This is a genomic window from Pseudomonas orientalis, assembly GCF_001439815.1.
GTDB classification, from domain to species: Bacteria; Pseudomonadota; Gammaproteobacteria; order Pseudomonadales; family Pseudomonadaceae; genus Aquipseudomonas; species Aquipseudomonas orientalis.
The window spans coordinates 57,451-109,940 of sequence record NZ_JYLM01000014.1 but is presented as its reverse complement, the minus strand read 5'-3'; the positions used below and the strand labels follow the sequence as shown (position 1 = coordinate 109,940).

Annotated in this window: 49 protein-coding genes and 2 pseudogenes (1 of these 51 running past the window's edge); 26 read left to right on the top strand and 25 right to left on the bottom strand. The window is 61.9% G+C overall.

All coding sequences use genetic code 11. The features are described from left to right. The 3 genes from TU82_RS29035 to TU82_RS25675 all read left to right on the top strand — a co-directional run. A partial coding sequence (locus TU82_RS29035) for a hypothetical protein (protein WP_211269738.1) occupies positions 1-232 on the top strand: 232 nt, incomplete at its 5' end. 163 nt (positions 233-395) lie between these two features. After that, positions 396-1,283: a threonine/homoserine exporter RhtA gene (gene rhtA / locus TU82_RS25680; protein WP_057726024.1), complete on the top strand. Its 888-nt coding sequence runs from the start codon at positions 396-398 to the stop codon at positions 1,281-1,283. A gap of 168 nt (positions 1,284-1,451) precedes the next feature. After that, entirely contained in the window at positions 1,452-1,733 is a 282-nt protein-coding gene (locus tag TU82_RS25675) for a hypothetical protein (protein ID WP_057726023.1), read from the top strand. Positions 1,734-1,850: 117 nt separating this feature from the next. Here TU82_RS25675 and TU82_RS25670 read toward each other — a convergent pair whose 3' ends face one another. The 3 genes from TU82_RS25670 to TU82_RS25660 form a co-directional block, all read right to left on the bottom strand. Continuing rightward, a complete protein-coding gene (locus TU82_RS25670) occupies positions 1,851-3,659 on the bottom strand; it encodes an aminopeptidase P family protein (RefSeq protein ID WP_057726022.1) in 1,809 nt (602 codons plus the stop codon). 49 nt (positions 3,660-3,708) lie between these two features. After that, positions 3,709-4,869, bottom strand: coding sequence for a cysteine desulfurase family protein (locus TU82_RS25665; protein WP_057726021.1), 1,161 nt, complete (start codon positions 4,867-4,869; stop codon positions 3,709-3,711). A gap of 232 nt (positions 4,870-5,101) precedes the next feature. Further along, positions 5,102-5,371, bottom strand: coding sequence for a hypothetical protein (locus tag TU82_RS25660; RefSeq protein ID WP_057726020.1), 270 nt, complete (start codon positions 5,369-5,371; stop codon positions 5,102-5,104). 254 nt (positions 5,372-5,625) lie between these two features. Between TU82_RS25660 and TU82_RS25655 the strand changes: the two genes are divergently transcribed. Continuing rightward, positions 5,626-6,729: a sigma-54 interaction domain-containing protein gene (locus TU82_RS25655; RefSeq protein WP_057726019.1), complete on the top strand. Its 1,104-nt coding sequence runs from the start codon at positions 5,626-5,628 to the stop codon at positions 6,727-6,729. Here TU82_RS25655 and TU82_RS28805 read toward each other — a convergent pair. Then, a pseudogene (locus tag TU82_RS28805) lies at positions 6,718-6,999 on the bottom strand (antibiotic biosynthesis monooxygenase); the annotation flags it as partial. The gene TU82_RS25655 and the pseudogene TU82_RS28805 overlap by 12 nt on opposite strands. 3 nt (positions 7,000-7,002) lie before the next feature. On the opposite strand from TU82_RS28805, the pseudogene TU82_RS28800 reads away from it, so the two are divergent. Next, positions 7,003-7,203: pseudogene (locus TU82_RS28800) on the top strand (MerR family DNA-binding protein); the annotation flags it as partial. A 1-nt stretch (position 7,204) separates the two neighbouring features. Here the strand turns inward: TU82_RS28800 and TU82_RS25645 are convergent. Genes TU82_RS25645 through TU82_RS25630 form a run of 4 tightly spaced genes read right to left on the bottom strand, consistent with a single transcriptional unit; the run spans position 7,205 to position 11,731 of the window. Continuing rightward, positions 7,205-8,452, bottom strand: coding sequence for an MFS transporter (locus TU82_RS25645; protein WP_057726017.1), 1,248 nt, complete (start codon positions 8,450-8,452; stop codon positions 7,205-7,207). Next, complete coding sequence (locus TU82_RS25640) at positions 8,449-9,174, bottom strand: 2OG-Fe dioxygenase family protein (RefSeq protein WP_057726016.1); 726 nt, start codon at positions 9,172-9,174, stop codon at positions 8,449-8,451. Before TU82_RS25640 ends, TU82_RS25645 begins: the two co-directional genes overlap by 4 nt. Position 9,175: 1 nt before the next feature. Next, on the bottom strand, positions 9,176-10,546 hold the full coding sequence (locus TU82_RS25635) for an ATP-grasp domain-containing protein (protein WP_057726015.1): 1,371 nt from the start codon (positions 10,544-10,546) through the stop codon (positions 9,176-9,178). 30 nt (positions 10,547-10,576) lie between these two features. After that, complete coding sequence (locus TU82_RS25630; protein WP_057726014.1) at positions 10,577-11,731, bottom strand: KamA family radical SAM protein; 1,155 nt, start codon at positions 11,729-11,731, stop codon at positions 10,577-10,579. A 622-nt stretch (positions 11,732-12,353) separates the two neighbouring features. Between TU82_RS25630 and TU82_RS25625 the strand changes: the two genes are divergently transcribed. The 8 genes from TU82_RS25625 to TU82_RS25590 are packed head-to-tail and all read left to right on the top strand — an operon-like array spanning position 12,354 to position 18,513. Further along, on the top strand, positions 12,354-13,553 hold the full coding sequence (locus TU82_RS25625) for a PepSY-associated TM helix domain-containing protein (RefSeq protein WP_057726013.1): 1,200 nt from the start codon (positions 12,354-12,356) through the stop codon (positions 13,551-13,553). Beyond that, positions 13,553-14,089 (top strand): hypothetical protein, encoded by a 537-nt coding sequence (locus tag TU82_RS25620; RefSeq protein WP_057726012.1) that lies wholly within the window; start codon positions 13,553-13,555, stop codon positions 14,087-14,089. The genes TU82_RS25625 and TU82_RS25620 overlap by 1 nt, the downstream gene beginning before the upstream one ends. Continuing rightward, entirely contained in the window at positions 14,086-14,415 is a 330-nt protein-coding gene (locus TU82_RS25615) for a hypothetical protein (RefSeq protein ID WP_057726011.1), read from the top strand. Before TU82_RS25620 ends, TU82_RS25615 begins: the two co-directional genes overlap by 4 nt. Continuing rightward, positions 14,412-14,972: a DUF6162 family protein gene (locus TU82_RS25610; protein WP_057726010.1), complete on the top strand. Its 561-nt coding sequence runs from the start codon at positions 14,412-14,414 to the stop codon at positions 14,970-14,972. The genes TU82_RS25615 and TU82_RS25610 overlap by 4 nt, the downstream gene beginning before the upstream one ends. 19 nt (positions 14,973-14,991) lie before the next feature. Further along, on the top strand, positions 14,992-15,912 hold the full coding sequence (locus TU82_RS25605) for a metal ABC transporter substrate-binding protein (RefSeq protein ID WP_057726009.1): 921 nt from the start codon (positions 14,992-14,994) through the stop codon (positions 15,910-15,912). Continuing rightward, on the top strand, positions 15,909-16,655 hold the full coding sequence (locus TU82_RS25600) for a metal ABC transporter ATP-binding protein (RefSeq protein ID WP_057726008.1): 747 nt from the start codon (positions 15,909-15,911) through the stop codon (positions 16,653-16,655). Before TU82_RS25605 ends, TU82_RS25600 begins: the two co-directional genes overlap by 4 nt. Continuing rightward, positions 16,652-17,551 carry a metal ABC transporter permease gene (locus TU82_RS25595; RefSeq protein WP_057726007.1) on the top strand — a complete coding sequence of 300 codons (900 nt, stop codon included), beginning with the start codon at positions 16,652-16,654 and terminating at the stop codon, positions 17,549-17,551. Before TU82_RS25600 ends, TU82_RS25595 begins: the two co-directional genes overlap by 4 nt. Then, positions 17,551-18,513, top strand: coding sequence for a metal ABC transporter solute-binding protein, Zn/Mn family (locus TU82_RS25590; protein WP_057726006.1), 963 nt, complete (start codon positions 17,551-17,553; stop codon positions 18,511-18,513). The genes TU82_RS25595 and TU82_RS25590 overlap by 1 nt, the downstream gene beginning before the upstream one ends. On the opposite strand, the gene TU82_RS25585 is transcribed toward TU82_RS25590, so the two are convergent. Further along, on the bottom strand, positions 18,494-19,219 hold the full coding sequence (locus TU82_RS25585) for a UTRA domain-containing protein (protein ID WP_057726005.1): 726 nt from the start codon (positions 19,217-19,219) through the stop codon (positions 18,494-18,496). The two genes, TU82_RS25590 and TU82_RS25585, sit on opposite strands and share 20 nt — an antisense overlap. Positions 19,220-19,569: 350 nt before the next feature. On the opposite strand from TU82_RS25585, the gene TU82_RS25580 reads away from it, so the two are divergent. The 8 genes from TU82_RS25580 (at position 19,570) to TU82_RS25545 (ending at position 29,303) form a co-directional block, all read left to right on the top strand. Next, positions 19,570-20,646: an ABC transporter substrate-binding protein gene (locus TU82_RS25580; RefSeq protein ID WP_057726004.1), complete on the top strand. Its 1,077-nt coding sequence runs from the start codon at positions 19,570-19,572 to the stop codon at positions 20,644-20,646. 188 nt (positions 20,647-20,834) lie between these two features. Next, positions 20,835-21,641: an alkaline phosphatase family protein gene (locus TU82_RS25575; protein WP_057726003.1), complete on the top strand. Its 807-nt coding sequence runs from the start codon at positions 20,835-20,837 to the stop codon at positions 21,639-21,641. Continuing rightward, positions 21,638-22,483 carry an ABC transporter permease gene (locus TU82_RS25570; protein ID WP_057726002.1) on the top strand — a complete coding sequence of 282 codons (846 nt, stop codon included), beginning with the start codon at positions 21,638-21,640 and terminating at the stop codon, positions 22,481-22,483. Before TU82_RS25575 ends, TU82_RS25570 begins: the two co-directional genes overlap by 4 nt. Beyond that, on the top strand, positions 22,470-23,270 hold the full coding sequence (locus TU82_RS25565; RefSeq protein WP_057726001.1) for an ABC transporter permease: 801 nt from the start codon (positions 22,470-22,472) through the stop codon (positions 23,268-23,270). The genes TU82_RS25570 and TU82_RS25565 overlap by 14 nt, the downstream gene beginning before the upstream one ends. Continuing rightward, positions 23,267-24,256, top strand: coding sequence for an ABC transporter ATP-binding protein (locus TU82_RS25560; RefSeq protein WP_057726000.1), 990 nt, complete (start codon positions 23,267-23,269; stop codon positions 24,254-24,256). The genes TU82_RS25565 and TU82_RS25560 overlap by 4 nt, the downstream gene beginning before the upstream one ends. Positions 24,257-24,285: 29 nt before the next feature. Beyond that, entirely contained in the window at positions 24,286-24,939 is a 654-nt protein-coding gene (locus TU82_RS25555; RefSeq protein ID WP_057725999.1) for an HAD family hydrolase, read from the top strand. A gap of 400 nt (positions 24,940-25,339) precedes the next feature. Beyond that, positions 25,340-27,421, top strand: a complete 2,082-nt coding sequence (locus tag TU82_RS25550) for a carboxy terminal-processing peptidase (RefSeq protein ID WP_173667491.1) — start codon at positions 25,340-25,342, stop codon at positions 27,419-27,421. A 118-nt stretch (positions 27,422-27,539) separates the two neighbouring features. Beyond that, entirely contained in the window at positions 27,540-29,303 is a 1,764-nt protein-coding gene (locus TU82_RS25545) for a bifunctional diguanylate cyclase/phosphodiesterase (protein ID WP_057725997.1), read from the top strand. On the opposite strand, the gene TU82_RS25540 is transcribed toward TU82_RS25545, so the two are convergent. The 4 genes from TU82_RS25540 to bamJ form a co-directional block, all read right to left on the bottom strand. Further along, positions 29,300-29,671 carry a hypothetical protein gene (locus tag TU82_RS25540; RefSeq protein ID WP_057725996.1) on the bottom strand — a complete coding sequence of 124 codons (372 nt, stop codon included), beginning with the start codon at positions 29,669-29,671 and terminating at the stop codon, positions 29,300-29,302. The two genes, TU82_RS25545 and TU82_RS25540, sit on opposite strands and share 4 nt — an antisense overlap. Then, positions 29,668-30,006, bottom strand: a complete 339-nt coding sequence (locus TU82_RS25535; RefSeq protein ID WP_057725995.1) for a helix-turn-helix domain-containing protein — start codon at positions 30,004-30,006, stop codon at positions 29,668-29,670. Before TU82_RS25535 ends, TU82_RS25540 begins: the two co-directional genes overlap by 4 nt. A gap of 107 nt (positions 30,007-30,113) precedes the next feature. Next, on the bottom strand, positions 30,114-30,569 hold the full coding sequence (locus TU82_RS25530) for a YkvA family protein (RefSeq protein ID WP_057725994.1): 456 nt from the start codon (positions 30,567-30,569) through the stop codon (positions 30,114-30,116). Between the two features lie 794 nt (positions 30,570-31,363). Further along, complete coding sequence (gene bamJ, locus TU82_RS25525; protein WP_057725993.1) at positions 31,364-32,104, bottom strand: BamJ family beta-barrel-assembly machinery protein; 741 nt, start codon at positions 32,102-32,104, stop codon at positions 31,364-31,366. 246 nt (positions 32,105-32,350) lie between these two features. On the opposite strand from bamJ, the gene TU82_RS25520 reads away from it, so the two are divergent. Both TU82_RS25520 and TU82_RS25515 read left to right on the top strand, forming a co-directional pair. Next, positions 32,351-34,159 carry a di-heme-cytochrome C peroxidase gene (locus tag TU82_RS25520; protein WP_057725992.1) on the top strand — a complete coding sequence of 603 codons (1,809 nt, stop codon included), beginning with the start codon at positions 32,351-32,353 and terminating at the stop codon, positions 34,157-34,159. Then, positions 34,156-35,322, top strand: coding sequence for a catalase family protein (locus TU82_RS25515; protein WP_057725991.1), 1,167 nt, complete (start codon positions 34,156-34,158; stop codon positions 35,320-35,322). Before TU82_RS25520 ends, TU82_RS25515 begins: the two co-directional genes overlap by 4 nt. Positions 35,323-35,324: 2 nt before the next feature. Here TU82_RS25515 and TU82_RS25510 read toward each other — a convergent pair whose 3' ends face one another. The 3 genes from TU82_RS25510 to gabT are packed head-to-tail and all read right to left on the bottom strand — an operon-like array spanning position 35,325 to position 37,843. After that, positions 35,325-35,813, bottom strand: a complete 489-nt coding sequence (locus tag TU82_RS25510; protein WP_010449292.1) for an Lrp/AsnC family transcriptional regulator — start codon at positions 35,811-35,813, stop codon at positions 35,325-35,327. A gap of 44 nt (positions 35,814-35,857) precedes the next feature. Beyond that, on the bottom strand, positions 35,858-36,502 hold the full coding sequence (locus TU82_RS25505; protein WP_057725990.1) for an HAD family hydrolase: 645 nt from the start codon (positions 36,500-36,502) through the stop codon (positions 35,858-35,860). 48 nt (positions 36,503-36,550) lie between these two features. Next, on the bottom strand, positions 36,551-37,843 hold the full coding sequence (gene gabT / locus TU82_RS25500; protein ID WP_057725989.1) for a 4-aminobutyrate--2-oxoglutarate transaminase: 1,293 nt from the start codon (positions 37,841-37,843) through the stop codon (positions 36,551-36,553). A gap of 194 nt (positions 37,844-38,037) precedes the next feature. Here gabT and TU82_RS25495 point away from each other — a divergent pair, with 194 nt between their 5' ends. Further along, the gene (locus TU82_RS25495; protein ID WP_057725988.1) at positions 38,038-38,964 is read left to right on the top strand and encodes a 2-hydroxyacid dehydrogenase; all 927 of its coding nucleotides are present in this window, start codon (positions 38,038-38,040) and stop codon (positions 38,962-38,964) included. A gap of 138 nt (positions 38,965-39,102) precedes the next feature. On the opposite strand, the gene TU82_RS25490 is transcribed toward TU82_RS25495, so the two are convergent. From TU82_RS25490 to TU82_RS25450, 9 genes are all read right to left on the bottom strand, one after another. Beyond that, the gene (locus tag TU82_RS25490) at positions 39,103-40,188 is read right to left on the bottom strand and encodes a tartrate dehydrogenase (protein WP_057725987.1); all 1,086 of its coding nucleotides are present in this window, start codon (positions 40,186-40,188) and stop codon (positions 39,103-39,105) included. 13 nt (positions 40,189-40,201) lie between these two features. Next, complete coding sequence (locus TU82_RS25485; protein WP_057725986.1) at positions 40,202-41,662, bottom strand: NAD-dependent succinate-semialdehyde dehydrogenase; 1,461 nt, start codon at positions 41,660-41,662, stop codon at positions 40,202-40,204. Between the two features lie 117 nt (positions 41,663-41,779). Then, entirely contained in the window at positions 41,780-42,937 is a 1,158-nt protein-coding gene (argE, locus tag TU82_RS25480; protein WP_057725985.1) for an acetylornithine deacetylase, read from the bottom strand. Next, positions 42,934-44,784, bottom strand: coding sequence for an ABC transporter ATP-binding protein (locus TU82_RS25475; protein WP_057725984.1), 1,851 nt, complete (start codon positions 44,782-44,784; stop codon positions 42,934-42,936). The genes argE and TU82_RS25475 overlap by 4 nt, the downstream gene beginning before the upstream one ends. Before the next feature lies 1 nt (position 44,785). Then, complete coding sequence (locus tag TU82_RS25470) at positions 44,786-45,661, bottom strand: ABC transporter permease (protein WP_057725983.1); 876 nt, start codon at positions 45,659-45,661, stop codon at positions 44,786-44,788. Next, the gene (locus TU82_RS25465) at positions 45,658-46,614 is read right to left on the bottom strand and encodes an ABC transporter permease (protein ID WP_057725982.1); all 957 of its coding nucleotides are present in this window, start codon (positions 46,612-46,614) and stop codon (positions 45,658-45,660) included. The genes TU82_RS25470 and TU82_RS25465 overlap by 4 nt, the downstream gene beginning before the upstream one ends. 13 nt (positions 46,615-46,627) lie before the next feature. Further along, positions 46,628-48,265 (bottom strand): ABC transporter substrate-binding protein, encoded by a 1,638-nt coding sequence (locus tag TU82_RS25460; protein WP_057725981.1) that lies wholly within the window; start codon positions 48,263-48,265, stop codon positions 46,628-46,630. Positions 48,266-48,361: 96 nt separating this feature from the next. Beyond that, entirely contained in the window at positions 48,362-49,636 is a 1,275-nt protein-coding gene (locus tag TU82_RS25455; RefSeq protein ID WP_057725980.1) for an NAD(P)/FAD-dependent oxidoreductase, read from the bottom strand. Positions 49,637-49,655: 19 nt separating this feature from the next. Beyond that, on the bottom strand, positions 49,656-50,324 hold the full coding sequence (locus tag TU82_RS25450; protein WP_057725979.1) for a haloacid dehalogenase type II: 669 nt from the start codon (positions 50,322-50,324) through the stop codon (positions 49,656-49,658). A 729-nt stretch (positions 50,325-51,053) separates the two neighbouring features. Between TU82_RS25450 and TU82_RS25445 the strand changes: the two genes are divergently transcribed. Together TU82_RS25445 and TU82_RS25440 are read left to right on the top strand one after the other, a co-directional pair. After that, positions 51,054-51,905 carry a GNAT family N-acetyltransferase gene (locus TU82_RS25445; RefSeq protein WP_057725978.1) on the top strand — a complete coding sequence of 284 codons (852 nt, stop codon included), beginning with the start codon at positions 51,054-51,056 and terminating at the stop codon, positions 51,903-51,905. 22 nt (positions 51,906-51,927) lie between these two features. Further along, on the top strand, positions 51,928-52,490 hold the 5' portion of the coding sequence (locus TU82_RS25440) for a cupin domain-containing protein (RefSeq protein ID WP_057725977.1). Its footprint extends 151 nt past the window's final position; only the first 563 of its 714 coding nucleotides appear in the window; the start codon lies at positions 51,928-51,930; its stop codon lies off the right edge, out of view.

Below are 52,490 nucleotides of genomic sequence, written 5' to 3'. Positions count from 1 at the left end.
GTTATTTTCAGAAGTTTTCGAAGAATTCTTCAACAACTTCAACCACTTGCGCTTGCGATCTCTCGTAAGCGGGAGGCGAATTCTACAGCGTTACACGCTGCTGTCAACACCTCTTTTTCAACTTCCTGCTGGCTTCGATGAACTGAAGCAACCTGCTATCGAAATCAACTTAACTCATTGTTTACCAAGGAGTTTTCCGTTTCGACTGCGCCGGAAGTGGGGCGAATTATAGACAGATAAAATTCTCCGTCAACCTTTAATTTGAACTTTCTATCGATCAAGTTTAAAGCTACTGGGTCGCCACTCAATTGAGCAATATATTGCTCAATTCGTGGCACTTAAGCATCATGGCCCCCTCTGCCCTTCTACTATTATGACTTTGGACAACCCCTTCAATGACCACCCCACCCCGCAGCCTGGCCTCCGCACTCTTCCCCGTTGGCCTGCTGTTGATCGCGATGGCATCCATTCAGTCCGGCGCCTCGCTGGCCAAAAGCATGTTTCCTGTCATCGGTGCGCAAGGAACCACCACTCTGCGCTTGATCTTCGCCAGTGTGATCATGCTGCTTCTATTAAGGCCATGGCGCGCCAGACTGACGGCCAAGTCCCTGCGCACGGTAGTGGTCTACGGCATGGCACTGGGCGGCATGAACTTTCTCTTCTATATGTCGCTGCGCACCGTGCCACTGGGTATTGCGGTAGCCCTGGAATTCACGGGCCCGCTCGCCGTCGCCATCTACGCGTCGCGAAGAGCAGTGGACTTTTTGTGGGTCGCGCTGGCGATCATCGGTTTGCTCCTGTTGATTCCGATGGGCGAAGCCAGCAGCGGCATTGATGTGGTGGGTGCTGTCTATGCGCTCGGTGCCGGCGTTTGCTGGGCGCTTTATATTCTGTTCGGCCAAAAGGCGGGGAACGACAACGGTGTGCAGACCGCCGCGCTCGGCGTCATGATCGCCGCTCTGTTCGTCGCGCCCATTGGCATCGTGCATGCCGGTACCGCGTTGCTGACCCCTGCGCTGATTCCTGTCGCCATAGGCGTGGCTATCTTGTCCACGGCCCTGCCCTACACATTGGAAATGGTTGCGCTTACCCGCCTGCCCGCTCGCACTTTCGGCACCCTGATGAGTATCGAGCCGGCGTTTGGCGCCCTCTCCGGCCTGTTCTTCCTGCATGAGCAGCTGACGCTCGCGCAATGGTTGGCTATCACCTGCATTATTCTGGCCTCCGTCGGGGCTACGCTGACGATGCGCAACGAATCCAAACCGCTGGTACCCGCCGACTGACCCTCTTTAAAGGCAGCTCTGGTATTTAAGGCCCATTTAGGCCATGTTTAGGGCCGTAAACGAATGTCTTTCATGGAGAAGGTCGACACGGACAGCATGAACGCTACGCTCGAGAGCGAGTAAAAGCCGACTTCGATCCTTTTGCGAAGCGGCTACTTAAGGATTGGAATGAATCGAATTTTGATACTGTTGCTGATCGTAGGCATTGCCGGTTGTGCCGCGACCACCAAAACAGAAGTGAAACGGGGCAAAAAAGGACTGCACATCAACTGTTCGGGCCTGTCCTCCTCCTGGGACCAGTGCTACACCAGTGCAGCCAATTCATGTGGCACCAAGGGTTATCGGGTTATCGCCAAATCCGGCGACAACTCCGAGGAGCCAGGGGACTACCCCTTCGGCCTCAACCCTGCCGGCTATACCAGCCGCAGCATGATCGTCATTTGCAAATAGATACCTGGGCGGCGCACAACAAGAACGCCGTATTGGTAGTCAGCGTCGGCGAGGCGACGCTGTTTTTCGGTCAGGACCGTCTGGATACCGTGCGCTAAGCCCTGAGTCAGCCCTGAATCAGATAGCCGCCGTACGCACCTGCAACCACTCGAGTGCATCGCCACTGAGCAACGGGCTCAAGCGCTCACGCACCTGGGCATGATAAGCGTTGAACCACTCACGCTCATCGGCGCTGAGCAAAGACGGCTCCAGGCATCGGGTATCGATCGGGCACAAGGTCAGGGTTTCGAACTTGAGGAATTCACCAAACTCGGTCGTCCCCGCTTCACGGTTCAACACCAGGTTCTCGATACGCACGCCCCAACGCCCAGGGCGGTAGGTACCCGGCTCGATTGACGTGATCATGCCTGGCTGCATCGCCGTCTGCGGTGCGGCCAGCGCCTGGTAGGCGATCACTTGCGGGCCTTCGTGCACGTTGAGGAAATACCCTACACCGTGCCCCGTACCATGACCGTAATCCACGCCCTCGGCCCAAATGGGCGCGCGCGCGATGGCATCGAGCAGCGGCGACAGGATGCCTTTGGGGAAGTGGGCACGGGACAAGGCAATCACGCCCTTGAGCACCCGCGTGCAATCGCGTTTCTGCTCTTCACTCGGCGTACCGATGGGCACCATCCGCGTGATATCCGTCGTACCGCCCAGGTATTGGCCGCCCGAGTCGATCAGCAACAGGCCATCGCCTTCGATCACCGCATGTTCTTCCGGCGTGGCGTGGTAGTGCGGCATCGCGCCGTTGGCGTTGAAGGCCGCGATGGTGTTGAAACTCAGCGATACATAACCCGGACGGCGAGTACGCGCTGCAGTCAGATGCTCGTCGATGGTCAGCTCGGTAATGCGCTCGCGCCCCAGAGCCGTTTCCAGCCAGGCGAAAAATTCGCACAAGGCAGCGCCATCCTGCTCCATGGCCTGACGGATATGTTCGGCATCAGCCAGGCTTTTGCGCGATTTGGCCAGGGTGGTCGGGTTCAAGCCTTCCACCAGCCGCACACCGGCGTCCAGATGTTCCAGCAGACCGGCCGTGACGCGCGCCGGGTCGACTTGCAGACTTGCCCCTGCCGGCACAGCTCGCAGCGCGTCGGCCACGTCACTGTAGTCGCGTACGGTCACGCCATCGCGCTCAAGCGCCGCCCGCAGTTGGGCATCGACTTTGCTCAGCGCCACGAACAGGGTGGCTTGCTGTTGGTTGATCAAGGCAAAGGACACGAACACCGGATTGAACGATACATCGCCACCGCGCAGGTTGAACAACCAGGCGATGTCATCCAGGGTCGCGATGAAATGCCAGTCAGCACCTTTGTCTTTGAGGCTCGCGCGCAGGGCCGCGAGTTTCTCGCCACGGCTGAGGGTCGCTTGCGGGGGCAGGTGCTGATAGATCGGCTGGTTCGGCAGCGCCGGACGGTCATGCCAGACTTCATTGAGTAGATCGACATCGGTACGCAAGCGCGCGCCACGCTCAGCCAGCTTGCCACCCAGGGTCCGTGCCGACGCCACGGCCATAACCGCGCCGTCCACGGCCACCACGCCGCCTTCCGGGGTTTGTTCAGCCAGCCACTCCAGGGGGCCGGGTTGGCCCGGCTGCAGTTTGACCAGTTCGATGCCACTGCCTTTGAGTTCCTTGGTCGCCTGTTCCCAATAGCGGCTGTCGGCCCAAACCCCGGCAAAATCCGCAGTGACGATCAGCGTTCCCACCGAACCATGGAACCCCGACAACCATTGGCGGCCCTGCCAGTATCCCGGCAGGTACTCGGACAAATGCGGATCCGCAGACGGCACCAACAAGGCGTGAATGCCCTCTCGGCGCATCAGCTCACGGGTCTGCGTCAGGCGCTGGGGAACCGTTCCATGGGTCAAAGGCTGAGTACTCATTGTGTCTCCTGCTAACCACTAATAATTGTTATGAACTGCGGATGAAGTTTCAGACGGCCCAGAACGCCGGTGCGCTGGCCAGGGCCGACTTGATCAGTTGCACCGCGTCGTCGATATCCCGCTCTGTGGTAAACCGGCCCAGGCTCAAGCGAATGGTACGGCCGGCGCTGCGCGCGTCATGCCCCAAGGCCAGAAGCACATGGGACGGCGCGTTGCTGGCCGAATTGCACGCTGAAGTCGCCGAAAAGGCAATCCCGGCGCTCAACGCACCGGCGTTGAATTCGCCTTCGCTGAACGTAAGGCTCAAAGTATGGGGGATTCGTTGGGCAGGACTGCCGTTGAGGCGCACACCGGCAATCGACCCCAACTGATCCAGCAGACGCTGACGCAAGGCCACGATCTGTGCCTTCTCCTCGGCAAAAGACGCCGCCGCCAGGGCGAACGCCATGCCCATGCCCGCAATCTGATGAGTCGCCAGGGTACCCGAACGCAAGCCGCCCTCATGACCGCCGCCATGAATCTGCGCCAATACCTTCTGCTGCGCCCGAGGTCCTACATACAACGCACCGATACCCTTCGGACCGTACAGCTTGTGGGCCGAAAACGACATCAAGTCCACCGGCCACTGCGCCAGGTCGATGGCTACCTTGCCCGCGCCCTGCGCCGCGTCCACATGGAACAACGCCCCCTGCTCACGCACCCGTGCGCCGATGGCCGGGATGTCGTTCAAGGTGCCCAGTTCATTATTGACCAGCATCAGCGACACCAGAAAGGTGTCCTCACGCAGTGCCTCACTGACGGCTTCGACACTGATCAAGCCATCGGCATCAGGCACCAGGTAGGTCACCGCCACCCCGGCTTCCTGCAATTGCCGCGCGGTGTCGAGGGTCGCCTTGTGCTCGATCTGGCTGGTGATGATATGCCCGCCCGTTACGCCACGCGCCTGGGCGACGCCTTTGATCGCCAGGTTATTGGACTCGGTGGCGCCGGAGGTCCAGACAATCTGCTCGGGCTGGGCGCCGACCAGTGCGGCCACCTGCTGACGCGCCTGCTCAACCGTTTGCCGGGCCGCCTGGCCGAACGCGTGGGAGCTGGACGCCGGGTTACCGAAATTGGCATTGAAGCCCAGACACTCAACCATCACCTGGATGACCCGCTCATCCACCGGCGTGGTGGCGGCGTAGTCGAAATACAACGGACGTTTATTCATGGCGTTAAAAACTCGCAGAGCGTGTTCCCGAGAGCAGTGTCGCGGGGGCATCGAACAGAACAGAGGTTGTCAGGTTTAACTGATCGAATGCCGTTAAAGAAGGACCACTTTATGAAAATGTGCGTAGGAACGCTCCTGAAATTCAGCTTAACAGGCTGAAGTCACGCCATGGAAAACAAAAAACCCGAGATTCCTGATGGGAAACCCGGGTTCTTCACCGCAACCGCACCGCTCAACTGGGGCGATCCTTCAAGGCGACGCTGCGCTCGGCGTTCATTTCGCCCTGATGATCGAAACTGAACGCCTTCTGTGGCTGGTCGGTCAACGCCGCGCGCTGGCGTTGGTAGTCATCAAATGACAAACCACGCCGACTCAGCGCTTCCAACGCCAGTTGCCGGGTTTCCTGTGCCGTGTAAGGGCGCAATTCAGGGGACGGATGGGTCGCACATCCGGCGAGGACAGAGATGGCAAGCAACAGCGAAACAGCGAGTGAACGGTTCATGGCGGTGGCCCTGCAAAGGAGGTGTCGAGTCAATGAACACAGGCTACTCCCGCCCCCGCACGCTGAAAAATCACCCTCCTCGATAGTTGCTATCAACCGATCCGGCAGGCTCGATAACCACAACCAGTTATTCTTTTAAGATCTATAAGTATGTAAATCAATTAATTTACGGAATATAAGAATCCCTCTATAAACAACGCTGCTGCGACTTGCCAAAAGACGATTCCCACTATTCATTCCCAAGAGAGGTGACCATGCAGTTATTGACCCTCCCCCCCTCGCCCGCGCTCGCGACCTCCATTCGTGCCACGGCCCAGGTATTCGAGGATCCGAAATCCAAGGCCCTGCTCGACCACATCCAGCAAGTGGCGCCAAGCGAAGCCAGCGTGCTGATCATCGGCGAAACCGGCACCGGCAAGGAGTTGGTAGCGCGGCACATCCACACTCTCAGCGCACGGCGCAACCGGCCATTCGTGGCGGTCAACTGCGGGGCGTTTTCTGAATCCCTTGTCGAAGCCGAGCTGTTCGGCCACGAAAAAGGCGCCTTTACCGGCGCCCTCAGCGCCAAGGCGGGCTGGTTCGAAGAGGCCGATGGCGGCACATTGTTCCTCGATGAAATCGGCGATTTACCCCTGCCGATCCAGGTCAAGCTGCTTCGGGTGCTGCAGGAACGTGAAGTGGTGCGCCTGGGCTCGCGCAAGAGTATTCCTATCGATGTAAGGGTACTGGCGGCAACGAATGTACAACTGGAAAAAGCCATCAACGCCGGGCACTTTCGCGAAGACCTTTATTACCGTCTCGACGTGGTCAGCCTGGAGCTCAGCCCACTACGCGAGCGCCCCGGCGACATCCTGCCGCTGACCCGGCACTTTATCGACGTCTACAGCCGACGCCTGGGTCATGGCCCGATTACCCTAAGCCGCGAGGCCGAACATAAACTCAGGAGCTACAGCTGGCCGGGCAATATTCGCGAGCTGGAAAACGTGATTCATCACACGTTGCTGATCTGCCGCAACAGCGTGATCGAACGCGACGATCTGCGCCTGTCGAACCTGCGTATCGAACGCCAGGACGACAGCCAGCAGGGCTGCGACAACAGCACCGAAGCGTTGCTCGCACGGGCCTTTCAACAACTGTTCGAGGAACAGGCCGGCGCCTTGCACGAAAAGGTCGAGGACGCGCTGTTACGTGCCGCTTATCGCTTCAGCCACTGCAACCAGGTGCACACCGCCAGCCTGCTGGGCTTGAGCCGCAACGTCACGCGCACGCGGCTGATCAGGATCGGCGAGTTGGCGGTGAACAAGCGCAGGCCTGGGGGAAACCTGCAAGGCGAGCGGATGCTGCATCTATCCATTTAGGCGACAGTGCAAGGCGTCGTCATGGCTGCGCTCAAAACTGCGCAGCACCTGAAACGAATCAAAGATCACCGCCTTGGCCTGGTGCGCCCGAATCAGCGTCCAGAAATCCTCGCCGCCCTGCTCGAAGCGCCGGAACGCCGCCTCGCCCTCCTCACGGGATTGCCATTGCAGGTAGTTGAGTACCCGCCGCCCGTCATCGCTGACCTGCACGCTCGCGCTCAAAAAGCCGTCGTGGCTCTGCGCCAGTCGCTCGCTTTGCAGGGTCAAGGCCGGCTGGCGACCATGGGCGAGGCGTTGCAGGCATTGCCCGATGGCCGCATGCCCACGGCCAAGGATTGGGCACGCTTGTCGGCACGCTGGCGGGAAGACCTGGATGAGCGGATCAAAAAATTGACGCTGCTGCGCGACAAGCTCAATGGCTGCATAGGCTGCGGGGGCCTGTCGATGAAAGCCAGTTCCCTTCCCAAAGCGGGAATCAACGCGAGGGAGGTGAACCCGACACGTCCTGCCTGCCCCGGTAAGCCGCGCACCCCAGCCACAAAGTCATCACCCCCAACGCCGTCAGCGGCAGCCCATGGAACAGCACGATCACCTGGGCCGGCGTCCACGTCACATAGAACGGCCCGACCACCAGCATCCCCACGCCAAAACCCGCCATCTGAATCAGGGTCAACAAGCTGAACAGCGGCAGGCGCAAGCTATCCGGTTCGCTTTGCGCGCGGGAGACCAGCGCCACTTCGGACAGCCCATCCCCCAGCCCTGCCCACACCACCAACAGCAATGCCAGCCACAACTCGGTTTGCTGGAACGTCAGGATAAAGCCGCTGGACATCAGCGCCACGCCGAACATGAACAACCGCTCCATGCCTGGCGTACCACGGCCCTTCAGCAGCGCACTGGCGATACGCGCCCCGATAAACTTGCCACAGGCCCAGACCGCCAGCAGATACCCCATCACGGTTTTGGCCGTGTCCGGGGAAATGTACTGGGACAGCACCGGCCAGCCGACGTTATGCGCCGCGCTGCCGAGGGTGTCGAGCATGCTGATCAACAACATCGCAGCCAGCACCGGCGCGCCGCGCAGCCCCTTGTTCAACGCGTGCCACTCGGCCGAGAGACTGCGATGGGTGGCGACGGCGGCGCTGTACAACGCACGCAATGGCAGCACCAGGAGCGCGGCTATCACGTAGGTGCCGATATTCACCGCGAATACCGCCTCGAATCCCCCCGTGGCAATCAGCAGCCCCGACAGCAAACTGCCGAACACCGCGCCGGTAGCGGCCGCCGAGGTGATCCAGGCGTTGGTATTGACCCGCTGCTCAAGGGCAACCCAGGTGGGCAACTGGCTGTTGAGGCCGATGGCGAACAGCGAATTGCACAGGCCGATACCAAAGGCAATGAACGGCAGCAGACTGAGTTGATGGGCGGGGATCAGCAGCAGCAACGGCGTCAGCAACAGCGCTCGCGCCAGGTCCAGTCCCGCCAGGGTGCCGCGCCCGGCGAAACGCCGGAAAAACGGGATGCCGAACAGGCTGGCGACAATGCCACCGGTCACGCGGCACGCCAGGAAGATGCTGACGAACACGACGCTTTGACTGAGCCAGTAGACATAGGTGGACAAGGCCACCATGTTGAGGAAGGCGCCAAAGTCCGAGACGCCGCGAGCGAAGATGATCAGCCGCGCGTTGCGGATCGACAGGTACAACTGTTGATCGTGGCTCATGCAGGCGGCACCGCTTGATCATCCGGCACGCTGCGCAGGCTGACCAGCAGCATGTCGCGCCAGGCCGGTGTCGACGCTGCTTTCGGCCGCACATCCCCGGCGCGGTGATAGAGCCCCCGGTCATTGATCACGATGGTTTCCAGGAAGCGCGTCATCGGCAGATTCAACACGCGACTGTGTTCCGCGTCACTGGTAAACACTTCTGAAACCACCGGCTGCGTGTTGTGCTCGCCGATAAAATGCATGAACACCCAGTCCAGGCCATCCTGGTGAATCCCCGACGTGGTGGGGCTGCACGCTTGCGCGTCGGCCCGCACACGGAATTGGTGGATGTCGATGGTATGGCTCTGCTCGCCCAGGTGCGGTGCGATCACCGCCAGGTCGGTGGCCAGCAGCTTGCGCATCAGCGGATGCTCGATAAAACCTTCCTCGCTGTAGCTCAAATGGTTCACCCCCTGTCGGTAGTTGACGGCGTAGGTAACCGGCGACTTGAACGCGGTACTCCTGTCGATCTGCAACTGCCGTGACGGTGATAAACGATAGCGCAGAATACGCCGCTCGCGATGGGTGTATGCCTTGAACGCCTCATCGCACACCAGATTGGCCCAGTACGCGCGAAAGCTCTGCTCTTGGCCCGCCTCGACACCGACCAACTCGCCAAAGTCAGGCCGATGACAGTAATGGTGCTCGCGCAAATGCGCGGAAATGGTTGGGATATCCATATCACTGACCTGCCACTGGACTGTCGATGATGACGCGCAAGTGCTGGCCGACCGCATCATGCAGCGCGCGCGCATCGGCAGCGCCTGCGACCCTGGCCCAGCACTTGAGCAGATAGTGCTCCTCGATATCCGCGTCGATCAGGTGCCCCGGCGCCTGCTGGGCAAACTCAAGCACCGCGACGTTCTGCTCCAGGCACTCCAGGCCTTCAATGCCCCGAAACCGCCCACTGTGCTGCGGGTAAATCGCCAGCATCGCGTAATGTTGTCCGGCCTCGGCCACCTTGCGTGCGCCCGCTTCCAACTGCGCGGCGATCCCCTGCTCGCCCGTCAGCAACGCGAGATACAGCTGGTAGGGATCGATACCGGCCAGATCGCGGAAGGCCGCGTTCACGTAGAGCCCGCCCACGCGCGGGTTGATCTCGATCACCACCGGGCCCTCCGGGGTCATGCGGAACTCGAAATGCACCACGGCGTTGGTCAGGCCGACCGCCTTCAGACACGCCACGGCGTACTCGCGGATCTGCTCGCACTCATGGTCTGTGAAGGAAGTCGGTGGGGAAATCAGCAGGTTTTCCAGAACCGTGCCACTGCGCTCGGTCAACAGCAGCTTTTCGTTGATCAGCAGCGGATGCACACGCTCGCCGTCCACCACACACTCCACACTGCCTTCGATACCGGGGATATAACCCTCCAGCAAGAGACTGCGCCCGGGAATGTAGTCATGCCGTTGGCCGTCGTCTCCCGGCAATGTGTGTGCACAGCCATAGAAATCCGCATAGGCCGCAGTGGCGTGGTCCTTAACAAACAGCGCGTAGTGGCTACGCAGCTCTGCCCAATTGGCGCATTTCCTGATAAACGCCGAAGCGCCGCCAAAGGGTGGCTTGGCGATCAGTGGGTAACCGACCCGTTCGGCACTCTGCTGGAGCTGCTGTTCGTTATTGCACAGCGCAAACGGCACGGAGCGGATGGCGTGCTGTTTCAGCACCCTGCGCATCAGGAACTTGTTGTTGCACGCCGCAACCGCCTCGGGGCGGCTATACACCAGGCCCAGGCACTGAGCAGCCCGCGCCACGATACAGCCGACTTCGCCCAGCGCAGACGGATGGCCGGCCTGGCAGAAAATCCCGCGAATCTGATACTGCCCATCGAGACGGCCGACCAAATCAAGAATGGCTTGCTCGTTGAGTGCGTTGAGCAGGAACACTGCATCGCTATCATCCTTGAGCCGCTGCGTATGCCTGCGCCCTGCCACGCCCGCCGTCAAGCACACCAGTCCCTGGGCGCGGGCAACCGCAAAGTGCGGTTCGCGATAGTTGTAACGAACAGACGTGCTGTCATCGACATCGATAAAAAGGATGGCGTCTTGTTTCATGCTTTATACCGCCTTAGTCCATCAATTGATTCAGGCATCCTGCCAACTGCACCACTGCCCTTCCCAGTTACGGAAACGATAATGGCGCTGCCCATCGCGCACGTCGAAGTACGGCAAGTTTTCAGGTTTCTCGAAGTCCAGCAGCGGCACTGTGAACTTGCCCTGGGCGTGCGGCAGAACATATTCGGGCAGGGCAATATTGGACACCCGCCGCTTGAGACGATCCATGATAGCGATGGCCTGACTGATCGATGCCTTGTATTCCGACGCCCCGGGTGAAAACGGCATGAAGTGATATAAGTAATAAGGCTTCACACCCAAGCGATAAAGATCAATGAACAACTTATGCAGTGTCGCTTCATTGTCGTTGACGCCGCGCAACAACGGCATATTGGAAAACACGATCGGCACCACGCCCTGAATGCGTTTGACCGCCACCGCAAAATCAGCGCTGAGTTCGAGCGGATGGCACACGTGCACGCCAAACGCATTGACCTTGTACTTTTCCAGCATCGCGATCAACTCATCGGTCACGCGAAACGGGTTGAAACTCAAGGCCCGCGAGTGAATGCGGATCAGCAGATCGTCGCTGATCCCGCGCAGTGCGGCCAGGTACTCTTCGAGCTTGCGGTCGGCCAGCATCAGCGGATCGCCGCCGCTGAGAATCACTTCTTCGATGGCCGGGTTGGCGCGGATGTACTCGACCGACTCCATGAAGGAATCCCGGCTGGCGTTGGCCTTGTCAGTGCCCACCTGCAAGGTGCGCAGCGCTTCAAAGCAGAACTGGCAGTAGGCATTGCAGGTGTTGGTGGTGCGCAGGATGACGCGATTGTCATACTTGTGCTGGCAGATGGGCGTCTTCATTTCATGGGCCAACTCCCAGTTCTCGGAAGTGCCATCGTAATCACCCTCGACCTGCTCGCTCCAGTACGGCACCACTTGCCGCCACAGCGGGTGGTCCATGACCGTACCGGTGGTGAGGGAACGCTTGATCAGATCGACGTAGTAAGGCGTGATCTGCATCTTGCGCCCGAGCAGGTTATGTTCGATATGCGCAGTCGTTTCCTCGCCCCAGCCACCGCAGGCAGCGCGAAGTGCCGGCTCATCGCGCACGGCGTTCTTCTGCTGCCAGCGCCAGTCTTGCCACTGCACCGAGCGGTGAATGTCTTGATCAAAAATCGACATGAGTAGGTACTCTCTGTTCAGGCATATGAATGCGTGCCCTTCCCTGGCGGGAACAGCGATAGTCGCAACAATAACAATCGACTTGGATAACAGGCAGCAATCAAAAGGCCGATGCAGTCAGCCACGCTGGAAAGCAATAAGAACTTATTATCTCAGGGTTCGGATAAACGACGGATGCGGTCATATAAGAAACTTCCTTTTTTTTAAAATTATTTGACTTCCAAGCCGACATCCACTTAAGCCGAAGCTTCCGACACCGTCAATACAATATCCTTTATTTTTTTCAGGATTTAAACCACGCCTTTGCCTACGCCCCGCAGACAGGGGGTATTCACGCGTTCAAAGGGATTAATTTAAAAAGTAAATAGCACAGCAGATAACCCGCCAGATTATTTTTATACTTATATAACTACGTACTTCAGCGCTTTTCACCCCGCCAAGCGCACGTCCATCGCCCATCCGTACCGCGCCCCTGGAAGCCTGAAACATTTTCTTTCATTTCCCCCTTAGGGATTTCTCATTCTCATTCGTCTTAATTTAGATACAGCCCGTCGCGTCAGCAAAAGCTACGACCGGCCTTTTCCGGGCCTTCATCGCCCCTTCCATCAAGACCCTCATTCACATGTCGAAGAAGTCACGCTCAAAACTCTGGTTTCTCGTACACAGCTGGCTGGCGTTGCCCATCTGGTTCTTTGTCCTGATCGTCTGCGTCACCGGCACCCTGGCGGTGGTCAGCCAGGAAATCGTGTGGCTGGCCAACCCGGATATCCGTGCGAGCAAGCCGTCGGATGATGCCCAACCGCTGAGCTTCGATCAGGTGATCGCCGCCATAAAGCGCGACGAACCCCAGGTCATCGTGCGCTCGATCATCCGCCCCGACGAATCGCACTTCGCGCTGATGGTCGGCCTCAGCTATCCGGACGGGCGTTCGGTCGATGCCTACGCCAACCCCTACACGGGCGCCCTCCAGGGCATCAGCCCGGCCTTCGACTTCCAGCAATTCACCCGCGCCCTGCATGGCTGGTGGCTGGTGCCGTTCACCAATGGCTTCAGTTGGGGCTGGTACCTGGTGTCGCTGCTCGGCCTGCCGTTACTGGCCTCGTTGGTCACGGGCCTTGTGGTGTACAAGCGTTTCTGGAAAGGTTTTTTGCGCCCCACCCTGCGCATCCGTCACGGCGCACGTATTTTCTGGGGCGACTTCCACCGCCTGAGCGGTATCTGGTCGATCTGGTTCATCGCAGTCATCTCCATCACCGGCACCTGGTTCCTGATCCAGGCGATTCTGGGTGACAACCAGATCTCCATTTCCAGCGAGCCCATCGTGCCGGTGATTGCCCGGGAAAAGGTGCCGCTGTCCGCACCCGGCGTGCCGGCCCCGATGATTGCTCTGGACGACGCGATCAAGATCGCCACCCAGCGCATCCCCGGGCTGGAGGCCACCTTTGCCTTCCTGCCGCTCAATGCCTACAGCCACCTGCAGATCGGCGGGCGCGGCTGGTACCCGCTGATGTTCCAGACCGCGCAACTGAATCCCTACAGCGGTGAAATCGCCGTGTCGCACCTGCTGTCCGACCGCACCGCGCTGGAGTTCGTCACCGAGTCCATGCGTCCGCTGCACACCGGTGACTTTGGCGGACTGTGGATCAAGCTGATCTGGGCTTTCTTCGGTCTGGTGCTGAGCATGATGGTACTGAGTGGCTTGCTGATCTGGACCAAGCGCACCGCACTGGCCACCCTCAACGCCTTCAAACGCGAGGCCAAGACCCAGCGTCAGCCTGTTCCCGCCCCGGCCTTGCAGGCTGAAACTTCGGAGACTCACTGATGAGCAGAGTCGCGGCCAAACCCTCTTCACCGCTGCGGGCCTGGTGGCTGAAGTGGCGTTTTCATATAAACATCCTGCTGTTGCTGGTGCCGCTGGGGTTCATGCCCAAATATTTTGCCGATGCCGCCCTGTTTCGCGGGGATGCCGGCATTGGCGAGCGGGTCGCCGGGGACATTCAAGTCGGCCCCTGGAGCCTGACCCTCGCCGAGTTTCGCAACGAAGGCCCGCGCCCCGACCCGGCCGGCCCGATGAAAGCGTTTAACGCCGCCCTGTGCGCCACCTGCGCCGAGCAGGTCAAGGCCACTTACCTGCGCATCGGCAAGCCCCGCAGCCTGCGGGCCGCCGGGGTGATCTTCTTTGGTACGCCCTATCGCATGGGCGCCATCGTGCCGGTACCGGAACGCACACCGGTCGATGCCGAACTGTGGGTCACCATGGAAGGCTGGGACGGCAGCATGCACCAGGGTTCCATCCCGCTGAGCCAGGCCTCGCCTGCCACCATTGCCTGGCTGAACAAGCAAGGAGTCAAACCATGATATTCAAGCGCCTGATCCAGACCGGTTGCGTGCTGTTGCTCAGTGCCGGTTTTAGTAATCCTGCCCTCGCCCACAATCCGATGTGCGAATGCAAGGAAATCCCCGGCGAGCAGATCCAGTGCAAAGGCGGGTTCTCCGACGGCAGCGGCGCTCCGGGCGTGACCCTGGATGTGATCGGCTACGACGAGACCATTCTGGTGCCGGGCAAGCTCGGTGAGGATTCGACCCTGACCTTCAAGAAACCCACGGCCGAATTCTATGTGCTGTTCGATGCCGGCCCCGGTCACGTAGTGGAAATCGACCAAGCGGATATCCAGGCGCCATGAGTACCGTACAGGTAGTGCGCCCGGCCGGCGCAGGGCACGAAACCCTCTACGTGCTGTTGCTGTGCCTGATCATCCTTGCGGTGGCGGGGACAGTGGTGGCCTTGCACGGTGAAACCCAAGAGGTCGCAGCAGTGCCCAGCCACCAACTGGATGCGCGACGCGACCTGAGCGCCGCCGAACAGGGCATCTACGCCGACCTGCGGGTGACCCTGGATGAAATCCACCTGCTGCAGCAAGAGCAGAACGTCCTGCCGACCCCGGACCAGTTAGCCGAAGAAGGCTTTGCACCGTTCGCCCAGGACGCCAGTTCCGTCAGCCGTGGCGATCATCGCTGGCAACTGCTCGCGCCCTCGACCTACCTGGGCTTGAGCCAGGCCACCGACACCAGTGGCTCGCTGCTGATGCGCGTGCAAGGCGCCGAGCCGGATATCTGGCTCAACCGTGGCAACCACCTGGCCGCTCCCTCCGACCTCACTGACCAGGCGCTGATCGCTGCCGGCTGGCAGCAGGTGGTCGCGCAATTCGATGCCGGCGTGACCCGCCAGCACCGCCACTGAACGAGAAGACCGAGTGCCCATGTCCATTTCATCTCCCCTGTTGCGCCTGTTGCTGGTTGGCCTGTTCAGCCTGATGTTCGCTCCCCTGGCGAACGCCGAGGCGGGCAAACGCCTGCGCATCGGTATCACCCTGCATCCTTACTACAGCTACGTGGCCAATATCGTCGGCGACAAGGCCGAAGTGGTGCCGCTGATTCCGGCGGGCTTCAACCCCCATGCCTACGAGCCGCGCGCCGAAGACATCAAGCGCATCGGCACCCTGGACGTGATCGTGCTCAATGGCGTGGGGCATGACGACTTCGCCGACCGCATGATCGCCACCAGCGAGCGCCCGGATATCCCGGTGATCGAAGCCAACGCCAATGTGCCGCTGCTGGCCGCCACCGGTAACGCCGCGCGCGGTGCGGGCAAGGTGGTCAACCCGCACACGTTCCTGTCGATCAGTGCCTCGATTGCCCAGGTCAATAACATCGCCCGCGAGTTGGGCAAGCTCGACCCGGACAACGCCAAGGCCTACACCCAGAACGCCCGCGCCTACGGCAAGCGTCTGCGCCAGATGCGCGCCGATGCCCTGGCCAAGCTGACCAGCGCACCCAACCCGGACCTGCGCGTAGCCACGGTGCACGCGGCCTACGATTACCTGCTGCGCGAGTTCGGCCTGGAAGTCACCGCCGTGGTCGAACCGGCCCACGGCATCGAGCCCAGCCCCAGCCAGTTGAAGAAAACCATTGATGAACTGCGCGCCTTGGACGTGAAAGTGATCTTCTCGGAAATGGATTTCCCGTCCACCTATGTCGATACGATCCAGCGTGAATCCGGGGTCAAGCTGTATCCGCTGTCACATATTTCCTACGGCGAATACAGCGCGCAGAAGTACGAAGTGGAAATGACCGGCAACCTCAATACCGTGGTCCGGGCGATCCAGGAGTCGGGGGCATGACGGCGGCCGAGCACCTGAACAGTGTGAGCATCGGCCCGACGCTGCACTTCGACAGCGTCTCGCTGACCCTGGGTCGCACCGTGATTCTCGATCGCGTGAGTTTCCAGGTACAGCCCGGCAGCATCCACGCGCTGGTCGGCCCGAATGGCGGCGGCAAGAGTTCGCTGATCAAGACCCTGCTGGGACAAACGCCGCATCAGGGCCGATTGAGCCTGCAATGGCCGGCCACGCCCGGCACCATTGGCTATGTGCCCCAGGCCCTGGAGTTCGACCGGGGTTTGCCGATGACCGTGGATGATTTCATGGCCGCCATGTGTCAGCGACGGCCGGCGTTTCTCGGCCTGTCCCGGCACTACGCCGGTGCGATTGGCGAGGCGCTGGAGCGGGTCGGCATGCAGGACAAGCGCAAGCGGCGCATGGGCGCCCTGTCCGGTGGCGAGCGCCAGCGGGTGTTGCTGGCCCAGGGCCTGATTCCGCCGCCGCAGTTGCTGGTGCTGGATGAGCCGATGTCGGCGCTCGACGAAGCCGGTATCCAGGTGTTCGAACGCCTGCTCAGCGATTGGCGACTGGCCGGGATCACCGTGCTGTGGATCGAGCATGACCTGGAAGCCGTTGGCCGCCTGGCCGACCGCGTCACCGGCTTGAACCGCCGCGTGCTCTTCGATGCCACGCCCAGAGAAGCGCTGACCCCGGATCGCCTGCTGACTCTGTTCTCCACCCACCCTCGGAGCCCGGCGCAATGAGTTATGAAGCCTTTCGCTTGATGGTCCAGGGCTGGGCCTCTTCCGGCTATCTGCCGGAGGCGCTGGCCTATGGTTTTGTGGTCAACGCGTTGCTTGCCGGTTTGCTGATCGGCCCGGTGCTGGGTGGACTCGGCACGCTGGTGGTGGTCAAGCGCTTTGCGTTCTTTTCCGAAGCGGTCGGCCATGCCGCACTGACCGGCGTGGCCGTGGGCATCCTGCTCGGTGAGCCTTACACCGGGCCCTATGGCAGTCTGTTCGGCTACTGCCTGCTGTTCGGCATCCTGCTCAACTACCTGCGCAACCGCACCGGCCTGGCGCCGGATACGCTGATCGGCGTGTTCCTGTCGGTATCCCTGGCGCTCGGCGCGAGCCTGTTGTTGATCCTCGCCGGCAAGATCAATGTGCACATTCTGGAAAACGTACTGTTTGGCTCGGTGCTGACGGTCAACGGCAACGACCTGCTGGTGCTGGCGGTGGTCGGTGCGCTGGTGATGGCCCTGGCGTTGCCGCTGTACAACCGCATCATGCTCGCCAGCTTCAACCCGCAACTGGCGGCAGTGCGCGGCGTGGCGGTGAAGACCCTGGACTATCTGTTCGTGATTCTGGTGACGCTGATCACCGTGGCGGCAGTCAAGGTGATCGGGGCCATTCTGGTCGGTGCCCTGCTGGTAATTCCGGCGGCGGCGGCGCGACTGCTGAGCCAGTCGCTCAAGGGATTCTTCTGGGTGTCGGTGGTGATTGCCACCGTCAGCACCCTGTGCGGCATCCTGCTGCCGATCATCTTTGACCTGCCTGTACCGTCCGGCGCCGCAATCATTCTGGTTGCCGGCATCGCCTTCGCCCTCGCCGCCATCGCGCGCGGCACCGTGCCCAGCCTCAAAGGGAATTTTGGATAATGCACCGTCACTTTCGCCCACTGGCCCTGGCCATTGCCTGCCTGCTCAGCACCTCGGCGCTCGCCGCCGTGGATGGTTTTCAAACCAGGGACTTCGTTGCCAACCATGGCCTTGGCCATGCCGCGCTGACCAAGGCCAAAGCGGTAAAACCGGTCAAGGTGCTGGCTTCGTTGCCGATCACCTACGGCCTGGCTGAAGTGCTGCTCAAAGGCTGCGACGTGCAGCTCGAACGCGCGGCTCCCGCCAATTTGCCAGGTTCGCGGCAAGTGTCCTACTTCACCGGGCGCGGTGCGTCGGCGCTGAGCCAACTGGCCCAGGATGCCGATGCCGCCATCGGCCTGCGCTCGCTGTGGGCCGATGACCCGCTCTACCCGGTGTCGCGGCGCAGCAATATCCGTATTGTCGAAATCGACGCTGCGCGCCCGGTGGACGGCGGCCTGCCGGGCATCGCCGTGCAACCGGGCGTCAGCGATGGCTTGAACAGCCAACCCTGGCAGTCAAGCAACAACATGGGGCGCATGGCCGATGTGTTGGCGGCCGACCTGAGCCGCCTGGCGCCGGGCGCCAAAGCGCAGATCGACACTAACCTGGCCGCGCTCAAGCAACGCCTGCTCAAGCTCACCGCCGACAGCGAGGCACACCTGGCCAGGGCCGATAATCTGAGTGTGGTCAGCTTGAGCGATCACTTCGCCTATCTGGTCAGCAGCTTGAACCTGGAACTGCTCGGCACCGATGCGCGTCCGGATGCAGACTGGACGCCTGAAGCGTTGCAAACACTCAGCGCGCAGTTGAAGGACAATGACGTGGCACTGGTGCTGCACCACCGCCAGCCGAGTGAGGCAGTGAAAGCGGCTGTCACTGCCGGCGGCGCCAACCTGCTGGTGTTGAATGTGGACGGTGCCGATCCTGTGACAGAGCTGGAAACCAATGTGGATCAGGTAATCAAGACGCTGATGCCATAACGTCCACCCCCACATGAATCGCATCATGGCGCCAGAACTCCAGGTCGCAATCGATCAAACGCTGGTGCTGGTCATAGTTGACCCGGGCGATCCGCAAGCCCGGGCTGCCCACCGATACGCGCAACGCAGCGGCGGCTTCCACCGGCAGTGAGGTCGGCACGATCTCGAAACGCACTCGCCCGTAGTGCAAGTCGTACTCGCGCGCATAGAGCTTGGTCATAGACTGAGTCAAATCGCACGCCAGGATTTCCGGGAAATAGTGAGGGTTCAGGTAGTGTTCCACGTACAGCACCAGACGCCCGTCGATCCGGCGCGCCCGGCAAATCTGGATCACGCTGGACAGTGCCGGCAACTGCAGCCACGCACACACGGCCGCCGACGCCGGTTGCAGCCGCGCCGAAATAACCTCAGTCGAGGCCACGCGCCCCTGGTCGCTGACCATCGCGTGAAAGTGGCTGCGCTGCATCAGGTTATAGGCCAACCGCGGCGGCGAGACGAACCAGCCCCTGCGCTCCTCGCGATAGATCTGCCCTTGGGCCTCAAGCTGTAACAAGGCTTCGCGCACGGTAATCCGGGTGGTCCCAAACAACTCGCTGAGCTTGCGTTCGGCGGGCAATTTGCTGGCAGGCGGCAACAGGCCATGGTCGATCTGCTCTTGCAGCGCCAGACCAATGGAGGTTACCGCCTTGATTGCCTCGTCACGCATCAACGTTACCTATCTGGACTAGACCAGCACCGTTCAGGTGCATAAAACGCGCTCTTGATGGGCTCGTGCTGCTGCTTGCCAGCCTAGGCATTGCAGATGACCGACAGATGACAACGGTTGCCGCTGCCTCTACCACACCCTGCAATACATCGGCCAAGTCCATGGCATGCGGGCACTTGGGCATGGTCTACGCTAAGTCTGAACGCAGCGACAGCCGTGCTTCAAAAACGACATCGACATGAAACTGTCATCCATCGGGCCTAGATTGGCTCAGGTATTGCTGACCTAGACCACACCCTCGCCAACGTTCAGATAAAACGCCGCGTGAAAAACGCCCAAAGGAGCTTCGGATGAAACAGCTTTTCCTGGCATCACTGTTAGGCTCGACCATTGCCATGTGCACCGCCGCCATGGCCGCTGATACCGATCTAAAAACCTTGGAAGCCGCCGCCAAGAGCGAGGGCGCCGTGAACAGCGTCGGCATGCCCGATGACTGGGCCAACTGGAAAGGCACCTGGGAAGACCTGACCAGGATCTACGGTCTCAAGCACATCGACACCGACATGAGCTCGGCCCAGGAAATCGCCAAGTTCAAAGCCGAAAAAGACAATGCCAGCGCCGATATCGGCGACGTAGGCGCAGCCTTCGGTCCCATCGCGGTCAAGCAGGACGTCACCCAGGCGTACAAACCCTCCACCTGGGCTTCGGTACCGGATTGGGCAAAGGACAAAGACGGCCACTGGGCGCTGGCCTACACCGGCACTATCGCGTTTATCGTCAACAAGAAATTGCTCCACGGCTCCGAAGTCCCGACCAGTTGGGCCGACCTGCAAACCGGCAAATACAAAGTGTCGGTGGGTGACGTAAGCACTGCCGCCCAAGCCTCCAATGCGGTACTCGCCGCTGCCATCGCCAACAAGGGCGACGAGAAAAACATCGCGCCAGGCCTGCAGTTTTTCACCAAGATTGCCCAGCAAGGCCGCCTCGGTCTGTCCAACCCGACCATCGCCACCTTGGAAAAAGGCGAAGTCGAAGTAGGTATCGTCTGGGACTTCAACGGCCTGAGCTACAAGGCCAAGATGGCCAACCCGGATGACTTCGTGGTGCTGATCCCATCGGATGGCTCGGTGAAGTCCGGCTACACCACCCTCATCAACAAGTACGCCAAGCACCCGAACGCCGCCAAGCTGACGCGCGAATACATCTTCAGCGATGCCGGCCAACTCAATCTGGCCAAGGGCAATGCCCGTCCGATCCGCGCCGAGACCGACCTGAAACTGCCGGCTGACATCGCCAAAAACCTGATCCCGGGTGAGCAATACACCAAGGCCAACCCGCAGCCGATCAAGGATGCCGATGCCTGGGAAGCGACGTCCAAGAAACTGCCGCAGCTGTGGAACGAGCAGGTCATTGTAGAAATGAAGTAAGCCTGTACCCCACATTGGAGATCCACTGGAGATCCAATGTGGGAGGGGGCTTGCCCCCGATGGCGGTGTGTCATTAAACAGATGTGTTAGCTGATCCACCGTCATCGGGGGCAAGCCCCCTCCCACACTTTGACCTCGTTCCTCCAGATGAATTGAGTCAAGTCTATTGCTGCGGAGCGCTCTCCCCCATGAAGCACCCTGTCATCCTTGTCGTGCTCGACGGCCTGAACGCCGGGGTTGCCCGGCACGCCATGGGGCACTTGCAGGCTTATGTCGGCGCAGGACGCGCAGCCTTCTACACACTGGAATGTGAACTGCCCGCCCTGTCCCGCCCGCTGTATGAATGCATCCTGACCGGCGTGCCGCCGATCGAGAGCGGCGTCGTCCACAACAACGTCTCGCGCCTGTCCAGCCAGCGCAGCATTTTCCACTATGCCACGCGTGCCGGTTTGACCACCGCGGCGGCGGCTTACCATTGGGTCAGCGAATTGTATAACCGCACCCCGTTTCTCCCCGCCCGTGATCGTCATACCGACGATACGACGCTGGCGATCCAGCATGGGCATTTCTACTGGAATGACCACTACCCGGATTCCCACTTGTTTGCCGACGCCGAAAACCTGCGCCTCAAGCACGCGCCGGACTTTCTGCTGGTGCACCCGATGAACATCGACGACGCCGGTCACAAGCACGGCCTCGACAGCGCGCAGTACCGCAACAGCGCGCGCTCGGCCGACATCGTTCTCGCCGACTACCTGCGAGGCTGGCTCGACGCCGGCTGCCAGGTGCTGGTCACCGCCGACCACGGCATGAACGACGACCGATCCCACAACGGCCTGCTGCCGGAGGAGCGCGAAGTGCCGCTGTTCGTGCTGGGCGACGCCTTCAGCCTGGATGCCGACGCCGCGCCGAAGCAGACCGACCTGTGCGGCACCGTCTGCGAACTGCTCGGCGTGCCCCACGACAAACCTGTCTGCCGGGAGTTGCTCAAATGAGCGGCATGGTTCGCGGTAAATGGCTGGCTTTACTGTGCCTGGTGCCCTTCGCGCTGTTCTTTATCGTGTTCGAAATCGCTCCGTTGGCCTGGGTGCTGATCAACAGCCTGCAAACCGAAGACAGCGGTTGGAGCCTGGAAAACTTCACACGCATCTTCAGTTCCAAGTTCTACTTGCAGGCGATCCAGTTCAGCCTCGAGATCAGCTTCTACTCCAGCGTCTTCGGCATCATCATCGCCACGCTGGGCAGTTACTCCCTGCGCCGGGTCGATTCGCCGCTGCGCAATTTCGTCACGGCGTTCGCCAACATGACCAGCAACTTTGCCGGCGTGCCCCTGGCCTTCGCGTTCATCATCCTGCTGGGGTTCAACGGCAGCATCACCATCATGCTCAAGCAGGCGGGGATCATCCAGGACTTCAACCTGTACTCGAAATCCGGTTTGATCCTCCTCTATACCTACTTCCAGATTCCCCTCGGCGTCCTGCTGCTGTACCCGGCCTTTGACGCGCTGCGCGAAGACTGGCGCGAATCGGCCGCCCTGCTCGGCGCCAATGGCTGGCAGTTCTGGCGACATATCGGTTTGCCGGTGCTTACCCCCGCACTCCTCGGCACCTTCGTGATTCTGCTGGCCAACGCCCTTGGCGCCTATGCCACCGTGTACGCCCTCACCACCGGTAACTTCAACGTGCTGCCGATCCGCATCGCCGGGCTGGTCTCCGGTGACGTATCGCTGGACCCGAACATGGCCAGCGCGCTGGCCGTGGTGCTGGTGGCGCTGATGACCGTGGTTACGGTGGTCCATCAACTGCTGCTCAAGAGGAGCTACCATGTCTCGCGCTGAAGCCGGCCCGGCGTCCCTCTACCATCGGGTGGTGGTGTACGCGCTGTTCCTGATCCTGGTGCTGCCGCTGGCAGGCACCTTTGTCTATTCGATCTCCAGCAGTTGGTCGGCCACCATCCTGCCCGCCGGTTTCAGCCTGAAATGGTATGTGCAGCTCTGGAGCGATCCGCGCTTCCTGATGGCCTTCGGCCAATCGCTGCTGGTGTGCGTGGGCGCGCTGATCCTGTCGGTGGTGCTGATTCTGCCGCTGCTGTTCGTGGTGCACTACCACTTCCCCCGACTGGATGCGCTGATGAACATCCTGATCCTGCTGCCGTTCGCGGTGCCGCCGGTGGTGTCGTCGGTGGGCCTGCTGCAACTCTACGGTTCCGGGCCGCTGGCGATGGTGGGTACGCCGTGGATTCTGATCGGCTGCTACTTCACCGTGGCGCTGCCGTTCATGTACCGCGCGATCACCAATAACCTGCAGGCGATCAATCTGCGCGACCTCATGGACGCCTCGCAACTGCTCGGCGCCAGCACCTGGCAAGCCGCGATCCTGGTCGTGCTGCCCAATCTGCGCAAAGGCCTGATGGTGGCGCTGCTGCTGTCGTTCTCATTCCTGTTCGGTGAGTTCGTGTTCGCCAACATCCTGGTCGGTACCCGCTATGAAACCCTGCAGGTGTACCTGAACAACATGCGCAACAGCAGCGGCCACTTCACCAGCGCCGTCGTGATTTCCTATTTCTTCTTTGTGCTGGTGCTGACCTGGGCCGCCAACATCTTGAACAAGGACAAAAGCCAATGAGCTTCGTCAGCGTCCAACACCTGCAAAAGAGCTATACCGGCACCCCGGTGTTCAGCGATATCAACTGCGAAATCGCCAAGGGCGAGTTTGTCACCCTGCTCGGTCCGTCCGGTTGCGGCAAGTCGACCTTGCTGCGCTGCATTGCCGGGCTGACCGCGGTGGACAGTGGGGAAATTCTGCTCGATGGCCAGGACATCGTCCCGCTGAGCCCGCAGAAACGGCATATCGGCATGGTGTTCCAGAGCTATGCGCTGTTCCCCAACATGACCGTGGAACAGAACGTCGCGTTCGGGCTGCGCATGCAGAAGGTCAACGCCGACGACAGTCACAAGCGGATACAGGAGGTGCTGCAACTGGTTGAGCTCAAGGACCTGGCCGGCCGATATCCGCACCAGATGTCAGGCGGCCAGTGCCAGCGTGTCGCCCTCGCCCGCTCACTGGTGACCCGTCCGCGCCTGCTGTTGCTGGATGAGCCGCTGTCGGCATTGGATGCACGTATTCGCAAGCACTTGCGCGAGCAGATTCGCCAGATCCAGCGCGAACTGGGGCTGACCACGATCTTCGTGACCCATGACCAGGAAGAAGCCCTGACCATGTCCGACCGTATCTTTTTGATGAACCAGGGCAGGATCGTGCAGAGCGGCGATGCCGAGACCCTCTATACCGCCCCGGTGGATGTATTTGCCGCCGGGTTTATCGGCAACTACAACCTGCTCGATGCCGACAAGGCCAGTCAGTTGCTGCAACGGCCAATCAAAGGGCGAATTGCCATTCGCCCGGAGGCCATCGAGCTGAGCCGCGAGGGCGAACTGGATGCGCTGGTGCGCAGCCACAGCCTGCTGGGCAACGTGATTCGCTACCGCATCGAAGCGCGCGGCGTGGAACTGGTGGTGGACGTACTCAACCGCTCGGCCGATGACCTGCACCCCAACGGCCAGCGCCTGGCACTTTCCATCGACCCGAGCGCCCTGTGTGAAGTAGCCTGACGCAACGTTTATTTCAGAGAGCACGAAGGATGGCATTGGTAATTTTTGACCTGGACGACACCCTGATCCACGGCGACTGCGCGACCCTGTGGAGCGAGCAGATGGGCCGCCTGGGCTGGGTCGACCCGGAATCGTTCATGCGCAGGAACAATGAACTGATGGACGCCTACAGCCAAGGCAAGCTGAAGATGGAAGACTTCATGGACTTCAGCCTGGAGCCGATGATCGGCCGCACGCCGGCAGAAATCGAGCACCTTGTCGAACCCTGGGTCGAGGACGTGATCGAGCCGTTGATCTACAGCGATGCCACCAAAACCATCGCCCGTCACCGCGCAAACGGTGACCGGATCCTGGTGATCTCCGCGTCGGGCACGCACCTGGTCACGCCGATTGCCGCGCGGATCGGCATCGATGAAGTGCTGGGGATCAACCTTGACGTCAGCCATGGCGTATACAGCGGGCGCACGGCCGGCGTACTGACCTATCGCGAAGGCAAGATCACGCGGTTGCTGGAATGGGTGGAGCAGGCAGGCGAAACCCTGGAAGGGGCGTATTTCTATTCGGACTCGCGCAACGACCTGCCGTTATTGCTGAAGGTGGATCATCCGCAGGTGGTCAACCCCGACCCCGTATTGCGGGCCCACGCCGAACAGGCCGGCTGGCCGATCCATCACTGGACCTGAACCTGCCGCGATCTCCCTGTGGAGGATCCCCATGTGGGAGGGGGCTTGCCCCCGATGGCGGTATGTCAGTGAAGAATGTTTCATCTGATCCACCGCCATCGGGGGCAAGCCCCCTCCCACAGGTGTTCTATGACAACTCTGGAATATTCAGCGCGATAAGCGCCCGCTGTCACCACGCGAAGGCGAACTTGACCTACATTGCACGTAGGACCGAGCGATTACACCACTCGACATGACCCTCGACGCCTTGCAATGCTTTCACAGTGCCTCCATAGTGAGTCCGGACTGAGCCCGTTGCAGTAGCGTCGGGCTTTTTGCATTATGCGACCGGACCATATGGAACCGGCTCCCTCAAAGACGGCCTAATATGCGTTATCAATTGCCCCCGCGTCGAATCAGCATGAAGCATCTGTTCCCCGGCACCGCCCTCGCTCTTTTCATTGGTCTCGGCTTCGCGTCGATGTCGACCAATACGTTCGCAGCCAATAGCTGGGACAACCTTCAGCCTGATCGCGATGAGGTGATTGCCAGCCTTAACGTCGTCGAGTTGCTCAAGCGCCATCACTACAGCAAGCCGCCGCTGGACGACGCACGCTCGGTGATCATCTACGACAGCTACCTCAAGCTGCTGGATCCGTCGCGCAGCTACTTCCTGGCCAGTGATATCACTGAGTTCGACAAGTGGAAGACCCAGTTCGACGATTTCCTCAAGAGCGGCGACCTGCAGCCCGGTTTCACCATCTACAAGCGTTACCTGGACCGCGTCAAAGCGCGTCTGGACTTCGCCCTGGGTGAGTTGAACAAAGGCATCGACAAGCTCGATTTCACCGAGAAGGAAACCCTTCTGGTGGACCGCAAGGACGCCCCTTGGCTGACCAGCACCGCCGCGCTCGACGACCTGTGGCGCAAACGCGTCAAGGACGAAGTACTGCGCTTGAAGATCGCCGGCAAAGAGCCCAAGGCTATCCAGGAGCTGTTGACCAAGCGCTACAAGAATCAACTGGCGCGCCTGGACCAGACCCGTGCCGAAGACATCTTCCAGGCCTACATCAACACCTTCGCGATGTCCTACGACCCGCACACCAATTATCTGTCGCCAGATAACGCAGAAAATTTTGATATCAACATGAGTCTGTCCCTGGAAGGCATCGGTGCCGTCCTGCAAAGCGACAATGACCAGGTCAAGATCGTGCGCCTGGTGCCGGCAGGTCCGGCGGACAAGACCAAGCAGGTCGCCCCGGCTGACAAGATCATCGGTGTGGCCCAGGCCGACAAAGAGATGGTCGATGTGGTCGGCTGGCGCCTGGACGAAGTGGTCAAGCTGATCCGTGGGCCCAAGGGCAGCGTGGTGCGCCTGGAAGTGATTCCGCACACCAATGCGCCGAACGACCAGACCAGCAAGATCGTGTCCATCACCCGTGAAGCGGTGAAGCTCGAAGACCAGGCCGTGCAGAAGAAAGTCCTCAACCTCAAGCAGGATGGCAAGGACTACAAGCTGGGCGTGATTGAAATCCCGGCCTTTTACCTGGACTTCAAGGCCTTCCGCGCCGGTGATCCGGACTACAAGTCCACCACCCGCGACGTGAAGAAAATCCTGACTGAACTGCAGAAGGAAAAAGTCGACGGCGTGGTCATCGACCTGCGCAACAACGGCGGCGGTTCCCTGCAGGAAGCCACCGAGCTGACCAGCCTGTTCATCGACAAGGGTCCGACCGTGCTGGTGCGCAATGCCGACGGCCGTGTCGACGTGCTCGAAGACGAAAACCCGGGCGCCTTCTACAAAGGTCCGATGGCGTTGCTGGTCAACCGTCTCTCGGCCTCGGCCTCGGAGATCTTCGCCGGCGCCATGCAGGACTACCACCGTGCGCTGATCATCGGTGGCCAGACCTTCGGCAAAGGCACCGTGCAGACCATCCAGCCGCTGAACCACGGCGAACTCAAGCTGACGCTGGCCAAGTTCTACCGGGTTTCCGGGCAGAGCACCCAGCATCAGGGCGTACTGCCGGACATCGACTTCCCGTCGATCATCGACACCAAGGAAATCGGCGAGAGCGCCCTGCCCGAAGCCATGCCATGGGACACCATCCGCCCTGCGATCAAGCCGGCATCCGACCCGTTCAAGCCGTTCCTGGCGCAGCTGAAAGCTGACCACGACACGCGCTCCGCCAAGGACGCCGAGTTCGTCTTCATCCGCGACAAACTGGCCCTGGCCAAGAAGTTGATGGAAGAGAAAACCGTCAGCCTCAACGAAGCGGACCGTCGCAAGCAGCACGCCGACATCGAGAATCAACAGCTCGTGCTGGAAAACGTGCGCCGCAAGGCCAAGGGCGAGGACCCGCTCAAGGAGCTGAAGAAAGAAGACGAAGATGCGCTGCCGACCGAGGCGGAAAAAACCAAGCCGGAAGACGACGCCTATCTGGCCGAGACCGGTCGCATCCTGCTGGACTACCTGAAAATCACCAAGCAGGTGGCCAAGCAGTAAATGATGGCAATTTAATGTGACCGCTCCTCGGAGTGTCATCATATAGACATCATTCTGTCGTGAAATAAAGGACCGCAGGTTTCAAGCCTGCGGTCCTTTTTTTTCGATCGAGATCGCCATGACCATGACCGAACAGCTGGATGCATTGGGCTCTATCCTGGCTCAAGGCAGTTTGCACAGCCTGTTCCAACCGATCATTTGCCTGTCTGAACGGCGGGTTCTCGGCTACGAGGCCCTCAGTCGCGGCCCGTCCAACAGCCCGCTGCACTCCCCCGTCGCCCTGTTCTCCATTGCCAGCCATGCCGGGCGCCTGAGCGAACTGGAAATGGCCTGCCGTGAGAGCGCATGCCGGCGCTTCAGCGAGCAGAAGCTGCCAGGCAAGCTGTTTCTCAATATCTCGCCGGAATCGCTGGTGGAGACGGCGCACCAACCGGGGCGCACCCTGCAACTGCTGCGCGAGTTCGGCATTCCTCCCAGCCAGGTGGTGATCGAACTCACCGAGCAGACGCCTACCGATGATTTCAAGCTGCTGCAGACCGCGTTGCATCATTACCGTGACATGGGCTTTGCCATTGCCCTGGACGACCTGGGCGCCGGTTACTCCAGCCTGCGGTTGTGGTCGGAGCTGCGTCCGGATTACGTGAAGATCGACCGGCATTTTATCGACGGCATCCACCAGGACGCGCTCAAACGCGAATTTGTCGGTTCGATCATGCAGATCGCCAAGGCCTCCCGCGCCCAAGTGATCGCCGAAGGCATTGAACTGCCCGAAGAATTGGCGGTGTTGACGGAAATGGGCGTCGATCTGGTCCAGGGCTACCTGCTTTGCCGCCCCCAGGAACAGCCACCGCAGGAAGCACGCTTGATGCTGCCCAAGCCGGATAACGCCAATGTCGCCCTGAATGAAGAAAGCAGTGACCTCAGCGCCCTGCTTATTGAACAGCCCGCGGTGGATCAAGACACTGCAACCGCCCAAGTGCTCGAATTATTCCGTCGCCAGGCCAACCTGAACTCACTGGCGGTGCTCGATGGCCGCGGCCATCCGGTGGGCATCGTGCATCGACACTCATTGTCGGACGCGCTGCTCAAGCCCTTCGCCACCGACCTGTTCGCACGCAAGCCCATCAGCCGCCTGATGAGCGATGACTTTCTGGCCGTGGAGTTGAGCCAGTCCCTGCAACAGGTCAGCCGCTTGCTCACCAGCCGCGCGCGGCAACGCATCGAAGAAGATTTCATCATTAGCTTGAATGGCGACTATCTGGGCCTGGGCCGGGTCATCGATGTGCTCAAGCTGATCACCGAACTGAAAATCCAGCAGGCGCGCTACGCCAACCCGCTCACCCTGTTACCGGGCAATGTGCCGATCCAGCAATGCCTGACGCGCCTGCTGCAGCAACAGCGTGAATCGGTGATCTGCTACGTGGATATCGACAGCTTCAAGCCCTTCAACGATATCTACGGTTATGGGCGTGGGGATGAAGTGCTGTTGTGCCTGGCGCAGTGCCTGAACGACCGGGTCGATCCCAGCCGCGACTTTGTCGGGCATATCGGCGGCGATGACTTTCTGCTGGTGCTGGGTCCACAGGACTGGCGCAAAAGGCTCAACCAACTGCTGGACGATTTTCACACCCAATGCCGACGCTTCTACCGCGCCGAGCACCTCGACGCCGGCTGCTTCATCGCACTCAACCGCCAGGGCGTGCGCCAGGAGTTCGCCTTGCTTTCACTGTCGATCGGCGTGGTGCATTTGTATCCGCAGGCCTGTGCACAACTGGATGCCAGCCAGTTGGCGGAGCTGGCGTCGCAGGCCAAGCACCAGGCCAAGGACATTGCCGGCTACAGCATCCATGTGATCGACAGCCTGGATCTGTTGTCGGCTTAAGCTTCGGCGGATTCGGGATACTCGTACTCGAACACGCGCACCACCTCCGAAGCGTGCCAGGAAGCGGCGGCCACGCCGTCGGAAGGCCCGCTGAAACGCCCCAGGCGCTCCACGCATTCAAAGAACCCCGTGCGCGGCAGGCGGCTGGCGCCCTGGCTGATCACCAGGGAACTGCGCAGCGGCTGCTCGGCCTTGGCGTCCAGCGCCGCCAGGTGCTCCAGGGCGGCGGCCAGGGTCTGCATCGCCGGCGTCGGGAATTGCAGGCGCTCGAGCAGCGCACGGTAGGTCAGCAGATGGCGCTGGCGGCGCGCCTGGTTCAGCTCGTTGAGTAACCCATCCCAATGTTGACGGCTGATACGTAGGCTCACGATTCTTCCCTCCAACCTGCAACGCCCAATTCCCAGGCCAGGCTGCGACGAATGGCGGCATCCGGCTGGCGTTCTCCACGTTCAATCAAACCAAGGTACGAGGGGCTGATACCCACCGTGCGCGCGAGGGTCTCGATCGCCAGGCCCTTGGCTTCACGCAGGCCGCACAGGGCTGCGAGCGGGTGCAGGTCCTGCTCGGGGGCAATCGGTGCGACAGGGGAAGAAGCCAATGTGGGTTGCTGCTGACCGGCGGCTTTGAGCAGCGCCTGGTACTGGTCCCATGGCAACACCGCATATTCGGGTTCGCCATTGCGTGAAATGATCTGGATATCCATGACTGCCCCGTAGGATAAAAACACTTACTAAGTAAGTTATTTCCTTACTTCCTCCCTGGAAGTGTAATCCTAACAGCCACGAAGGTCGCCGGGGATAGCCAACAACATTAGTTTTTTTGCGGGTTTTCCTGGGCGAGCAGCTCGGGCGTGGCCGGCAGGCGCTCAACCACCGCCAGCTTTTCCGGGCGTTGCGCATCGCGCCAGTTGCGAAACGCGCTGAGCTCACCACTCAGAGTCTTCATGACCCAGGCCAGCACAGCGATGTCGTCGAACATGCCGAACATGGGAATAAAATCCGGAATCGCGTCAATCGGACTGAGGAAGTACATCAGCCCCGCCACCACCGAAATCAACGCCTTGGGACTGATTGCCCGATACTCGCCGCGCCAGTAGGCCAGGCACAGCGCCTGGAGCAGCTTGAGATCATCCTTGAGCTGGCCCAACCGATTGCCCTGGTTCGAGCTTTTGGCCGCGACGGCAAACAACAGAGTTGGCAGACGGCCACGCCCAAGCAAGCGTGCGGCCATGGGCAGGAAACGGGTGAAATTGAAAGGTGGTTTCATGTGTCACTCCAGTTCCATACGACAGAAAGGTTATCCACACAAATTGTGGATAACCTTGTGAACAGAGCCTTTTTTCATGGCTGAAAGCCGCGGACTACAAGGCTTGCAGTCAGATCGGGCGTTTTTTGCGCACATCAGAAAATCCCAATAATTCATTGACTTGGCAGGTCTGTGCGGCTACCCGTGCTCGAGTCTTATATCAGACTGTGTCAGGTTGGGGACGTTCGTTTGGATTTGCGCAGGCTTCAACGTGACAGCTGGAGTACCTGTAATGGCCTACCTGCGTATCGCCCACCGTAACCACGATGCGAAGCGAGCCGCTCTTGATATTGATCTTGATCTGCTTTTGATCTTAGGCGCCCCGTTAAACCACGCTGGCCGAACGCAGGCTTGAATTCGTGGGTAACCCGGCAGGACGCCGGGTTAGCCGCCCCGCGCCATGGATGGCGCGTGGCGGCGGCCCACGGATTCAAGCCTGCGTTCGGGCACACCGAGCCTGGGCGAGGTGCCGAGTGGTGGGGCAAGAGCGTTTTGCTTACTTTTGACTGGGCCGGCATTCCGGCTTTTCAAAAGTGAGCCGCTGTAAAAGCGGAACCATTAGCAGCCATGACCGCAGAAACGGATATGTACTCGGTCCAATCCAGCATCCTGGTCGGCCCAGAGGCCGCCATCGGGGGCAAGCCCCCTCCCACATTTTGATCTCAGGGAGTCAGGTAGATAGTCGCATCGTTTGAGCAGGCCCGAAAACAACAACGCCCCGTCGAAACGGGGCGTGTCGTTATTCGCAGCGCCGATTACTTCTTGGCGGCAGGTGCAGCAGGTGCCTCAGCGGCTTCAGCCTTGGCTGGGTCCTTGATCGCCAGCAGCTCCAAATCGAATACCAGCACGGAGTTGGCTGGAATCGTCGGGCTCGGGCTCTGGGCGCCGTAGGCCAGGTCGGACGGAATGTACAACTCGACCTTCTCGCCAACATGCATCAGTTGCAGGCCTTCGACCCAACCCGGGATCACACCGCTGACCGGCAGGTCAATCGGGCTGCCACGGTCCACGGAGCTGTCAAAGGTAGTGCCGTTGGTGAGCTTGCCGGTGTAGTGAACAGTCACTACGTCGGTAGGCTTGGGCTGTGCGCCGTCGGCCTTCTTCACGATCTTGTACTGCAGACCGGAAGCGGTGGTGACCACGCCGTCTTTCTTGGCGTTGTCTTCGAGGAATTTCTTGCCGGCCGCCGCCGACTCTTCGCTCATTTTGGTCATGCGTTCTTCAGCGCGCTTTTGCAGTGCGGCGAACGCTTCAACCAGTTCGTCGTCTTTGAGCTTCTGCTCTTTCTTGCCGACAGCATCTTCAATGCCTTGGGCTACCGCTTTGGAGTCCAGGTCATCCATGCCTTCTTGAGCAAGGCTTTTGCCCATGTTCAGGCCGATGCCGTAGGAAGCTTTCTGCGCCGGGGTTTTCAGCTCTACGCTGGTCTGCGAATCACAACCCGCAAGTACCAGGCTAACCAGGGCCACCGCCGCCGCCAACCGATGCTGTTTCATGCTATTTCCTTGTTCATGCGCCAAAAGGGCATTCGAATAAAGTCGCGAGCTTATCAGGCGGCCACGACCAATGGCTACCGGCATGTGAGCAGGAAACGTCTGATAAGTTCACGTGTTTAAAAGCAATTTCATTCATGATGCAGGCCCACGACGGATCGTGGGAGCTGTCATTCCAGGCTCATGGCCACTTGCCGCCCCCCTGGCGTAGTGGCATAACAACGCGACCCCTCGACAAGGATAGTTAACTTGCGCATTTTTACCCGTGTCTTACTCCTGATCCTCCTGGCGCTGGGCCTGATACTGGCCGTGGTGCTCTATTACACGGTCAACCCCAGGCTGCCGGACTACGTGCCCGTGGAGCAGGTGCACTATCAGGATCAATGGAGTGCCGCCGACCGCCAGACCTATTACTTCACGCCCCAGGGCACCCAGGTCAAAGGCCTGCACTACGACTGGTTCACCGCGCTGGAGCTGCCCTTTTCCGAGCGCCGTTTTGCCACGCCGGAGTACCTGGCCCGTTTCGGCTTCCTGGTGGACCCCAGGCAGGCGCCCAGCGCGCAGAACCCCGGCAACCTGCCCGTGGGTTTTGCCCGGCATAAAAACGCCGGTAGCAACGTTGAATACCTGGATATCACCTGCGCCGCCTGTCACACCGGCGAGCTGCACTTCAAAGGACAGGCCCTGCGTATCGACGGCGGCTCCGCCCAGCATGTACTGCCCTCGAGCGTGCCGACCCTGCGCGGCGGCAGCTTCGGCCAGGCCCTGGTCGCCAGCCTTGCGGCAACGTATTACAACCCGTGGAAATTCGAGCGCTTCGCCCGCCAGGTCCTGGGTGAGCGCTACGACGCCGAGCACAGCCAACTGCGCCAGGACTTCAAACAGTCGCTGAACCGCTTCCTCAAGGTCGCCTGGAACGATACCCACCGTGGCCTCTACCCCACCCAGGAAGGGCCGGGGCGCACCGACGCCTTCGGCCGCATCGCCAACGCCAGTTTTGGCGATGCCATTTCCCCGGAAAACTATCGCATCGCCAATGCACCGGTGGACTACCCGCAACTGTGGGATATCTGGACCTTCGACTGGGTGCAATGGAACGGTTCGGCCCAGCAACCGATGGCGCGCAATATCGGTGAAGCCCTCGGCGTCGGCGCGACGCTGGATTTCTTCGACAGCGCCGGCCAGCCCCTGCAGGGCGATGCGCGCTACCCCTCCAGCGTACGGGTACGCGACTTGAACCTGATCGAAGAAACCCTGCAGCGTCTCAAGCCGCCGACCTGGCCCGAAGACCTGTTCGGCGCCATCGACAAGCCCCTTGCCGCCCAGGGTCGCACATTGTTCGCCGAGAACTGCGCCGGCTGTCACGTGCCCACCGTCACGCAAGAAGGCGGCCGGCCGGTGCAGCAATTGAAAATGCTGCCGGTGGACTACATCGGCACCGACCCCGGCACCGCCAACAACATTGCCGACCAGCGCTACGACCTCAGCGCGCTGCAATGGGACCCGGCGGAGCTGGCCAGTCTCAATGTCCAACTGCACCCCACGCCGACCGAGCCACTGGACCTGAAAAAGATGTCCGTGGCCAAAGGCCTGGCCTACGTCACCGCGTTCGTCGAGGACCACGCCTACCGCGCCGCCGGCGTGACCGCGGCCGAGCGCCCGCGCCTGGACGGTTACGGCCTGCCCATCGGCGTGCGCGAGTTGCGCGCCTACAAAGCGCGGCCACTGGCGGGCGTGTGGGCAACGCCGCCGTTCCTGCACAACGGTTCGGTGCCGACGATCTACCAGTTGCTCTCGCCCCAGGACGAGCGCAGCACCACCTTTTATAAAGGCACCTTCAACTATGATCCGCGCCATCTCGGCTTTGAGACCGACGCGTTCAAGAATGCCTTTGTGTTCGATACCACAATCACCGGCAACCACAACAGCGGCCACGAATTCCGTGCCGGCCAGCGTGGCAACGGCGTCATCGGCCGTGGCTTGCTGCCGCAGGAACGCTGGGCGCTGCTGGAATACCTCAAAGTGCTGGGCGGCCCGCTGGAGCAACAACTGCCATGATGATTCGATCCCCCTACGACCGACCTTCCCTGCTCGCTCGCCTCTGGCTGCGTATCGGCCGGTTTCTCGGCAAAACCCTGCTGTGGCTGGTGGGTCTCGGCCTGCTCGGCTGGCTATGCGCCAGCGCCTGGTACGCCTGGCAACACAGCGGCCCGGTGTCGCCGGATGAGCAGATTCCGCCCGGTGAAGCCGCCATGACCCAGGGCATCATCCAGACCGCCGTGCGCATCGTCGACCAGCACCGCGAGGGCACGCGCTACCTGCGCGATGCTCACGCCAAGGCCCACGGTTGTGTGAAAGCCGAAGTCAATGTGCTGGCCGATCTCGACCCGGCACTGCGTCAGGGCGTGTTCGCCACGCCGGGTAAAACCTGGCAGGCGATGATGCGGCTGTCCAACGGCAACGCCTACCCGCAATTCGATAGCATCCGCGATGCCCGCGGCATGGCCATCAAGCTGTTGGACGTGCCCGGCACACAGCTGATGGCCGATCAACAAGGGCGCACCGAGCAGGACTTCGTGATGTTCAGCCACCCGAACTTCTTTGTCAGCGACGTGGCCGAATATGCGCAGAACATCGGTGCCCAGGCGGATGGCAAGAAAGTGCTGGCGTTCTTCCCCAAGGCCGACCCACGCACCTGGCAGATACGCCACCTGTTCATCGCCCTGGCCACCCTCGCCCCCGCCCCGGCCAGCCCGACGCAGACCACCTACTTCTCGGTGTCGCCTTACAAGTTCGGCGCGGCCAACGCCAAGTTCCGCGTCGCGCCCGACCCGCAGAGCTGTCCGGAATACCAGTTGCCCAAACAGAACCAGGACCTGCCGAACTTCCTGCGCAGCGCCCTGAACCAGCAGCTCTCCACCGACCGCGTGCCGGCTTGCTTCGTGTTGCAGATCCAGCGACAGAACCCGCAGGCATTCATGCCCATCGAAGACACCAGTATCGAATGGAAGGAAAGCGACGCGCCTTATGAAACCGTGGCCAAGGTGCGGGTCCCGGCGCAGGATTTCGACACCCCTGCGCTGAATCTGGCCTGCGACAATCAGTCATTCAACCCCTGGTTCGGCGTGGAAGCGCACCGCCCTATCGGTGGTATCAACCGCCTGCGCAAGGCGGTGTACGAAGCGGTCAGCGACTACCGCCACAGCCGCAACGCGCCCTAGGTTCAGTGCCGCAGCAGTTTACGCAGCGGCACGCCATCCTTGAGCACCGGCGACTTGATCACGATGTAGCTGAAGTACTTGGAGATACCGATGTTCTTGTCCAGCAGGCTTTCCACCACTTCCTGGTAATGCTGGATGCTGCGGGTCATGAAGCGCACCAGGTAATCGTAGCCACCGCTGATCAAATGGCATTCGAGCACTTCGTCCACCAGGCGGATATTGGATTCGAACTTGGCGAAGTCTTCGCGCTTGTGGTCGCTGAGGGTGATCTCGGTGAACACCGTGACCGAGTCGGTGATCTTGGCCAGGTTCAAGTGCGCCTTGTAGCTGGAGATATACCCCGCCGACTCCAGTCGCTTGACCCGTTGCAGGCAGGGGCTGGCCGACAGGCCCACGGCATCGGCGAGGCTGACGTTGGTCATGCGGCCGTCTTTTTGCAGTTCGACCAGAATGCTGATGTCGATCCGGTCCAGCTTCACTTGACCTTCCATTGCGTACCTCTTGACTGCCGTTTGTAAGCAATCTTCTAGCAAAATCAGCGCCGTAAAGACAGCTGATGCTGCGCCACCAGATCGGCCATGCTGTTGATGCAATACTGCGCCGCGCAGGGCGACGGCTGCCGGGGCCGGTGGCGGCCGATCAGGCAGCGGTCCAGCGTGCCCTGCGCGCCGACCGATGGCCCGGTCACATGCAGCACAGGTTGCACCTCTTGCGCCGGTTCATTGAGCCATTGCAGGTCATCGGCCAGGGAAATGAAATCTTCCGGTGCGATGCCCAGCCGTTCGCACAACACACCGCGATCCTCTGCATCCCGGTCGCCACGCACCAGCAACCGGTAGAACTTGCGCAGATACAGCATGGCCCCCGGCGCATCCTCGAACAGTGACCAATTGCCCGCGGACCGGGCAAAGCTCATGCCCTCTTCCCAACTGGCGTGCACGCCCCAGCGTTCGGCGAGCTGGCGATGGGCGAAACACAGTACGCCACTGAAGCCCAGCTCCGCGAAGCGCGGGTACAAGGCTGCGACCACCGCACTGTATTCGGCCAGTACCTGCTCCCTGGGCGGCTGCCCGCCACGGTTGTCGAGCAGCGGTTGCAAGGCGGCCCACACACCCGAGTCGCGGTCCACCAGCACTTCGTCGCAGTCGATCAGCAACGCTCGATAATCTGTCAGTCCCATGTGCGATCCAGCCTCCAATGATGCAGTTCACCCTGAACAGGCACAGGCTCAGTTCAAGACCCGTGCCAAGGCACCGTCGAGGATTTCCAGGGCTTCGTCGATCTGCGCCTCGGTGGTCACCAACGGCGCGAGAAAGCGCAGTACATTGCGGTGCACGCCGCATTTGATCACCAGCAAACCACCGGCGCGGGCCTCATCGATGACCCGCTGGTTGAGCTCGGCATCCGGCGTGCGGGCCGGGTCATCCTTGATCAGTTCAATGGCCAGCATAAAGCCGGTGCCGCGTACGTCGCCGATACGCCGGTAGCGCGCCTGCAGACCGAGCAGGCCGTGGCGCAGGCGCTCTCCCAAGACTTGGCTGCGGGCCAGCAAGTGCTCATCCTCGAAGGCATCAATCACCGCCAGCGCCGCCGCGCACGCCAGGGCGTTGCCGCCATAGGTGCCACCCAGGCCGCCGGGCAGTGGTGCATCCATGATATGCGCCTTGCCCACCACGCCGGACAGCGGCAAGCCACCCGCCAGGCTCTTGGCCACGGTGACCAGGTCCGGCTGGATGCCGGCGTGCTGGAAGCCGAACCAGGTGCCGGTGCGGCCGAAGCCGGTCTGGATTTCATCCAGGATCAACACAATGCCGTGCTTGTCGGCCAATGCGCGCAGCGCCTGCAAGAACTGCGGCGGCGCGGTGAGAAAACCACCATCGCCCTGCACCGGCTCAATGATGATCGCCGCTACCCGCTCCGGCGCCACCTGGGTGGCGAGCAACTCATCCAGGGCCGCGAGAGCCAGCTCGCTGGTCATGCCGCGATAGGCGTTCGGGTAAGGTGTGTGGAACACCTCGGGCGCAAACGGCCCGAAGTTCTGTTTGTAGGGTTGGCTCATGCCGGTGAGCGTGGTGCCCAGCAGCGTGCGGCCGTGAAAGCCGCCCCGGAAGGCAATCACTGCCGAGCGATTGGTGTGAGCGCGGGCGATCTTCACCGCATTCTCCACGGCCTCGGCGCCGGAGGTGAAAAACGCCGCTTTATAGGCGTCCTGCCCGCCGATCATTTCACACAGGCGCTGGGCCAGGTCGAGATAAGGCTGGTAAGCCACCACCTGAAAGCAGGCATGGGAAACTTTCTGCAACTGCGCCTGCACCGCCGCGACCACCCTGGGATGGTTGTGACCGATGTTCAACACGCCGATACCGCCGACAAAATCCAGGTAGCGCTTGCCATCCACGTCCCACACTTGGGCGCCCTGGGCGCGATCGATCACCAGGGGGTGCGCGGTGACCAGGCCACGGGGCACGAATTGCTCGCGCTGACGGAGCAAATGAGGGGTTTCGTCGACTTTGCTGTTCATGGCATTTCCCATCGTGAGTGCGGCAACCGGAAAGTGGTTGCGATGCTGTCCAGCGTACGGCGTGCGGGCAACCAACTACGCCGAACTTGGCGCCTGAGAAATGCGGATCCACTGTTTTGCCCGCGCCTTTCAACAGATCCTGCGCCGGGCTTTGGGCGATCATGGGTCTCTCTTCCACCCAGCAGGAAATGCCCATGGCCTTGCTCTATAAAAGTGACCCGGTGCGCGGCCAGCACTGGCAAGCGCTGTTCGCCGAACACGCGCCGGATATCGAATGGCGCGCCTGGCCCGACATCGGCGACCCCGCCGACATCGACTACCTGGCCGCCTGGCAGGCGCCGGATGACGTGCAGCGCTTGCTGCCCAACCTGAAAGTGCTGTTTGCGCTGTCGGCCGGGGTCGATCAACTGGACCTGTCGCGCCTGCCCCCCGAACTGCCGGTGGTGCGCCTGCTCGACCCCGGCATCACCCGTGGCATGTGCGAATACGCCAGCTGGGCCGTGCTCAGCCTGCACCGCGACATGCTGCGCTATCGCCAGCAACAGACCGCGCGCTGCTGGCAGGCGCACCTGTTGCAGCCGGCGCTGAGTCGACGGGTGGGGGTCATGGGGCTGGGTGCGCAGGCCCGGCAGATTCTGGCAACCCTGGCACCGCTGGGGTTTGCCTTGTCGGGCTGGGCGCGCAGTGCCCACCAGGTGGCGGGCGTGGACTGCTACGCGGGCGCGGCGCAACTGCCGGCGTTTCTCAGCCAGTGCAATATTTTGCTGTGTGTGCTGCCGTTGACCGAACAGACCCAGGGCATTCTCAACCAGCGCCTGTTTGACCAACTGCCCCGTGGCGCGGCCTTGATCAACATGGGCCGAGGTGGGCACCTGGTGGAAGCGGATTTGCTGGACGCGCTCGGCAGCGGGCAATTGAGTGGCGCCGTGCTGGATGTGCTGCAGCAAGAACCGGCGCCGCAAGCGCATCCCTTCTGGGATCACCCGCAGATTGTACTGACGCCGCATATTGCAGCGATGACCCAACCGGCGAGTGCATTTGGCGTGCTGCTGGAGAATATTCGGCGCTTTGAGCGCGGTGAGCCGATGGAGGGTGAAATCGACCGCCATAAAGGCTACTGAAGCCTGAAGATACAAATGTGGGAGGGGCGGTGCGACGATTCGACTTGCCCCCGATGGCGGAGGGTCAGCCACAGAGGATGTGACTGATACACCGCCATCGGGGGCAAGCCCCCTCCCACATTTTTGACCGTGCCCGCCTCAGGAGTGCAGCCATTCGGCAATCGCCAGCCCCACCTCCCGGGTCGAGCCTCGTCCACCTAAATCCGGCGTAATCGGCCCCTGCGCAATCACCGCCTCGATCGCCTTCAGAATCCCATCATGGGCCGCCCGATAGCGCGCATCGCCGTTGCCGAGGAAATCGAGCATCAAGGCCCCCGACCAGATCATCGCAATCGGATTGGCGATGTTCTGCCCATAAATATCCGGCGCAGAACCATGGACCGGCTCGAACAACGACGGAAACCGGCGCTCGGGGTCGAGGTTGGCCGACGGGGCAATGCCGATGGTTCCCGCACAGGCCGGCCCGAGGTCGGAAAGGATGTCGCCGAACAGGTTCGACGCCACCACCACATCGAAACGGTCCGGTTGCAGCACAAAGCGCGCGCAGAGAATGTCGATATGCTGCTTGTCCCAGCGCACCTCGGGATAGTGTGTCGCCATCAGCGCGGTGCGTTCATCCCAATAGGGCATGCTGATGGCAATGCCGTTGGACTTGGTCGCCGCCGTGAGCGTCTTGCGTGGGCGGGCCTGGGCCAGGTCGAAGGCGAACTTGAGGATGCGGTCGACACCGCGCCGGGTGAACACCGATTCCTGCAGCACGAACTCATGCTCGGTGCCTTCGAACATTTTGCCGCCCACCGAGGAGTATTCGCCCTCGGTGTTTTCACGGATCACCACGAAATCGATGTCTCCAGGCGTACGCCCGGCCAGCGGGCAGGGCACGCCGGGGAACAGCCGCACCGGACGGAGGTTCACGTACTGGTCGAAGTCACGACGGAACTTGAGCAGCGAGCCCCACAGGGAAATGTGATCCGGGACCTTGTCCGGCCAGCCCACTGCACCGAAGTAGATGGCGTCATAGCCCTTGAGCTGTTCGAACCAGTCGTCCGGCATCATTTGCCCGTGCGCCAGGTAGTAATCGCAGTGGGCCCAGTCGAGCACATCGATGCTCAGGTTCAGGTCCCAGACTTTCGCAGCCTGCTCCAACACCCGCAGCCCTTCGGGTAACACTTCCTTGCCGATCCCGTCGCCGGCAATCGCGGCGATTCTGAATGCCTTGCTCATGGTGCCTGCCCCGCTAGTTCAACCCGCCAATGTGGAAAGCCTTGACCTCAAGGTACTCATCCAGGCCGTACTTGCTGCCCTCACGCCCCAGGCCCGACTGCTTGATGCCGCCAAAGGGTGCAACTTCCATGGAGATAATCCCGGTGTTGAGCCCGACCATGCCGAACTCCAGGGCTTCGCCGAAGCGCCACGATCGCTGCAGGTCCTGGGTGAAATAGTAGGCGCCCAGCCCGTACGGCGTGGCATTGGCCAGGGCCAGCGCCTCGGCTTCATCGCCAAAGCGCATCAGCGGCGCTACGGGGCCGAAGGTCTCTTCATTGGCCAGCAGCATGCCGGCATGGCAGTCGCCGAGCACCGTAGGCTGCACGAACTGGCTGTCACCGCTAGGCACCGCGCCGCACAGCAACGTCGCGCCGTGGCCCAGGGCATCCTCGATATGCCGCGCGACTTTGTGCACCGCAGCGACGTTGATCAACGGCCCGATACTGACGCCCTCCTCCAGGCCGTTGCCCACCTTGAGCCTGGCCACCTCTTGCACCAGACGTGCCGCGAACCGCTCGTAGATGCCCGCCTGCACCAGAATGCGATTGGCGCAGACGCAGGTTTGCCCGGCATTGCGAAATTTGCTGAGCATCACCCCGGCCACGGCCTGCTCCAGGTCGGCGTCATCGAACACCACGAACGGCGCGTTGCCGCCCAGCTCCAGGCTCAGGCGCTTGATGTGGTCGGCACTCTGGCGCATCAACAGACGGCCGACCGCCGTGGAGCCGGTAAAGGAAATCTTGCGCACTGCCGGGTTACCGGTCAGTTCCTCGCCGATACCAGCGGGCAGCCCGGTGATCACATTGAACACACCGGCGGGAATCCCCACGCGCTCGGCCAGCACGGCCAGGGCCAGGGCCGACAACGGCGTGAGGTCCGAGGGTTTGACAATGATCGGGCACCCGGCGGCCAGTGCCGGTGCGCACTTGCGGGTGATCATCGCGTTGGGGAAATTCCACGGGGTGATGGCGGCGCACACCCCCACCGGCTGCTTGAGGGTCAGCAGGCGGCGGTCGCCGCTGGGTGCCGGCATGGTTTCGCCGTAGACCCGCCGCGCTTCTTCGGCAAACCATTTGACGAACCCGGCGCCGTAGCGCACCTCGCCCTTGGCTTCATTGAGGGGCTTGCCCTGTTCGAACGTCATGATCAGCGCGAGGTCATCAAGGTTGTCGAGCATCGCCTGATACCAACGCTCCAGCAACGCGGCGCGTTCGGCGGCCGGGCGCGCGCGCCAGGCGGGCCAGGCGCGTTCGGCGGCGACGATGGCACGGCGCGTGTCCAGCGCCGCCATGGCCGGCACCCGGGCCAGCAACCGGCCGCTGGCGGGGTCAAGGATGTCCAGTGTGGCGCCGCTGTCGGCGGCGACCCACCGGCCATCCACATAGGCGAGTTCAGCCAGCAGGCTGGGGTCTTGCAAGCGAGTAGTGAGCATGGTCGAGTCCTGATCCGAGACACGCTCCAGTCTAGAGAGGTGCCTCGCAGGAGGATGCCGAAAGCACGGTTCCAGCAGCGTGCCATGCTGAATTTCAGGCCCGGACGGCAGGCTCTGCTACACCTTCAATGAACCCAGCAGCCCGTGCAGAAACTGCGCGCCGGCGTCCATCTGGCTGATCTCGATAAACTCATCCGGCTTGTGCGCCTGCTCGATGGAGCCCGGCCCGCATACCACCACCGGCACGTCCAGGCGCTGCTTGAACAGACCGCCTTCGGTGCCGAACGAAACCTTGGCGGTGCCGGTGTCCGGCGCGGCGAATTGCTTGAGGAAGTGCACCGCCTCGACGCTCGGGTGCGTGTCCAGGCCGGGGTAGACGTTGAGGGTTTCGATCTCGATGGCCGCCACGCTGGAGAGTTTTTGTGCCTCACGCACGATCACTTCGGCACGCTCGCGCATCTGCTCCAGGAACCGGTCCAGATCGTCAGCGGGCAGGTTGCGCACTTCGAAATCCAGGGTGCACAGATTCGGCACGATATTGAGCGCCTTGCCGCCGACAATCTGCCCCACATGCACGGTGCTGTAGGGCACGTCGTAGTCGGTGTCCTGGGCACCGTGGCGTTGCAGATGCTGCTGGTGCTCACGCAGGGCGGCGATAAAATCGCAGGCCACATGGATGGCATTGACCGAACGCGGTGCCAGTGAAGAATGCGCCTCCAGGCCACGACAGTAGGTGCGATACGAGCCCTTGCCCTTGTGCCCGAGCACAAATTGCATGTTGGTCGGCTCACCAATCACACACAGAAACGGTCGCACCGGCGCCAGGTGCAGCACATCGAGCAGGCGCCGCACGCCGACGCAACCGATCTCCTCATCATGGGACAAGGCCAACTGCAACGGGCGACTCAAGGTGTGGCCGGCGGCGTCGAGCATGGCGTCGATGGCCAGGGCGATAAAACCCTTCATGTCGCAACTGCCACGCCCGTAGATGCGCCCGTCCTGCACGGTGGCGGCGAATGCGGGAAAGCTCCACGCCTGCCCCGCCGCCGGTACCACGTCGGTATGCCCGGACAGCAGCACGCCGGGCTGGTCCCTGGGACCGGTGCTGGCGAACAGGTTGGCCTTTTTGCCACTGTGATCCTTGACGATCAGCGACTCGATACCGTGGCTCCGCAGCAGGTCACGCACGTACTCGATCAAGGCCATGTTCGACTCGGAGGACACCGTGTCGAACGCCATCAGTTTTTTCAGGATATCCAGTACGCGGGGGCTCATGAGGCCTGGCTCCGTGGCTCGGCAGGAAAGACGGACACGCCCTGTTGGCTGTTGCGCAACCGGGCGCTGTCGTGATGGCAGAGAATTTCGCCGCCATCGTCGAGGCGGCGGCGCGGCGGCGCAGTGCGGTTGCACAGGCCGTCCACGCGCACCGGGCAGCGATTGAGAAAGGTGCACAGTTGCGGCACGTTGGCCCGCGCGCCGAGCGGCGGCAGCTCGCCGCCACCGGCGCCGCAGGTCTCCAGCCAGCCCTGGCGCAGTTCGGGCACCGAATGGATCAACACGTCGGTGTACGGGTGGAACGGCGGCTCGGCAAACGACTGGCGACTGCCGGCCTGCACCTTGTGGCCGCTGTACATCACCACAATGTCATCGCACAGCGCGCGCACGGTGGAGATGTCATGGCTGATAAACAGGTAGGACACGCCCAACTGCCGGCGCAAATCACGCAGCAGTTCGAGGATCGCCGCGCCCACCACGGTGTCGAGGGCCGAGGTGACTTCATCGCACAGAATCAGGTCGGGTTTGGCCGCCAGCGCCCGCGCCAGGTTGACCCGTTGCTTCTGCCCGCCGGACAGCTCGTTGGGACGTCGCTCGGCAAGGTCGCGTGGCAAGCGCACCAGGTCGAGCAATTCGCCGATACGGGCCTCCAATGCACGGCCTTTGAGGCCGAAATACATCTTCAAGGGACGCCCGAGAATGGTCGCCACACTGTGCATCGGATTGAGCGCGGTATCGGCGTTCTGGAACACCATCTGGATGCGCCGAAATTGTTCCGGGGTACGCGCAGACAGACTGCCGCCCAACGGTTGCCCGTCAAAGGTCAAGCCGCCCAGCGCCGGCGACAGCAGGCCGGCGACCACCCGCGCCAGGGTCGACTTGCCCGAGCCGGACTCGCCGATCACCCCGATGGCCTGGCCGCGGCGCACGGTGAGGTCGATATCTTCCAGCACGCGGATCGCCGGCATGCCCTGCACGTTCCTGTTGCCGTAACCGGCGGTGAGGCCGCTGATGCTCAGCAACGGCGTGTCTTCGGCAATACCGCTGGGCGGGCGAATGGTCGTATCCGGCCGCGCGGCGGCCAGCAGGCTGCGCGTGTACTCATGGGCCGGGGCCTTGAGCAGCGGCGCGGTGGCGTTCTGTTCGAGGATCTGGCCGCCATTGAGCACCACGATCTGGTCGGCCATCTGCGCCACCACCGCCAGGTCGTGGGACACGTACACTGCCGTGGCGCCGCGCTCGCGCACCACGCGTTTGAACGCGCGCAGCACGTCGATCTGGGTGGTCACGTCCAACGCGGTGGTCGGCTCGTCAAGCACCACCAGCAATGGATCACTGATCAGCGCCATGGCCGCCATCACCCGTTGCAGTTGCCCGCCGGAGACCTGGTGCGGGTAGCGCTGGCCGATGCGTTCCGGGTCCGGCAGCGCGAGGTCGCGAAACAGTCCCAGGGCCTTGGCTCGCAGCTCGGCCCGACTGCCGAGGCCATGGATCAGCGCGCCTTCCACCACTTGGTCGAGGAGTCTCTTGGCTGGATTGAACGCGGCGGCGGCGCTTTGCGCGATATAAGACACGCGATTGCCACGCAAGCCCTGCAGTTGCTGTTCGCTCAAGGCCAGCATGTCGTGCTCACCGACGCGCACCACCCCGCCGGCCAGGCGACAGCCGCGCCGCGCATAGCCCAGCAGCGCCAGGGCGATGGTGGTCTTGCCCGAGCCGGACTCACCGATCAACGCCAGCACTTCTCCTTTGGCCAGGGCAAAGCTCACACCCTTGACGATCTCGACCTCGCCGCGCTCGCCACAGGCGACCACGCGCAGGTCCTGGACGCGAATCAATTCGGTCATTTCAATGGCCTCCCGTGCGGCGGCTGCGTCTGGACGACAGGTAGTCGATCAGCAGATTCACACCGATGGTCAGCGTGCCGATGGCCAGCGCCGGAATGATGATCGCCAGCGCGCCCTGGTTAAGGCCGCCGATGTTTTCCCGCACCAGCGAGCCCAGGTCCGCGTCCGGCGGTTGCACGCCGAGGCCGAGAAAGCTCATGCCGCTGAGCAACAGCACGATGTAGCCGAAACGCAGGCCCAGGTCGGTCAACACCGGGTTGAGCATGTTCGGCAAGATCTCCATGCACGCCACGTACAGGCGGCGCTCGCCCCGGGTACGCGCGACCTGCACATATTCCAGGGCCTCGATATTGACCGCCATGCTGCGCGCGACACGAAACGAGCCGGGGATATAACTGATCACGGCCGTGCAGATCAGCAGCGTCACCGATGAGCCGAATGCCGAAACCATGATCAGCGCGAGCATTTTGCTCGGGATGGAAATGAAGGCGTCCATGATGCGGCTGATGATTTCGTCCAGCCACTTGGGCGCGACCACCGACAACAACGCACAGCCGGTACCCAGCGAGCTGGCCAGGAGGGCCGCCACCAGTGCCAGCCCGACGGTGAACCGTGCGCCGACCAATACCCGGCTGAGCATGTCGCGGCCCAGGTAATCGGTGCCGAAAGGGTGCGCGAGGCTGAAACCTTCGAAGATGTTGTCCGATACCACTTCACCCACCGGGTGGGGCGCCAGCCATGGACCGAACAGCGCCACCAGCAACCAGGCGACGCACACCGCGCCCCCCAGCAGCCCCAGCCAGGACGGGCCACTGGACACCTTGGCGAGCGCCAGGGCGGAAGACACCGGCTTGGACTTCGCAATGAGGTTGTTCATTGGTTTCGCAGCCTCGGGTTGGAAAGGATTGCACACAGGTCGGCCAGCAGCACCAGGCTCAGGTAGGCGGCGCAGAACAACATGGTGCAGGCTTGCACCAACGCCATGTCACGGTTGGTCACCGCATCGACCATCAGGCTGGCGATGCCGGGATAGTTGAAGATGGTTTCGACGATCACCACCCCACCCAACAGGTACGACAGGCTCAGGGCAATGGCGTTGGCAATCGGCCCGATGGCATTGGGCAAGGCATGGCGCAGCACGATACGGATCGGGCTGACGCCCTTCAGACGCGCCATTTCCACGTAGGGGCTGTCGAGCTGGTCGATCACCGCGGCGCGGGTCATGCGTGCCATTTGCGCGACGATCACGCAACACAGGGTCATCACCGGCAAGGCGTAGGTGCGCATGAATTGCAGGGGTGAGGTGATATCACTGGCATAGGACAGCGCCGACAGCCACCCCAGGTTGACCGCAAAAATCAGCACCGCCAGGGTCGCCACCAGAAACTCCGGTACCGCGACCATCGCCAGGGTGACAAAGCTCAGGCAACTGTCGATGCGCCCGCCCCGGCCCATTGCCGAGCCGATGCCGAGCACCAGCGCCACCGGCACCGAGACCAGCGCCGTGGCGCCCGCCAGCATCAAGGTGTTGGGCACCCGGCCTGCCATCAGTTCACCCACCGGCATGGCATTGGACACCGACACGCCCATGTCACCGCTGAGCAGGCTCATCAACCAGTGCAGGTAACGCAACACACCGGGCTGGTCCAGCCCCAGTTTCAGGCGCAGGGCCGCCACCTGTTCGGGGGTGGCGAACTGGCCGAGGGCTTGTTGCGCCGCGTCCCCCGGCAGTACCGCCGTGATCGCGAACACGACCATGGACACGATCAACAAGGTCACGATCCCTGCGCCAAAGCGCCGGCCGATCAACCACAGTGTCTTGCTATTCATCGCACCGCCCTCCTCACGCGTCCAGCCACACCTGCTCGGCGAACATGTAGCCCATGAAGCCGCCCAGCGGGTTGCTGTCATAGCCCTTGATGCGTTGGTCGACGCCGTCGATATTGCTGATGAACACCGGTACGCCGATACCGCAGTGGTCATGCACCAGGGTCTGCATATCGGCGTACATTTTGGCGCGCTTGGCGTCATCGGTTTCGCCGCGGGCCAGCATCAGCAACTGGTCGAACTGCTCGTTCTGCCAGCCGGACTCGTTCCACGGCGCCTTGGACTGGAAGAACTGCGAAAACATCACGTCGGCATTCGGCCGTGGGTTGATGTTGCCGAAGCTCAACGGATGCTTCATCCAGTGGTTGGACCAGTAGCCGTCACTGGGCAGGCGGTTCACGTTCAGGGTGAGCCCGGCCTGTTTGGCCGATTGCTGCAACAGCACGGCGATGTCCACCGAACCGGTCGCGGCCGGCGAGGCCATCAGCGGCATGGTGATGCTTTCCATGCCGGCTTTTTTCAACAGGAACCTGGCTTTTTCCGGGTCGTAGACCGTCTGCGGCAAATCGGCGTTGAAGTAACGCGAACCGGGCGCGATCGGATGGTCGTTGCCGACCACGGCAAAGCCACGGAACACCGCAGACTTGACCTGCTCGCGGTCCAGCAGCAGCTTCATGGCCTGGGTAAATTCCGGGCTTTTGCCGGGCAACTGGTCCTGGCGGATGATCAAGTCCGTGTAGTTGCCCGACGGCGCATCGACGACGCGGTGTCTGGCACTGGCGGCAATGCGCGTGGTGGAGCGCGGGTTGACTTCGTTGATCATGTGCACGTCGCCCGACAGCAGTGCATTGACCCGCGACGGCTCGTCGCCGATGGCGATGAATTCGATTTCGTCGAGGTACGGCAGGCCCGGTTTCCAGTAATTTTTGTTGCGCACGGCAATCGAGCGCACACCCGGCTTGAATTCGCCGACGGTGAACGGCCCGGTGCCGATGCCTTTGCTGAAGTCGGTGGTGCCTTCGGGCACGATCAGCAGGTGCGAGACGGCGAGGATCGACGGCAGCTCGGCGTTGGGCGCGCTGAGGCGGATCTGCACTTCGTTCGGCCCGCTGGCCTTGATCTCGGCGAACTGCTCCAGCAGCGCCATGACCTTGGAACCGGTGATCGGGTCCTTCTGGCGGACCAGGGAGAACACCACATCGGCGGCGGTCAGCGGTTTGCCGTTATGGAAGGTCACGTCCTTGCGCAGGGCGATGGTCCACAGGGTGGCGTCGGTGTTGTCGATGCGCTCGGCCAGCTCCAATTGCGGCACCAGGTGCTTATCGAAACGGGTCAGGCCGTTGTAGAACATAAAGTGGCGCACGTAGTCGGTGGACAGCGCGCCCTTGGCCGGGTCGAGGGTATCGGCGGTGGAGCTGGACATGCCGGCCACTCGGATCTTGCCGCCCGGTTTGCCTTTGCCGACCGCCGCCGCTTCATCGGCGAACAACCTGCCGGCGCCGCCGAACAGGCTGCCCGCCCCGGCGGCGGCCACCCCGGCCACGCCGAGCATCTGCAAGGCGTTGCGGCGCGACATGCCGCGATTGAGGCTTTCGAAAACGCGCAGGCTGTCTTGGCCGGAGATGAGCTCGGGGGTGTTTTTGTTGTCAGTCATAGCAAGGCTACCTGTCGATCAATCGGAAGAATCGAGTGCTCACGGATGTCCGGAGCGTCCTGGAAACGCAAACGACGGTGACGCAACAACGGCCACTCAGTGCAGATAGTCCTGCAAGCGATAGTAGGCACCCACGAAGGGCAGGAACCAGGGCTTGCCGAAATGCCCGGGAATTGCCGGCCATTGCAGTTCGCGCCAGGGGTTGGCCGCCGCATTGCCGCTCATGACCTCGGCCATCACCTGGCCCATGTGCACCGACATTTGCACGCCATGGCCGCTGTAGCCCATGGAATGGAACACCCCGCCGTGCTGGCCGGCGCGGGGCAGGCGGTCGGAGGTCATGTCCACCAGGCCGCCCCAGCAGTAGTCGATCCTGACCCCGACAAGCTGCGGGAACATCTTGAGCATGGCGGCCTGCAGCACCTTGCCGCTTTTGGCGTCGGAGACGCTGTCGGACATCGCAAAGCGCGCGCGCCCACCGAACAGCAGGCGGTTGTCCGGGGTCAGGCGCAAGTAATTGCCGATCATGCGGCTGGTCACATAAGCCCGGCGCCGGGGCAGCAACTGGTCGATCAGCGTCTGGGGCAGGACTTCGGTGGCGATCACAAAACTGCCCACCGGCACGATGCGCCGGCGATACCAGCCCAGGTCGCCGTGCTGGCACGCACCGGTGGCCAGCAGTACTTGCCCCGCGTGCAACGTGCCGCGGGTGGTGTTGACCTGGTAACCGCCGGCCTGGGCTTTCCAGTCCTTGACCGCAGTGTGCTCGTGGATCATCGCGCCGCGCCGCGCCGCCGCTTCGGCCAGCCCCACACCGAAGCGGCCGACGTGCATCTGCACGCCGTTGCGCTGCAGCAGGCCGCCGTGGAACTGCGCCGAATTGACTTCCGCGCGGGTCTGTTCGGCGTCGAGCAACTCGACGTCGGCATCCACCTCGCGACGGATCAGCTCGCAGGTACGCGCCAGGCCTTCGTAGTGCAGTGGCTTGGCCGCCAGCTTGAGCTTGCCGTTGCGCACCAGGTCACAGGCAATCCCTTCCTGCTCGACCAGCGACACCACCGTCCCCACCGCGCTTTCGTACGCCTGGTAATAGGCACGCGCCCTGGCCGCGCCAAGGCTGGCGTGGAGCGCGGCATAGTCCTGGGCCACCCCGGTGTTGCACTGCCCGCCGTTGCGCCCCGAAGCCTCGCCGATGACCCGCCCGGCATCAAGCACCACCACGCTGGCGCCCTTGAGCGCCAACGCGCGCGCCGCCGCCAGGCCGGTGAAGCCGCCACCGACCACGGCCACATCGACCTGCTTGGGCAAATCGCCCTGCTGGGCACCGGTAAATGCCGGTGCGGTGTCGAGCCAATAGGATTCGCTGCCCATGTCGTGCCCCTTGTGTGCGTTACAGACCGACCAGCGCCGGCAGCCCACCGATATCGGGGATCTGCTGGTAACCGTAGAAGGCATTGCCCGGGACTTCATGGCCACGGGCAACGAACGCCTTGTGTTTGATCTTCATGTCATGGGCCGGCATCAGGTCGTAACGAAAACTCGAGGACACATGCAAGATGTCTTCCGGACCGCAGCCGAGGTTGTCGAGCATGAATTCGAAGGCCGCCAGGCGCGGTTTGTAGGCCTGGGCCTGCTCGGCGGTGAACACCTTGTGGAACGGCGCGCCGAGCTTGTCGACGTTGGACATGATCTGGCTGTCGCTGGCATTGGAGAAAATCACCAGGGGGATCTTATCGGCAATCTTCGACAGACCCGCCGGCACGTCCGCGTGGGGACCCCAGGTCGGCACCGCGTCGTAATACAGCTGGCCTTCCTCGCGGTAGTCGATCCCCCAACGCTTGCAGGTGCGGGCCAGGGCGGTCTTGAGAACTTCATCGTAGGGGCGCCAGTCACCCATGACCTGATCGAGACGGTAGGCCGAGAAATCCTTGACGAACTGGTCCATCTGTTCAGGCTTGATGCGGTCTGCGAACAGCTCGCGGGTCAGGGTACCCATGTGGAAGTTGGTCAGCGTACCGTAGCAGTCGAACGTGATGTATTTGGGACGAAGAAAGCTCATGGAGTGCGGTCCTGAAGTCAGTTGAATGTGACAAGCGTTCACTGCCCTGGCGGCGCGTCGGCCTCGTTGCAGCACAGGTTCATTACACCACTGTGAATTCAGCATATGCCGTCTAAAACGACCTGCGCTCAATACAAACCACCGTTTTGACGGCTGGGCTCAGCAGACTTTGCGGTGCGCGCCAGGCTTGGGCAGGGCCTGTATTTATGCGCCTTAAGTGGGCTTTTTGCGAAGCAGGGCTCAAGGATGGGGGGTGTGGGCGGCAGAAAGTATTGAGTACCTATCCGTTTCTGCGGTAATGGCCGCTAGGGGTTCTGCCCTTATGTCTGCTGATCAAAAAGGTGGGAGGGGGCTTGCCCCCGATGGCGGTTTGTCAGCAACTAATGATGTTGGTTGATCTACCGCTATCGGGGGCAAGCCCCCTCCCACATTTGGACCGAGGCGCATCAGTTGGGTAGCTGTCGGCTGAAACACCGTCACGGGAGCAAGCTCCCACAGTTGAACCGGGTTCGGCATGCCATCCTGGGCGGCGGCCAAGGCCGCCGCCCAGTCCGAAAGACCCCATGGCATTTACTGCCGCCACCCCACAAAAATAAAGTAGTACCTGTGGCCCCACCCCCTCACAGCCCAAGGAATCTACCGAATATCCACGCCCCTCTTGTCAGCCTTTGAACCAGGTGGGATACAACCCTCCTCGCGCTGAAAAATACCACTCTATGGAGGCTCGCCATGTCCGCCCTGCCACACCCTTCTTATACCTACCGCCCAATGACCGTGAGCGACGTGCCCGCCGCCCACGCGCTGTCGGTGCAACTCAAGTGGCCCCATCGTCTGGAAGACTGGGCGATGTTGCAGCGCGTCAGCGACGGTTTAGTGGTGATGGACGGCGAGCGGCTGATCGGTAGCGCCTTCACCTGCCCCCAAGGCGATTACGCCAGCATCGGCCTGGTGATCGTCAGCGATGACTACCAGGGCCAGGGCATCGGCCGGCGCTTGATGGAACAGGCCATTGCCGCCTGCGGTTCGCGCACGCCGATCCTCAACGCAACCCTTGCCGGTGCGCCGTTGTATGCCAGCCAGGGCTTTGTCGAGTTTGGTCATGTGCAACAACATCAGGGCCAGGTGCAGGTACCCGCACTGCCGGAGTTGGCCGAGGGCCAGACCTGCCGCGCGCTGGACGCCAGTGACCACACCGCCCTGCTCGCGCTCGCCAAGGCCGCCAGCGGGCTGGACCGCCGTGACGTGCTGCGCGAGCTTGCGGTAGAGCACGCCGTAGGTATCGAGCGCGGCGGCCAACTGCGCGGCTTCGCGCTGCTACGACAGTTTGGCCGTGGGCACTGCATCGGCCCGGTGGTGGCCGAAAACATCGAGCAGGCCCGGCATCTGATCGGCACATTGCTGGCCCGTCTGCCGGACGCCTTTGTACGCATCGACATTCCCCTGGCTTGCGGCCTCGGCGACTGGCTGGAAGACGCCGGCCTCAAGCGCGTCGACAGCGTCGCGCAGATGGCCCTGGGCACACCGCCCCAGCCCAGCCAGGGCGTATATCCCTTTGCCTTGATCACCCAGGCGATCGGCTGACTTTCCCACCGGAGCATTGCCCATGTCATCTCCCCGTATCCTGCTGTTGGCACGCGCCGACGGCAGTCGCGTTGCCAGCGTTTTCAGCACCGGCGCTTCGAGCGTGCAGGACCCCTTCGGCGACTGTCGCGAGCTCGCCTGGCGGGGCGACGATGGCGTGTCCGCAGGTCGGGTGTGCTTGAGCGGCGAAGCCGTGATCGAAGACTTCCCCCACAGCGAAACCCTGGTGGTGCACGCCGGTCACGTCGTACTCAGCAGTGCGCAACAGACGCTGCAATTGGGTGTCGGCGCCAGCGCCGTGATCGGCCGTGGCACGCGCCTGACGGTGCAGGCGAGCGCGGGCAGCCAATGGGCGTTCTGCGCTGTCGACCAGACCGATGCCCCCACCCGCGCCGGCCTGACCCTGCTCGAACCGTACACCTCGCTCAACCCGTCCGCCGCACCGGACCCAGGAATTCTGATCGGTCCCGCTCCACAGTGCCGCGCGCTCAACCTGTTCGACGATGCGGTTACCGGGCTGCGCATCGGCATCTGGGATTCAACGCCCTATGCCCGCCACGGCCGCCCGCACCCATTGCATGAATT

Coding starts and splice junctions, on each gene's coding strand:
- rhtA (WP_057726024.1), top strand. CDS start 396: ATGACCACCCCACCCCGCAGCCTGGCCTCCGCACTCTTCCCCGTTGGC.
- TU82_RS25675 (WP_057726023.1), top strand. CDS start 1,452: ATGAATCGAATTTTGATACTGTTGCTGATCGTAGGCATTGCCGGTTGT.
- TU82_RS25670 (WP_057726022.1), bottom strand. CDS start 3,659: ATGAGTACTCAGCCTTTGACCCATGGAACGGTTCCCCAGCGCCTGACG.
- TU82_RS25665 (WP_057726021.1), bottom strand. CDS start 4,869: ATGAATAAACGTCCGTTGTATTTCGACTACGCCGCCACCACGCCGGTG.
- TU82_RS25660 (WP_057726020.1), bottom strand. CDS start 5,371: ATGAACCGTTCACTCGCTGTTTCGCTGTTGCTTGCCATCTCTGTCCTC.
- TU82_RS25655 (WP_057726019.1), top strand. CDS start 5,626: ATGCAGTTATTGACCCTCCCCCCCTCGCCCGCGCTCGCGACCTCCATT.
- TU82_RS25645 (WP_057726017.1), bottom strand. CDS start 8,452: ATGAGCCACGATCAACAGTTGTACCTGTCGATCCGCAACGCGCGGCTG.
- TU82_RS25640 (WP_057726016.1), bottom strand. CDS start 9,174: ATGGATATCCCAACCATTTCCGCGCATTTGCGCGAGCACCATTACTGT.
- TU82_RS25635 (WP_057726015.1), bottom strand. CDS start 10,546: ATGAAACAAGACGCCATCCTTTTTATCGATGTCGATGACAGCACGTCT.
- TU82_RS25630 (WP_057726014.1), bottom strand. CDS start 11,731: ATGTCGATTTTTGATCAAGACATTCACCGCTCGGTGCAGTGGCAAGAC.
- TU82_RS25625 (WP_057726013.1), top strand. CDS start 12,354: ATGTCGAAGAAGTCACGCTCAAAACTCTGGTTTCTCGTACACAGCTGG.
- TU82_RS25620 (WP_057726012.1), top strand. CDS start 13,553: ATGAGCAGAGTCGCGGCCAAACCCTCTTCACCGCTGCGGGCCTGGTGG.
- TU82_RS25615 (WP_057726011.1), top strand. CDS start 14,086: ATGATATTCAAGCGCCTGATCCAGACCGGTTGCGTGCTGTTGCTCAGT.
- TU82_RS25610 (WP_057726010.1), top strand. CDS start 14,412: ATGAGTACCGTACAGGTAGTGCGCCCGGCCGGCGCAGGGCACGAAACC.
- TU82_RS25605 (WP_057726009.1), top strand. CDS start 14,992: ATGTCCATTTCATCTCCCCTGTTGCGCCTGTTGCTGGTTGGCCTGTTC.
- TU82_RS25600 (WP_057726008.1), top strand. CDS start 15,909: ATGACGGCGGCCGAGCACCTGAACAGTGTGAGCATCGGCCCGACGCTG.
- TU82_RS25595 (WP_057726007.1), top strand. CDS start 16,652: ATGAGTTATGAAGCCTTTCGCTTGATGGTCCAGGGCTGGGCCTCTTCC.
- TU82_RS25590 (WP_057726006.1), top strand. CDS start 17,551: ATGCACCGTCACTTTCGCCCACTGGCCCTGGCCATTGCCTGCCTGCTC.
- TU82_RS25585 (WP_057726005.1), bottom strand. CDS start 19,219: ATGCGTGACGAGGCAATCAAGGCGGTAACCTCCATTGGTCTGGCGCTG.
- TU82_RS25580 (WP_057726004.1), top strand. CDS start 19,570: ATGAAACAGCTTTTCCTGGCATCACTGTTAGGCTCGACCATTGCCATG.
- TU82_RS25575 (WP_057726003.1), top strand. CDS start 20,835: ATGAAGCACCCTGTCATCCTTGTCGTGCTCGACGGCCTGAACGCCGGG.
- TU82_RS25570 (WP_057726002.1), top strand. CDS start 21,638: ATGAGCGGCATGGTTCGCGGTAAATGGCTGGCTTTACTGTGCCTGGTG.
- TU82_RS25565 (WP_057726001.1), top strand. CDS start 22,470: ATGTCTCGCGCTGAAGCCGGCCCGGCGTCCCTCTACCATCGGGTGGTG.
- TU82_RS25560 (WP_057726000.1), top strand. CDS start 23,267: ATGAGCTTCGTCAGCGTCCAACACCTGCAAAAGAGCTATACCGGCACC.
- TU82_RS25555 (WP_057725999.1), top strand. CDS start 24,286: ATGGCATTGGTAATTTTTGACCTGGACGACACCCTGATCCACGGCGAC.
- TU82_RS25550 (WP_173667491.1), top strand. CDS start 25,340: ATGAAGCATCTGTTCCCCGGCACCGCCCTCGCTCTTTTCATTGGTCTC.
- TU82_RS25545 (WP_057725997.1), top strand. CDS start 27,540: ATGACCATGACCGAACAGCTGGATGCATTGGGCTCTATCCTGGCTCAA.
- TU82_RS25535 (WP_057725995.1), bottom strand. CDS start 30,006: ATGGATATCCAGATCATTTCACGCAATGGCGAACCCGAATATGCGGTG.
- TU82_RS25530 (WP_057725994.1), bottom strand. CDS start 30,569: ATGAAACCACCTTTCAATTTCACCCGTTTCCTGCCCATGGCCGCACGC.
- bamJ (WP_057725993.1), bottom strand. CDS start 32,104: ATGAAACAGCATCGGTTGGCGGCGGCGGTGGCCCTGGTTAGCCTGGTA.
- TU82_RS25515 (WP_057725991.1), top strand. CDS start 34,156: ATGATGATTCGATCCCCCTACGACCGACCTTCCCTGCTCGCTCGCCTC.
- TU82_RS25510 (WP_010449292.1), bottom strand. CDS start 35,813: ATGGAAGGTCAAGTGAAGCTGGACCGGATCGACATCAGCATTCTGGTC.
- TU82_RS25505 (WP_057725990.1), bottom strand. CDS start 36,502: ATGGGACTGACAGATTATCGAGCGTTGCTGATCGACTGCGACGAAGTG.
- gabT (WP_057725989.1), bottom strand. CDS start 37,843: ATGAACAGCAAAGTCGACGAAACCCCTCATTTGCTCCGTCAGCGCGAG.
- TU82_RS25495 (WP_057725988.1), top strand. CDS start 38,038: ATGGCCTTGCTCTATAAAAGTGACCCGGTGCGCGGCCAGCACTGGCAA.
- TU82_RS25490 (WP_057725987.1), bottom strand. CDS start 40,188: ATGAGCAAGGCATTCAGAATCGCCGCGATTGCCGGCGACGGGATCGGC.
- TU82_RS25485 (WP_057725986.1), bottom strand. CDS start 41,662: ATGCTCACTACTCGCTTGCAAGACCCCAGCCTGCTGGCTGAACTCGCC.
- argE (WP_057725985.1), bottom strand. CDS start 42,937: ATGAGCCCCCGCGTACTGGATATCCTGAAAAAACTGATGGCGTTCGAC.
- TU82_RS25475 (WP_057725984.1), bottom strand. CDS start 44,784: ATGACCGAATTGATTCGCGTCCAGGACCTGCGCGTGGTCGCCTGTGGC.
- TU82_RS25470 (WP_057725983.1), bottom strand. CDS start 45,661: ATGAACAACCTCATTGCGAAGTCCAAGCCGGTGTCTTCCGCCCTGGCG.
- TU82_RS25465 (WP_057725982.1), bottom strand. CDS start 46,614: ATGAATAGCAAGACACTGTGGTTGATCGGCCGGCGCTTTGGCGCAGGG.
- TU82_RS25460 (WP_057725981.1), bottom strand. CDS start 48,265: ATGACTGACAACAAAAACACCCCCGAGCTCATCTCCGGCCAAGACAGC.
- TU82_RS25455 (WP_057725980.1), bottom strand. CDS start 49,636: ATGGGCAGCGAATCCTATTGGCTCGACACCGCACCGGCATTTACCGGT.
- TU82_RS25450 (WP_057725979.1), bottom strand. CDS start 50,324: ATGAGCTTTCTTCGTCCCAAATACATCACGTTCGACTGCTACGGTACG.
- TU82_RS25445 (WP_057725978.1), top strand. CDS start 51,054: ATGTCCGCCCTGCCACACCCTTCTTATACCTACCGCCCAATGACCGTG.